This is a genomic window from Lelliottia sp. RWM.1, from assembly GCF_016859735.1.
GTDB lineage: Bacteria > Pseudomonadota > Gammaproteobacteria > Enterobacterales > Enterobacteriaceae > Enterobacter.
On the sequence record NZ_WLVC01000029.1, the window covers coordinates 1 to 56,027 of the forward strand.

General features: G+C 52.6%; 56 protein-coding genes and 2 pseudogenes (1 of these 58 running past the window's edge). 20 read left to right on the top strand and 38 right to left on the bottom strand.

Annotation, left to right across the window (positions count from 1 at the left end; genetic code table 11):
• Positions 1 to 72: 72 nt before the first annotated feature.
• Positions 73 to 1,071 carry a tryptophan--tRNA ligase gene (gene trpS, locus GF617_RS18145; protein ID WP_203452204.1) on the bottom strand — a complete coding sequence of 333 codons (999 nt, stop codon included), beginning with the start codon at positions 1,069 to 1,071 and terminating at the stop codon, positions 73 to 75.
• 198 nt (positions 1,072 to 1,269) lie between these two features.
• Between trpS and fosA the strand changes: the two genes are divergently transcribed.
• On the top strand, positions 1,270 to 1,692 hold the full coding sequence (gene fosA, locus GF617_RS18150; RefSeq protein WP_203452205.1) for a FosA/FosA2 family fosfomycin resistance glutathione transferase: 423 nt from the start codon (positions 1,270 to 1,272) through the stop codon (positions 1,690 to 1,692).
• On the opposite strand, the gene GF617_RS18155 is transcribed toward fosA, so the two are convergent.
• The 3 genes from GF617_RS18155 to GF617_RS18165 are packed head-to-tail and all read right to left on the bottom strand — an operon-like array spanning position 1,689 to position 3,106.
• The gene (locus tag GF617_RS18155; protein WP_203452206.1) at positions 1,689 to 2,498 is read right to left on the bottom strand and encodes an N-acetyltransferase; all 810 of its coding nucleotides are present in this window, start codon (positions 2,496 to 2,498) and stop codon (positions 1,689 to 1,691) included. The genes fosA and GF617_RS18155 overlap by 4 nt on opposite strands.
• 42 nt (positions 2,499 to 2,540) lie before the next feature.
• A complete protein-coding gene (locus tag GF617_RS18160) occupies positions 2,541 to 2,927 on the bottom strand; it encodes a VOC family protein (RefSeq protein WP_181622084.1) in 387 nt (128 codons plus the stop codon).
• Entirely contained in the window at positions 2,924 to 3,106 is a 183-nt protein-coding gene (locus tag GF617_RS18165) for a hypothetical protein (RefSeq protein ID WP_181622085.1), read from the bottom strand. The genes GF617_RS18160 and GF617_RS18165 overlap by 4 nt, the downstream gene beginning before the upstream one ends.
• Before the next feature lie 93 nt (positions 3,107 to 3,199).
• Between GF617_RS18165 and GF617_RS18170 the strand changes: the two genes are divergently transcribed.
• Both GF617_RS18170 and GF617_RS18175 read left to right on the top strand, forming a co-directional pair.
• Positions 3,200 to 3,970 carry a DeoR/GlpR family DNA-binding transcription regulator gene (locus GF617_RS18170; protein WP_203452207.1) on the top strand — a complete coding sequence of 257 codons (771 nt, stop codon included), beginning with the start codon at positions 3,200 to 3,202 and terminating at the stop codon, positions 3,968 to 3,970.
• 64 nt (positions 3,971 to 4,034) lie between these two features.
• On the top strand, positions 4,035 to 4,640 hold the full coding sequence (locus tag GF617_RS18175) for an ATP-dependent Clp protease proteolytic subunit (protein WP_181622087.1): 606 nt from the start codon (positions 4,035 to 4,037) through the stop codon (positions 4,638 to 4,640).
• A gap of 29 nt (positions 4,641 to 4,669) precedes the next feature.
• Here GF617_RS18175 and GF617_RS18180 read toward each other — a convergent pair whose 3' ends face one another.
• A complete protein-coding gene (locus GF617_RS18180) occupies positions 4,670 to 4,966 on the bottom strand; it encodes an SH3 domain-containing protein (protein WP_181622088.1) in 297 nt (98 codons plus the stop codon).
• A 207-nt stretch (positions 4,967 to 5,173) separates the two neighbouring features.
• Between GF617_RS18180 and GF617_RS18185 the strand changes: the two genes are divergently transcribed.
• Complete coding sequence (locus tag GF617_RS18185) at positions 5,174 to 6,295, top strand: cupin domain-containing protein (RefSeq protein WP_181622089.1); 1,122 nt, start codon at positions 5,174 to 5,176, stop codon at positions 6,293 to 6,295.
• A 52-nt stretch (positions 6,296 to 6,347) separates the two neighbouring features.
• Here the strand turns inward: GF617_RS18185 and GF617_RS18190 are convergent, their stop codons facing one another.
• The 3 genes from GF617_RS18190 to GF617_RS18200 are packed head-to-tail and all read right to left on the bottom strand — an operon-like array spanning position 6,348 to position 10,361.
• Positions 6,348 to 7,064: a hypothetical protein gene (locus GF617_RS18190; protein ID WP_203452208.1), complete on the bottom strand. Its 717-nt coding sequence runs from the start codon at positions 7,062 to 7,064 to the stop codon at positions 6,348 to 6,350.
• A 20-nt stretch (positions 7,065 to 7,084) separates the two neighbouring features.
• Positions 7,085 to 9,037, bottom strand: coding sequence for a DUF262 domain-containing protein (locus GF617_RS18195; protein ID WP_181622091.1), 1,953 nt, complete (start codon positions 9,035 to 9,037; stop codon positions 7,085 to 7,087).
• Positions 9,027 to 10,361 carry a DUF262 domain-containing protein gene (locus tag GF617_RS18200; protein WP_181622092.1) on the bottom strand — a complete coding sequence of 445 codons (1,335 nt, stop codon included), beginning with the start codon at positions 10,359 to 10,361 and terminating at the stop codon, positions 9,027 to 9,029. The genes GF617_RS18195 and GF617_RS18200 overlap by 11 nt, the downstream gene beginning before the upstream one ends.
• A gap of 245 nt (positions 10,362 to 10,606) precedes the next feature.
• Here GF617_RS18200 and GF617_RS18205 point away from each other — a divergent pair, with 245 nt between their 5' ends.
• Both GF617_RS18205 and foxA read left to right on the top strand, forming a co-directional pair.
• The gene (locus tag GF617_RS18205) at positions 10,607 to 11,566 is read left to right on the top strand and encodes an AraC family transcriptional regulator (RefSeq protein ID WP_181622093.1); all 960 of its coding nucleotides are present in this window, start codon (positions 10,607 to 10,609) and stop codon (positions 11,564 to 11,566) included.
• A 121-nt stretch (positions 11,567 to 11,687) separates the two neighbouring features.
• On the top strand, positions 11,688 to 13,796 hold the full coding sequence (foxA, locus tag GF617_RS18210) for a ferrioxamine B receptor FoxA (RefSeq protein WP_181622094.1): 2,109 nt from the start codon (positions 11,688 to 11,690) through the stop codon (positions 13,794 to 13,796).
• Positions 13,797 to 13,880: 84 nt separating this feature from the next.
• On the opposite strand, the gene GF617_RS18215 is transcribed toward foxA, so the two are convergent.
• Positions 13,881 to 15,296: a PLP-dependent aminotransferase family protein gene (locus GF617_RS18215; protein ID WP_181622095.1), complete on the bottom strand. Its 1,416-nt coding sequence runs from the start codon at positions 15,294 to 15,296 to the stop codon at positions 13,881 to 13,883.
• Between the two features lie 176 nt (positions 15,297 to 15,472).
• On the opposite strand from GF617_RS18215, the gene GF617_RS18220 reads away from it, so the two are divergent.
• A complete protein-coding gene (locus GF617_RS18220) occupies positions 15,473 to 15,634 on the top strand; it encodes a DUF1127 domain-containing protein (RefSeq protein ID WP_181622096.1) in 162 nt (53 codons plus the stop codon).
• Positions 15,635 to 15,681: 47 nt separating this feature from the next.
• Here GF617_RS18220 and GF617_RS18225 read toward each other — a convergent pair whose 3' ends face one another.
• Both GF617_RS18225 and GF617_RS18230 read right to left on the bottom strand, forming a co-directional pair.
• On the bottom strand, positions 15,682 to 15,936 hold the full coding sequence (locus GF617_RS18225; RefSeq protein ID WP_181622097.1) for a DUF4282 domain-containing protein: 255 nt from the start codon (positions 15,934 to 15,936) through the stop codon (positions 15,682 to 15,684).
• Between the two features lie 82 nt (positions 15,937 to 16,018).
• Positions 16,019 to 17,410: a PLP-dependent aminotransferase family protein gene (locus tag GF617_RS18230; protein ID WP_203452209.1), complete on the bottom strand. Its 1,392-nt coding sequence runs from the start codon at positions 17,408 to 17,410 to the stop codon at positions 16,019 to 16,021.
• A 102-nt stretch (positions 17,411 to 17,512) separates the two neighbouring features.
• Here GF617_RS18230 and GF617_RS18235 point away from each other — a divergent pair, with 102 nt between their 5' ends.
• A complete protein-coding gene (locus GF617_RS18235; protein WP_181622099.1) occupies positions 17,513 to 17,992 on the top strand; it encodes a carboxymuconolactone decarboxylase family protein in 480 nt (159 codons plus the stop codon).
• A 65-nt stretch (positions 17,993 to 18,057) separates the two neighbouring features.
• Here the strand turns inward: GF617_RS18235 and GF617_RS18240 are convergent, their stop codons facing one another.
• Together GF617_RS18240 and GF617_RS18245 are read right to left on the bottom strand one after the other, a co-directional pair.
• Entirely contained in the window at positions 18,058 to 18,693 is a 636-nt protein-coding gene (locus GF617_RS18240) for a DUF2272 domain-containing protein (RefSeq protein WP_181622100.1), read from the bottom strand.
• Between the two features lie 20 nt (positions 18,694 to 18,713).
• Positions 18,714 to 19,868 (bottom strand): hypothetical protein, encoded by a 1,155-nt coding sequence (locus GF617_RS18245; RefSeq protein ID WP_181622101.1) that lies wholly within the window; start codon positions 19,866 to 19,868, stop codon positions 18,714 to 18,716.
• 388 nt (positions 19,869 to 20,256) lie between these two features.
• Here GF617_RS18245 and GF617_RS18250 point away from each other — a divergent pair, with 388 nt between their 5' ends.
• The 6 genes from GF617_RS18250 (at position 20,257) to GF617_RS18275 (ending at position 24,366) form a co-directional block, all read left to right on the top strand.
• On the top strand, positions 20,257 to 20,580 hold the full coding sequence (locus tag GF617_RS18250) for an antibiotic biosynthesis monooxygenase (protein WP_181622102.1): 324 nt from the start codon (positions 20,257 to 20,259) through the stop codon (positions 20,578 to 20,580).
• Positions 20,573 to 20,974: an amino acid-binding protein gene (locus tag GF617_RS18255; protein WP_203452210.1), complete on the top strand. Its 402-nt coding sequence runs from the start codon at positions 20,573 to 20,575 to the stop codon at positions 20,972 to 20,974. Before GF617_RS18250 ends, GF617_RS18255 begins: the two co-directional genes overlap by 8 nt.
• Positions 20,943 to 21,638, top strand: a complete 696-nt coding sequence (locus GF617_RS18260; protein WP_203452211.1) for a helix-turn-helix transcriptional regulator — start codon at positions 20,943 to 20,945, stop codon at positions 21,636 to 21,638. Before GF617_RS18255 ends, GF617_RS18260 begins: the two co-directional genes overlap by 32 nt.
• A 114-nt stretch (positions 21,639 to 21,752) precedes the next feature.
• Positions 21,753 to 22,223, top strand: a complete 471-nt coding sequence (locus GF617_RS18265; protein WP_181622105.1) for a MarR family winged helix-turn-helix transcriptional regulator — start codon at positions 21,753 to 21,755, stop codon at positions 22,221 to 22,223.
• On the top strand, positions 22,220 to 23,287 hold the full coding sequence (locus GF617_RS18270) for an HlyD family secretion protein (protein WP_181623677.1): 1,068 nt from the start codon (positions 22,220 to 22,222) through the stop codon (positions 23,285 to 23,287). Before GF617_RS18265 ends, GF617_RS18270 begins: the two co-directional genes overlap by 4 nt.
• Positions 23,288 to 23,289: 2 nt before the next feature.
• Positions 23,290 to 24,366, top strand: coding sequence for a DUF2955 domain-containing protein (locus tag GF617_RS18275; RefSeq protein ID WP_203452212.1), 1,077 nt, complete (start codon positions 23,290 to 23,292; stop codon positions 24,364 to 24,366).
• Here the strand turns inward: GF617_RS18275 and GF617_RS18280 are convergent.
• The 4 genes from GF617_RS18280 to GF617_RS18295 form a co-directional block, all read right to left on the bottom strand.
• Positions 24,363 to 25,634: a DUF445 domain-containing protein gene (locus GF617_RS18280; RefSeq protein WP_203452213.1), complete on the bottom strand. Its 1,272-nt coding sequence runs from the start codon at positions 25,632 to 25,634 to the stop codon at positions 24,363 to 24,365. The two genes, GF617_RS18275 and GF617_RS18280, sit on opposite strands and share 4 nt — an antisense overlap.
• Positions 25,635 to 25,747: 113 nt before the next feature.
• Positions 25,748 to 26,395, bottom strand: coding sequence for a LysE family translocator (locus GF617_RS18285; protein ID WP_203452214.1), 648 nt, complete (start codon positions 26,393 to 26,395; stop codon positions 25,748 to 25,750).
• Between the two features lie 38 nt (positions 26,396 to 26,433).
• Positions 26,434 to 27,186, bottom strand: coding sequence for an AraC family transcriptional regulator (locus GF617_RS18290; protein ID WP_203452215.1), 753 nt, complete (start codon positions 27,184 to 27,186; stop codon positions 26,434 to 26,436).
• Between the two features lie 112 nt (positions 27,187 to 27,298).
• Positions 27,299 to 27,844, bottom strand: coding sequence for a YfaZ family outer membrane protein (locus GF617_RS18295; RefSeq protein WP_181622110.1), 546 nt, complete (start codon positions 27,842 to 27,844; stop codon positions 27,299 to 27,301).
• A 560-nt stretch (positions 27,845 to 28,404) separates the two neighbouring features.
• Here GF617_RS18295 and GF617_RS18300 point away from each other — a divergent pair.
• Positions 28,405 to 29,083: pseudogene (locus GF617_RS18300) on the top strand (hypothetical protein).
• 236 nt (positions 29,084 to 29,319) lie between these two features.
• A pseudogene (locus GF617_RS18305) lies at positions 29,320 to 29,800 on the top strand (Hcp family type VI secretion system effector).
• Between the two features lie 50 nt (positions 29,801 to 29,850).
• On the opposite strand, the gene yjiA reads toward GF617_RS18305, so the two are convergent.
• From yjiA to hpaG, 14 genes are all read right to left on the bottom strand, one after another.
• The gene (gene yjiA, locus GF617_RS18310) at positions 29,851 to 30,804 is read right to left on the bottom strand and encodes a GTPase (protein ID WP_203452216.1); all 954 of its coding nucleotides are present in this window, start codon (positions 30,802 to 30,804) and stop codon (positions 29,851 to 29,853) included.
• Between the two features lie 10 nt (positions 30,805 to 30,814).
• Positions 30,815 to 31,018 carry a YbdD/YjiX family protein gene (locus tag GF617_RS18315; protein WP_181622112.1) on the bottom strand — a complete coding sequence of 68 codons (204 nt, stop codon included), beginning with the start codon at positions 31,016 to 31,018 and terminating at the stop codon, positions 30,815 to 30,817.
• Between the two features lie 99 nt (positions 31,019 to 31,117).
• Positions 31,118 to 33,271, bottom strand: a complete 2,154-nt coding sequence (locus GF617_RS18320) for a carbon starvation CstA family protein (protein ID WP_181622113.1) — start codon at positions 33,269 to 33,271, stop codon at positions 31,118 to 31,120.
• Positions 33,272 to 33,475: 204 nt separating this feature from the next.
• Entirely contained in the window at positions 33,476 to 34,375 is a 900-nt protein-coding gene (locus GF617_RS18325) for a YafY family protein (RefSeq protein WP_181622114.1), read from the bottom strand.
• 180 nt (positions 34,376 to 34,555) lie between these two features.
• The gene (locus GF617_RS18330; protein WP_181622115.1) at positions 34,556 to 35,068 is read right to left on the bottom strand and encodes a 4-hydroxyphenylacetate 3-monooxygenase reductase subunit; all 513 of its coding nucleotides are present in this window, start codon (positions 35,066 to 35,068) and stop codon (positions 34,556 to 34,558) included.
• A gap of 17 nt (positions 35,069 to 35,085) precedes the next feature.
• The gene (hpaB, locus tag GF617_RS18335; RefSeq protein WP_181622116.1) at positions 35,086 to 36,648 is read right to left on the bottom strand and encodes a 4-hydroxyphenylacetate 3-monooxygenase, oxygenase component; all 1,563 of its coding nucleotides are present in this window, start codon (positions 36,646 to 36,648) and stop codon (positions 35,086 to 35,088) included.
• A 192-nt stretch (positions 36,649 to 36,840) separates the two neighbouring features.
• Complete coding sequence (gene hpaA, locus GF617_RS18340) at positions 36,841 to 37,755, bottom strand: 4-hydroxyphenylacetate catabolism regulatory protein HpaA (RefSeq protein WP_203452217.1); 915 nt, start codon at positions 37,753 to 37,755, stop codon at positions 36,841 to 36,843.
• 9 nt (positions 37,756 to 37,764) lie between these two features.
• Positions 37,765 to 39,141 (bottom strand): 4-hydroxyphenylacetate permease, encoded by a 1,377-nt coding sequence (gene hpaX / locus GF617_RS18345; RefSeq protein ID WP_181622118.1) that lies wholly within the window; start codon positions 39,139 to 39,141, stop codon positions 37,765 to 37,767.
• Positions 39,142 to 39,200: 59 nt separating this feature from the next.
• The gene (hpaI, locus tag GF617_RS18350) at positions 39,201 to 39,989 is read right to left on the bottom strand and encodes a 4-hydroxy-2-oxoheptanedioate aldolase (protein WP_203452218.1); all 789 of its coding nucleotides are present in this window, start codon (positions 39,987 to 39,989) and stop codon (positions 39,201 to 39,203) included.
• Between the two features lie 10 nt (positions 39,990 to 39,999).
• A complete protein-coding gene (hpaH, locus tag GF617_RS18355; protein ID WP_203452219.1) occupies positions 40,000 to 40,803 on the bottom strand; it encodes a 2-oxo-hept-4-ene-1,7-dioate hydratase in 804 nt (267 codons plus the stop codon).
• 8 nt (positions 40,804 to 40,811) lie between these two features.
• A complete protein-coding gene (locus GF617_RS18360; protein WP_181622121.1) occupies positions 40,812 to 41,192 on the bottom strand; it encodes a 5-carboxymethyl-2-hydroxymuconate Delta-isomerase in 381 nt (126 codons plus the stop codon).
• 9 nt (positions 41,193 to 41,201) lie between these two features.
• Entirely contained in the window at positions 41,202 to 42,053 is an 852-nt protein-coding gene (hpaD, locus tag GF617_RS18365) for a 3,4-dihydroxyphenylacetate 2,3-dioxygenase (RefSeq protein WP_181622122.1), read from the bottom strand.
• Position 42,054: 1 nt separating this feature from the next.
• Entirely contained in the window at positions 42,055 to 43,521 is a 1,467-nt protein-coding gene (hpaE, locus tag GF617_RS18370; protein WP_181622123.1) for a 5-carboxymethyl-2-hydroxymuconate semialdehyde dehydrogenase, read from the bottom strand.
• Entirely contained in the window at positions 43,518 to 44,795 is a 1,278-nt protein-coding gene (gene hpaG / locus GF617_RS18375; RefSeq protein WP_203452220.1) for a 4-hydroxyphenylacetate degradation bifunctional isomerase/decarboxylase, read from the bottom strand. The genes hpaE and hpaG overlap by 4 nt, the downstream gene beginning before the upstream one ends.
• Before the next feature lie 270 nt (positions 44,796 to 45,065).
• On the opposite strand from hpaG, the gene hpaR reads away from it, so the two are divergent.
• From hpaR to tsr, 3 genes are all read left to right on the top strand, one after another.
• Positions 45,066 to 45,506 (top strand): homoprotocatechuate degradation operon regulator HpaR, encoded by a 441-nt coding sequence (gene hpaR, locus GF617_RS18380; protein WP_181622125.1) that lies wholly within the window; start codon positions 45,066 to 45,068, stop codon positions 45,504 to 45,506.
• An 11-nt stretch (positions 45,507 to 45,517) separates the two neighbouring features.
• The gene (locus GF617_RS18385) at positions 45,518 to 46,528 is read left to right on the top strand and encodes an Ldh family oxidoreductase (RefSeq protein ID WP_181622126.1); all 1,011 of its coding nucleotides are present in this window, start codon (positions 45,518 to 45,520) and stop codon (positions 46,526 to 46,528) included.
• 117 nt (positions 46,529 to 46,645) lie between these two features.
• Positions 46,646 to 48,310, top strand: coding sequence for a methyl-accepting chemotaxis protein (tsr, locus tag GF617_RS18390; RefSeq protein WP_181622127.1), 1,665 nt, complete (start codon positions 46,646 to 46,648; stop codon positions 48,308 to 48,310).
• A gap of 16 nt (positions 48,311 to 48,326) precedes the next feature.
• Here the strand turns inward: tsr and GF617_RS18395 are convergent, their stop codons facing one another.
• The 3 genes from GF617_RS18395 to GF617_RS18405 all read right to left on the bottom strand — a co-directional run bounded on the left by GF617_RS18395 (position 48,327) and on the right by GF617_RS18405 (position 51,415).
• Positions 48,327 to 48,854, bottom strand: coding sequence for a GNAT family N-acetyltransferase (locus GF617_RS18395; protein WP_181622128.1), 528 nt, complete (start codon positions 48,852 to 48,854; stop codon positions 48,327 to 48,329).
• 67 nt (positions 48,855 to 48,921) lie between these two features.
• A complete protein-coding gene (locus GF617_RS18400; protein WP_203452221.1) occupies positions 48,922 to 50,283 on the bottom strand; it encodes an MFS transporter in 1,362 nt (453 codons plus the stop codon).
• Between the two features lie 217 nt (positions 50,284 to 50,500).
• Positions 50,501 to 51,415 (bottom strand): GntR family transcriptional regulator, encoded by a 915-nt coding sequence (locus GF617_RS18405; protein WP_203452222.1) that lies wholly within the window; start codon positions 51,413 to 51,415, stop codon positions 50,501 to 50,503.
• A gap of 139 nt (positions 51,416 to 51,554) precedes the next feature.
• Between GF617_RS18405 and GF617_RS18410 the strand changes: the two genes are divergently transcribed.
• Complete coding sequence (locus tag GF617_RS18410) at positions 51,555 to 52,577, top strand: zinc-binding alcohol dehydrogenase family protein (RefSeq protein WP_203452227.1); 1,023 nt, start codon at positions 51,555 to 51,557, stop codon at positions 52,575 to 52,577.
• Between the two features lie 41 nt (positions 52,578 to 52,618).
• Here GF617_RS18410 and GF617_RS18415 read toward each other — a convergent pair whose 3' ends face one another.
• The 4 genes from GF617_RS18415 to opgB form a co-directional block, all read right to left on the bottom strand.
• Positions 52,619 to 53,092 (bottom strand): FidL-like protein, encoded by a 474-nt coding sequence (locus GF617_RS18415; RefSeq protein ID WP_181622131.1) that lies wholly within the window; start codon positions 53,090 to 53,092, stop codon positions 52,619 to 52,621.
• A 2-nt stretch (positions 53,093 to 53,094) separates the two neighbouring features.
• Complete coding sequence (locus GF617_RS18420) at positions 53,095 to 53,835, bottom strand: winged helix-turn-helix domain-containing protein (protein WP_203452223.1); 741 nt, start codon at positions 53,833 to 53,835, stop codon at positions 53,095 to 53,097.
• Positions 53,836 to 53,989: 154 nt separating this feature from the next.
• Entirely contained in the window at positions 53,990 to 54,535 is a 546-nt protein-coding gene (locus GF617_RS18425; RefSeq protein WP_181622133.1) for a helix-turn-helix transcriptional regulator, read from the bottom strand.
• A 204-nt stretch (positions 54,536 to 54,739) separates the two neighbouring features.
• Positions 54,740 to 56,027 carry the 3' portion of a phosphatidylglycerol--membrane-oligosaccharide glycerophosphotransferase gene (gene opgB / locus GF617_RS18430; RefSeq protein WP_181622134.1) on the bottom strand. Its footprint extends 1,004 nt past the window's final position, so 1,288 of the gene's 2,292 nt are visible here — the last part of the coding sequence; its start codon lies beyond the right edge, outside the window; its stop codon occupies positions 54,740 to 54,742.

Genomic DNA, 56,027 nt, shown 5'->3' on the forward strand with positions numbered 1-56,027 from the left:
GCCGGAAGAGTACCGGCTGATGGCTGAAAAACCGGAAATCTCAAAAAGTGTGTGGAACTAAAACAGGTGTGCTTACAGGATCCCCAACCCCGCCTTAACCTCCCGCAGCGTCCCCTGCGTCACCCCCTGTGCCCGTTCCGTTCCGCGTTTCAGCATCGCCATCAGCTCCCCCTTATCCTGCATATACATCGCTCTTCGTTCCCGCATCGGCGCAATAAGTTCCTGTAAGCACGCTTCCAGCACGTTTTTGCATGCCCGGTCCCCAAGCCCGCCAGCCTGATAGTGCGCCTTCATCGCCGCCACTTTGGTTTTGTCCGGATGAAACGCATCCAGGTAGGTAAACACGACGTTGCCCGTTATCTGCCCTGGGTCGCTTACTTTCAGATGAGTTGGGTCCGTGTACATGGCGCTGACGGCCTGGTGAATGGCCTCTTCACTGGCAGAAAGGTGCAGCGTGTTGCCGAGTGATTTCGACATTTTTGCGCTGCCATCAATGCCGGGCAGGCGGCTGGTGTCGCTCAGCATCGCTTTGCAGTGGCGCAGTACGGGGGCGGGCAGCAGGCTATTCATCTTATGAACGATCTCGTTGGTCTGCTCAATCATCGGCAACTGGTCGTCACCAACGGGTACGCACTCGGCCCTGAATGCGGTGATGTCCGCCGCCTGGCTGATGGGGTAGGCCATAAACCCGACCGGCAGCGAGCGGGCAAACCCTTTCTGTGCAATCTCATTTTTCACCGTCGGGTTACGCTCCACGCGGGCGACGGTGACGATGTTCATGTACAGCATTGTCAGTTCGGCAAGGGCGGGCAGGGCAGATTGCAGGCAGATCGTGGTCAGGTTCGGGTCGATACCGGCGGCGAGATAGTCGGCCAGCACTTCGGGGATATTATCGCGGATCTTCTGCGGATTGCTGCCGTTGTCGGTCAGTCCCTGAAGATCGGCGATTAAGACAAACTGTTGGTGGCTGTGTTGCAGGGCAACGCGCTGGCGCAGCGAGCCGACATAGTGACCCAGATGCAGCGGGCCGGTTGGACGGTCACCAGTGAGAATGGTGCTTTGGGTATTCATAAAAACTCCTTAAGGGTGAGTGCCGAAAGGGGTTCTGGAAATGCAATAGCCGCCTTTCGGCGGCTATCTGAATGTGGGAAAAACTACTCCGTGCCGCCTTTAAGAAGGCAGCCACCAACGGTTTACGGTGAGTACGGCGTGGTTTATGTTCATCCCATTACCGTATCATGTCTGGCGCGAAAAACAAAAGGGCATCCCATGCTGCAATCTCTCAACCATCTGACGTTTGCCGTCAGCGATCTGCAAAAAAGCGTCACTTTCTGGCGCGATCTCCTGGGGCTTACGCTTCATGCGCAGTGGCATACCGGTGCATATCTCAGTTGTGGCGATCTCTGGCTTTGCCTTTCATATGATGACGCGCGACGCGTGGTTCCCCCGCAGGAGAGCGACTACACCCATTACGCATTTAGCGTTGCAGAGGACGATTTTGGCCCGTTGTCGCACAAGCTGGAACAGGCGGGTGTTAGCGTCTGGAAGCAGAACAAAAGCGAAGGGGCATCGTTTTACTTTCTGGATCCGGACGGGCACAAGCTGGAACTGCATGTCGGCAATCTCGCGGCACGGCTGGCAGCGTGTCGCGAGATGCCCTATGCAGGAATGCAGTTTTATCCGCAGGACTAACGCTGCACCATCCCATACTGTGTGATCGCCAGCGGCTGGTATCCGGCGGCGGCGAACAGCGGGGCGAAATGTTCCGGTACTGCCACGGGTGTGCTGATTCCGGGGTAACGGGCGTTGAGATGTTGCAGCATCTGACGTGCATGCCCCTGGCCGCGCGACGTAGGTTCGACAAATAAAAAGCGCAACTGCGGTATTGGAGCGTTTGTCGTGATAGCAGCCCAGGCGCCAGAGTCTTCTCTGAAGACCTGGCAAGGCAGCAACGGCAGAGAGAGCGGATCGAGCTGCCAGGGTATGTGCTCCGCAGGAGCAGACCAGACCGCCCTGAGCAGTTCATCAGTGGTTGCGGCGTTCAGTTCTCCATTGATATGGACCCCGCGAACATCCCCTTTAAATCCCCACAGCCCCTGTGTGAGGTGAAAGCCTAGGGATCTATACAACGCGATGGCGGCGCTGTTTTCGCGAAGCACTTCCAGATAAAAGTGGGTGATGCCCTGCGCTTTGATCGACTCACACAAGGGGGACAGCAGGCCACGTGCCAGCCCTTTGCCGCGATAAGCTGGAATGATAGCAAATGCGCCCAGTCTGGCGGTGTTGGCTCGTCGGTTGATAAGGGCGATAGCCACCGGTTCATCGCCTCTGAGCCAGACGCGGGAAGCCTCCAGGCTGACGCCCTCGGAACTGAATCGTAAGGCAAAGGCTTCAGGCGTGAGCGAGAACGGGACGAAATAATCCTGAAAGCAGCGTTCCAGAATACCGGTAAGTTCGGCAACGCTGAAGTGAAGGGCACTTACGGCAGTCAGTTCCATCGCAATTATCCATGTGGGCTAATGGAGAGTGAGTGTAGCGGATTATGCCCCAACCAGTTCAATCCTGTTTCCGTCTGGATCGGCAATCACGGCTTCATAAAACCCATCTCCCGTCATTCGCGGCGGGCTAAGCAGTGTGTCGTTTAACTTTGCCTGCTCTGCCATTTTGTCCACGTTACCTTTACTGCCGACATTGATGGCGATATGTGCCCAACCGACAAATTCAGCATAAGCGGGGGCATCGGGCAGTTGAGGAACGGTCATGAGCTCAATGGTCGGCCCGTCGTTCAGCGTCATAAAGTGCGATGCAAATCCGGCGCGGTTGTTACTGAGGTAGCGTTCGTTACAGTGCCCGCCAAAAACGGTTTCCCAGAACTGAACCTGTGCGTCAAGGTTGCGGGTCCAGAGTGCGACATGTGCAATATTCATATTAACCCTCGTTGTTTGTTCGGTGTGGTGTTGATGATCCCCGGAAAACTGGCCGGTAGCTCTTCATGCAGTACCTTTTGCCGGCATCTCTCGGTGTGGATGACAGGCTCAACGCAAAAGCCGTCATAGGGTTTACTGGGGACGACTTGATCCTGGTGTCGATCGTTGCTCTTCATCATGATGCTTCCTCTGACCACATCGATTGACAGAATGAGCCGCTATGCAACATTATGCGCATTGATGCTCGATTCACGTTTCCAAAAGGATTTATTATGCTCGATTATGCTGCTTTTCCTGAACAACGACAAGACCTGATCCGCCAGATCCTTCAGGAGAACGGAAGAGTGGTGTGCGCCGAACTAGCCACGCAGATGAAGGTGTCTGAGCATACAATTCGCCGTGATTTACATGAGCTTAGCAAAGAAGGTTTCTGTAAAAAGGTCTACGGTGGGGCAGTCCTTCAGCTTCCGGATGCGGGAAATTTTTTCAGCCGTGAGCAAAAAGATAGTGAAAAAAAAGACACAATCGCGCAGAAAGCAGCAACCCTGATCAAAGCCAGCGGCTGCATTTTTATCGATACCGGAACCACCAACCTGGCGCTGGCGAAAGCACTCCCGGCAGATCTCAGCATCACGGTGGTGACGAACTCCCCGGCGATTGCGGCCGAGCTGCTGCGGCATCCTCTTTGTGAAGTGATCATGACAGGTGGGCAGATCCAGCGGGCGTCCGGTGGCGCGGTTGGGGCGACGGCAGCCAGCCAGATCCAGGGCATTATTTTCGATCAGGCATTTATTGGTGGCTGCGCGATGGACCCGGATATGGGGCTGACCGGTTTTGATTTTGCCGACTGTGAATTCAAAAAAGCGGTGATCGCACAAAGCAATCAGACCATTGTGGCCCTGACGACGGACAAGCTTCCCGGCGTGGCGCGCTTTGTGGTGGCAAAGAGCCGCGATATCGATGTGCTGGTGGTCGAAAAGCCGATGGAGAAAGAGGTTTCCGCCGCGTTTGCCGCACAGGATGTTCGCATTGTGTGCGCTTGAGGACTTTGACAGGCAAAACAGGCTACACTCTGGTTTTGAGCGCTAAAAGCCGAGGATAAGAACAATGCACTACACACAGAAAGATCGCGACAACACTGAGAAAGCAGAGGGGAAAAACGGCGCGGGCGCTCTGCAGCAAAAACTGCTTGAGTCACGCTCGATTATTATCTCGGGTGAAATCGACCAGGCGCTGGCCGAGAAAGTGATTGCTCAGTTGATCCTGCTGCAAAGCGTGAGTAACGATCCGATCAAGCTGTACATCAACAGCCAGGGCGGTCACGTGGAAGCGGGCGATACCATCCACGATTTTATTAAGTTCATTCGCCCGGATGTGCATGTGATCGGGACAGGCTGGGTGGCAAGCGCCGGGATCACTATCTTCCTGGCGGCGAAAAAAGAGCACCGCTATGCGCTGCCAAATACCCGTTTTATGATCCATCAGCCGCTGGGTGGCGTGCGGGGTCAGGCGACGGATATCGAAATCGAAGCACGCGAAATCATTCGCATGCTGGATCGCGTGAATAAGTTGATTGCCGACGCAACGGGTCAGCCGCTGGAAAAAGTGAAAAAAGACACCGACCGTAATTTCTGGATGTCGCCTGCAGAAGCACTGGACTACGGCATTGTGGGGAAAATTATTACCCATTATGACGAGCTGAAGCTGGACTGATTCAGGTCAAAAGCGCCCGGAAACGGGCGCTAACGCACATCAAATACCACCGCCATCCAGTTTATTCGGGTGCTTTCCGGGAATGCCGGATACGGATCAGGCCGCGTACAGGCTCCCGCCCAGATAAACGTCTCGTCATCAATACGATACCAGTGCGCGTTACCTTCTACCGCATCCCCCACCACGGCGGCCTGAACCCTGACATCACTTCCGGCGGGTAATGCATGGGCGACAGGTGAAAACACGGACGGATTATCTTTGCGCGTATAGACCCCAATGGTGGTCCTCACGTTGCCCGTAATCGGGAGTTCGGGGAAATCGCTCATCTCAGGCCTCATGACAACACTCTCTCTTAACGTAACGATATAAGCTGCTGTAAATCTGGCGATCACGATAAAGCGTTAAACTGTCACGCTGTGTCATACGAACGGCTGACGGGCAAGGCTTTTTATCCCCGTTTGACCCACGACAAGGCAGCCTGCCTGTGCCTCTTTCATAATCGCACCTGTCTCCCCTCCTTACTGGTGCAACTTATGGCGTATCAACTGAACCTGAACTGGCCGGAATTTCTTGAAAAATACTGGCAAAAACAACCTGTTGTGCTGAAAAATGCCTTTCCCGATTTTATCGATCCGATTACCCCGGATGAACTGGCCGGGCTGGCAATGGAGCCGGAAGTCGATAGCCGCCTGGTGAGCCATTTCAACGGCAAGTGGCAGGCGAGCAACGGTCCATTTGAGGACTTCGAGGGCTTAGGTGAAACCGGCTGGTCGCTGCTGGCCCAGGCTGTTAACCACTGGCATATGCCGTCTGCTGAACTGGTTCGCCCGTTCCGTGTTCTGCCGGACTGGCGTCTTGATGATCTGATGATCTCCTTCTCTGTGCCTGGCGGCGGCGTCGGTCCTCATATCGATCAATACGATGTGTTTATCATTCAGGGAATGGGGAGCCGCCGCTGGCGTGTAGGCGACAAGCTGCCAATGCGTCAGTTCTGTCCGCATCCTGCATTGCTGCACGTTGATCCGTTTGAGCCGATCATCGATGAAGATCTGGAACCGGGCGATATCCTCTACATTCCACCTGGATTCCCGCACGACGGCTTCACCCATGAAACCGCGCTGAACTACTCCGTGGGTTTCCGTGGGCCAAATGGCCGTGACCTGATCAGCAGCTTTGCCGATTACGCACTGGAAAACGATCTGGGGGGGGAACACTACAGCGATCCGGATCTGACCTGCCGCGAACACCCTGGGCGCGTGGAACAGTACGAGCTTGATCGCATTCGTCAGATGATGATCGACATGATCAGCAAACCGGATGACTTCACGAAATGGTTTGGCAGCTTTGTCTCTACGCCGCGCCACGAGCTGGATATTGCGACAGCGGAACCGGCCTATGAGCCGGAAGAGGTGCTGGATGCGCTTCAGGGCGGTGAAACGCTCACTCGCCTGAGTGGTTTGCGCGTACTGAACATCGGTGGGCGCTTCTTTATCAACAGCGAACTGCTGGAAACGGTGGATGCGAAAGCCGCAGATGTGCTGTGTCGTTATACGGAATTCGGTCAGGCTGAACTGGGCGAGGCCCTGAATAACCCGGTGTTTGTTGAAGAGTTAACCGGGCTGATTAACCAGGGTTACTGGTTCTTCGAAGAGTAATACCTGCTATCAGCGGCGGGCGCAGTGCCCGCTGCTGATGATACCGCGAGGATTAATTATCGTAACCCCAGCGGGCGCGTAGGGTGCGGATGAATGCATCGGCGCGCAAAGGTCGTCCGTCCGGGCCTTGCAGTACGACAGACCCCTCCGGCAGGCCGAAGAGTGTTTCAATCTTCGTTTTAATTTTCCCTACACGCGCATCGTTACGTGCAGCGCGTTGACGGCCTTTTGGTTTCGCGCGGGTGACGGTTGTTGTTTCGTTTTCCTCTTCCTCTTCATCGTTCCAGTCGTCGTCTTCTTCGTCGCCGGGGTCTTCTTCTGTAAGCTCCTCTTCGTCGTATTCCGTCACGTCGTCATAGGCATCCAGTCGTTTCCATTCACCGTCTTCATGAGCCCACAATTCGCCATCCTGAAGATGATAAAGCGGCGTGCCAGCGAGAGGCGGAATGCTATCGCTGATGCGTGATTCGCTCTCTTTTCGATAACCAATGCCATCGGCAAGTCCGGTTAAAAATCGTTCGCTACCGTCAATGATGAGAAAGACCGACCAGCAGTTGTGCATAAAATTAACGCTTTGCGTCATGAACTGATAAATCGTGCAGCTCTGATCGGGCGCACGACGCGCAAGGGCGGCTAGCGTCGGGCAGACGAATTCATCAAGAGCGATCTCCGCGTTGTCCAGCTTGTCGATATTGATTTCAACGGTGGGCATTGGCCCCTTGCTGGCATGTAACTTCAGTGATGCTGTCGGATGAGTCACAGTGTGCATTTCCTTTTGTCGTTGTGCGGTTAATATCGGTACAGCAGAACATTGATCATCATATTTTTATGATGAAGGATATTCGCCACTGAAGAATGGTCCCAGTTGCCGTAGCTCATCATAAATACCTGCTTCAGGCTTTCTGCATGGGTCGATTTCTCGTAATGCTCTTTCTTCGCCACCGGAGAGTAATTGCTCAGTTTTGAATTATTGCCAGGGCTTATCAGACAAAGATTGCCAAAATTATCGACGCCATTTTTTAAACCTTGAGTTTCTTCAAGTGGTAATTCGTTGTTCATCGGATGTTGTGGCGAGTAATGCTCAACCGAGGTACGGAAGGTGAAGGTAAAATTCTTCACCCGATTCTCAATATATTGCATGTCGACACCCGCAAACTGGCGTTTATTTTTCAGGTTTAGCCACAGCAGGTAATCAAGGCGGTTAAAGATATAGTTTTGCACACCCGTACCTTTATGCAGCGGTGCTTCGTCGAGTTCAACAGGGAAGATGACCGGTGCTTTCTCCATCACGTCAAAATCATAGGGCTGCTCGCTACCGGCGTCTGTTAAACGTTCGAGTAAAAAGTGATTGGCCATATTTTCGAGGTAATTGAGATAATCCCGACCATTAATACTCATCTGGCCGGGCTCTGCGTATTTATTCAGCCAGTACAATGCACCGTTCAGCCAGTATTTGTAGATTTGCGCCGGGAACGATACATGGAACATGGACAGCAACATGATCGCATTCTCGTTGAGCGGAATATTACGCTCCCTGTGTGAGAGCTTTTCCGGGACCGCGAACGTATTGGTATAACTGAAACTTTTCTCGTAACGCGTCAGCGCTTGCAGGCTCCAGTCATCGTCATTTTCACGTTTGATGATGTAGCGATCGAAGAGCATCCGGCATTTCAGTAATTGCATGATGAACTGCCGTGGCTCCGGGTTGCTGGTGGTGAAGGTATCCAGCAAGCGTTTGTCGTCCAGCGGTGTATTGCGCTCCGTCAGGCGGAGTACCTGCAACAGAAAATTCGGGAAGGTAATCACCGAACCAAACGTGCCGGGATGGGCTTCGTCAGGCTCACGGGAGATTACCGGCTCCGGAATATCTCCTCTTGGGCTGAAGATAATATCGCGAAGAGTGCGGTTTTCTGCATGTTCATCACGTTTCAGATGGGGGTGTAAAAGGGTGTCAAAATCATCCGGGATGGTATTCCAGTTGCGGTTAAACCACAGATCCCGCAGGGAGTGATGGACGCTCAGTTGCACATAACGCTGCATATTGGCGCAGGCATCCCAGATCGTGGAAAACGCGATGCGTTCAATATCGCTGGCGTTTTCCCCTAACTTATCCATCAGGCGGGCCTTCAGAATTTCGTGTTTTTCCAGCTGTTCACCACGGTTATTCATAATCTCAAAATAGTGATTCAAATCGGTATCAGCAGGAACCGTGACACGTAAAACAACGACATTTTCCAGTAAAAAACGCAGGAAAATAGCGTGGTCGATTTTCATTTTTTGAATGAAGTTCACCATGATGCGCCAGGCGTGATAGATCCCCTGTTCAATATCATTTTCGTTGTCGGGAATATCGCCTTTTTCAAACAACGCACTCAGCGTAATGTCTGATTCGCCGCGGCAGTCAAAGTGAAGATTAATTTCGCCAATGTTGGGCAGTGGCAGAGAGAAGGCGTGTTTCATCACGGCGAGTAAAATGCTGAGTGTCGTATGCCGTTGCTGTCCGTCGATGGTTTCAAAACGGCCAGGGCCTCTTTCCGCAACCACCAGACTCCCGATGAAATAGTGGTTATCTCCCCGGTTTAGCAGGGCGACATCCCATATATCCTGGATTAACTGCTCAATCTCTTCCTGTCCCCAGGCATAATTACGCTGATAAATCGGGATCGTATAATGGCCTGTCTGGAAAAGCTGGCTGACCGTTAGCGCGGCGACGTCCTTCTGGACAGGGGAGTTATTTGACATAGCCTTTCTCTTTTAATGCCTCGGTAAGCAGATCAATTTTTGTCCCTTTGATATCGTTGGTATGGATCACAGGAACCAGATAATTCAGAACATCGCCGGGCCGGTGAGCCAGCTTAATTTTACGCAGCAGTCCCTGTGGACTGACGGCGGCATTTTCAATGGTCTCGACGGTTATGCGGTGATAACTGAGGCGAAGCCTGTAGCTCCACGCAAAACAAATTTCAGCCGCTTTTTCGAGCCCTTCATGGCCAAATCTGTCGTGATAATAGAGCAGCGCGCAGTTGAAGAGATTACGCACGTAGCGATCGCCAATACGCGTGTTCCCTTCATATTGGGTGAGAATGTTTAGCAGCGGCTTAACCGGAGAGACATCAGGATGGAACAAGGATTCGTACAGTGAGCCGTAATGATCAATATATTCAAAAAAGCGTTTCCCGTTGATCAGATGCTGATCGATCTGAAACGGGAAAACCATCGTTTGCTTATCATCCTGCCGCTGAGGATCACGGTTAAATTGATCCACCAGATCATCCAGAGCCACCAGATTCGCAGCGTAGTTCCAGGTGTTTTTATTCGCCGAAACCCCTTTAAAAATAGAGATTTGGCTTTTGGTCAGGGAATGACCGGATTCACCATTTGTCCAACAGCGCAGGGGGAAGAGGATTTTACTCATCAACAGATCAAGCCCTGGGCGAGCAGGCCGATCTTTCTTCGGTGTGACGTTGCTTTCCCAGTTTCTGACGCAGCGCTGCCGTTCTTCCGGGGTATTCTCATCCATTTCACGCAGATGGAATGCTTTTAACAGATCGTAGGCTTCGAGTGGTTTTCCACGGGCGTTTTGCGAATCAAAGAACTGAAATGCTTCGCTGAGATTATCCAGCGTCACACAGATCAGCTCGCAGTTGTGCAGCAGGTACTGATAAATATTTTGCTGGTCTTCAGGTGTTAACTGATTCAGGCGACGACGGATCAGTTCGGCATTTTTTTCGACATTGTGCTGGGTGATGTTGTTACTGAATGTGTGCTGGAGAAGGGAGGGAGAACAGTGTATCTGCTTTTCATCAAGCAGGGCGCACAGAAGGCTCAGGGTGAGTAGCCGTTGCTGCCCGTCTACAACCTCTTCTGTCGGGCTGTCGTGTCTGGCTTTATACGACACGATGGTTCCCAGACGATACCGTGATTGATGCCGGTGCTGAATAATATCGTCAATGAGCTGGTTGACGTGAAATTCGCGCCATTTATAGGGACGCTGGTAATCGGGGATAGAAAGTGATTTTTCCAGAGCCGCTTTTACCGTGACTATATTTTTACTGAGAATGGTCATATCAAAGACTGTGAGAAAAGGGTGAAGTGATAACGTGTTTTGGCAGTCTAATGGATATCAATAACAATGGGAATCGTCTGATTGCTATGGTTTTTTGGGGTATTACATGGTTCCCGTTTTATGATTTTTTTTGCCACCGGCATCCCTGCTTTTACATTATTTTTTTCCTTCGGTTATACGGATAATTGTTGCCGTACTGCGGCAATGTTAAGGTTGAGCCGCTTATTCACCGTCCGGGTTTATTTATGAACAATGCCGCTAATCTGCAACTCTGCGCTAAACGCCTCTTCTGTGTGGAAGATTTTATCGGCTTCGGCGAGCGTTACGGCATTGATTACCGTTTCCCGCAGCTGACAGACGCCGATGCGATCACCAGCCCCGTTTTGCACGGGGATGTTGAAGAGATGACGCTCTCTTCGGGCATTTCGCTGACGCATTCAGATGTGCGCGTTTTACAGCCGTATGAAACCACCTCCCGTCACAGTAGCCCCTTATATATGCTGGTGGTGCTGGAAGGGAGCGTGACCCTGGCACTCAACGGTGAAGAGTACGTAGTGCGATCTGGCATGGCGTTCAGCTCTCGTCTGAGCACGCAGCAGGTAATGCGCGCGCGTCACGATGCTGGCGGTATGCTGAAAACGCTCTCGTTCGGTGTTTATCCTGATGATGCAACACGTGAAAGTTTGCTGGAATCACTGCTTCAGGAGTGGCAAACCCTGCATGTCCCCACTTTTATCTGGCAGGTTCCGGGCTTTGTGCTCTCGGGGATCCAGCATGCGCAGCAGCAAGGGATCAGCGCGTTATCACGCAAGCTGTTACTGGAAGGGCTGATGTATCAGTTGCTGGGGCATGGTCTGAATCAGCGCCAGCACACTCTCCCTTGTCGGCCGGAGCACGCCAGACTTGAGCGTATACGCGCCATGCTTGAGCAGTCGCCGGAACAGGAATATACCCTCGGTCAACTGGCAACACTCGCTGCAATGAGCCAAAGCAGCCTGCGCAGTAAGTTCCGTCAGCGCTACGGCTGTACCTTGTTTGATTACCTGCGGGACTGTCGTCTTGAGCTGGCACGGCGGTTTCTTCTGGAAGGGCACAGCGTGCAACAGGCGGCGTGGATGTCCGGCTATCAACATGCCACGAATTTCTCGACCGCGTTTCGCCGCCGCTACGGTATCTCTCCGGGTGAGTTGCGTAAGCCCCGCTAACCTACTTTCTCCTGTCGTGCGAACCGCATCTGCGCGGTTTGTCATTCCGCATACGTAACCTGGCGGTGCGCATAGCTGTTTGCGAACTCAAAAAGGTAATAATTCTTATTAACAATTAGAAATGCCTTTGGAGATGTTCATGTTCGCTAAATCGCGTCTGGCACTGCTGGTAGGATGGGTTACCGGTAGCGTCGCTTTTCCTTTGCTGGCGCAGGATGCCCAAAAAACCGAAACCGTGGTGGTCACCTCGCAAATGCAGAGCGGCGCGACCAAGCTTGAAACGCCGGATATTGAAACCCCGCAGGCGGTCTCTATCGTCACCCGCGAGCAGTTTGAAGAGCAGGGGGCAACCAGTGTGCGCCAGGCGGTGAGTTACACGCCGGGGGTGTACAGCAACCAGATAGGTGCTTCAAACCGCTTTGACTACATGGTGTTGCGTGGCTTCTCCGATGGCAGCCTGGATAACGTCTACCTCGACGGCCTGAAAATGATGGGGGATACCAACTCCCACAGTTCGCTGGTGGTTGACCCGTGGTTCCTGGAAAATATTGAAGTGGTTCGTGGCCCTGCCTCGGTGCTGTATGGCCGTTCTTCGCCGGGCGGTATTGTGGCCCTGACATCGCGTAAACCGTCGTTCGATCCTGGCGGGGAGATCAAGCTGTTCGCCGGGAATAACGATCAGCGCGGGGCGATGTTTGATGTTACCGGTGCGCTGGACGATAACGATCGTGTGGCGGCGCGCCTGAGCGGTATGACCCGCTACGCCGATTCCCAGTTTGATCCGCTGAAAGAGGAACGTTATGCCCTGATGCCCAGCCTGACCTGGCGCATCACCGACAACACGCGTCTCGATCTGATGGCCTACCTGCACCGCGATCCGGAAGGCGGTAGCCACTCCGGCTTGCCGTATGACGGCACTGTTGATCCGCATGACGGGAAGAAGATCTCCAATACCTTCTTTGAGGGTGAGGATGATTACGACAAATACGATCGTCGCGAGAATATGGTCGGTTATAACATTGAGCATATGTTCGATAGCGGCTGGTCTGTACGGCAGAAGCTGCGTTATCTGCATACCAAAGTGGAGCTAAATCAGGTCTATGCGGCGGGCTGGCTGAACGAAACAGAGCTAAATCGTGGTTATTCCGGCTCTGACGAGAAGATGAACGCGGTGACGCTGGATAACCAGGTCGACGGCAGCTTTGACACCTGGGCAGTTAACCACCGTGTGCTGATCGGTATGGATTATCAGGATCGTAGTAACAACACAACGGGTTACTACGGTGGATTCCCGGCGATCGATGCTTTCCATCCGGTGTACGGTGCGAAGCCTGACTACATCACCATGTACAGCCAGGAAAAACACAAGCTACGCCAGACGGGTTACTACCTGCAGGATCAGATGTCACTGGATAAATGGCGTCTGACGCTCGGTGGGCGTTACGATCAGGTGAGCGTGTCGAATATCGATAAACTCAACAACACCCGCGGCGATCTGGATAAGAACAACTTCAGCAGCCGCGCGGCGTTGCTCTACCTCTTTGATAACGGTATTGCACCTTACATCAGCTATTCCACAGCTTTCACACCGACCAGCTTTGCTGATGAGAACGGCAATATTCTCGACCCGATGAAGGGAAAGCAGTGGGAAGCGGGTGTGAAGTACGAGCCAGAAGGGATGAACAGCCAGTTCAGCGCATCTGTCTTCCGCATCAACCAGAAAAACATTGCCACCAAAGAGGAGCCGACTGATCCATATCGTTCCATCGGTGAAATTGAGTCTGAAGGGGTGGAGCTGGAAGCGATTGGGCAACTGACTGACAGTCTGCGTATGCAGGCGGCTTATACCTATACCGATATTCGCTACAAGAAAAGCAGCCCGGAAGAAGAGGGTAAACGTGCCGTTTACGCCCCTCGTAACATGGCCAGTGCCTGGCTGAGTTATGACGTTAAAACCGGTCCACTGGATGGCCTGACCGTCGGCTCTGGTGTGCGTTACGTCAATGGCGTGACCAGCGATCGCCAGAATACCCATACCCTGCCATCGTATACGCTGGTGGATATGGTCGTCGGGTATGACTTGTCAAAAGTGGGGCTGACCGGGGTGAGTGCGCAGCTTAACGTCAATAACCTGACGGACAAGAGTTATGTGGCTGCCTGTAACTCGCTCTCTTACTGTTACTTCGGGGCAGAGCGCAGCATTGTAGGCAGCGTGTCCTGGAAGTTCTGAATCCGGGATGAGAGCACAACGGCAACCACGGTTGCCGTTTTTAGTTTTTTCTTCCTCTCAACGCGGAGAGGGCATCGGGTCGTACTACTCTTCCATCGCGATGACAATCGCCTCGCCCATCTTCTTCAGCGCATCCCGGTTTTTGTCCGTCGGTGGCAATGCTACATTGATCCGCAGGCAGTTGCGGTATTTCCCTGAAGCCGAAAACAGAGAACCTGCCGCTGCCTGAATCTTCAGACGGCACAGTTGTTTACTCACGCAAACCATATCCACCTTTTCCGGTAGCTCTACCCACAGTAAAAAACTGCCCTGCGGACGTGTCACGCAGATTTCAGCGGGAAAATACTGCCGCACCCAGCAGGTGTAGGTTTCCATATTTTGCTGATAAATCTGGCGCATGCGGCGAACGTGACGATGGTAATGGCCGTCGCGGATAAAGGCGGCTACCGCCATTTGCGTTGCCGGGACATTAAACCCACCGGCGGCGTACTTCATGTGCATCACCCGGTCGTAATAACGCCCCGGCACAATCCAGCCGACGCGCAGTCCGGGCGCCACGGTTTTGGTAAATGAACTGCACAACAGCACGCGGCCATCAATATCAAAAGAGTGAATAGTGCGCGGCCGAGGGTATTCAGCCGCCAGCTCGCCATAAATATCATCTTCAACAATGACGATGTCGTGACGCTGCGCAAGCGCCAGCACCTGCCGCTTGCGCGCTTCAGGCATGATAAAACCGAGTGGGTTATTGCAGTTGGGAACCAGGATCACAGCCTTTATCGGCCACTGTTCCAGTGCCAACTCCAGGGCTTCAATGCTGATCCCCGTTTCCGGATCGGTAGGGATCTCAATCGCTTTAATATCAAATCCGCGCAGCATTTGCATCGTACCGTGAAACGACGGGGATTCGACCGCAACAATATCCCCAGGCTTACACACGGAAAGCAGGGCAATCGACAATGCCCCGTGACAACCGTTAGTGATCACAATTTCATTCGGGGCGACAGTTGACCCACCGTCCAGCATCAAACGTGCGATTTGCTCGCGCAGCTCAAGGCGTCCGTCAAGCACGTCATAACTCAGCATTTCACACGGATTATGTTGCGCAATTCGGCTCATTTCACGCCAGAGCGGCTTCAGACCAGGCTGGGTGAGATCGGGAGAGCCGCCGCCAAAGGAGATCATCTCCCGGTCACCGCGCGCATCCAGTAGCATCATCACTTCGTCCCACTGGGTCACATCCACCGGGCGCTGGACAGGGCGCGTCATCGCCGGAACAGGCGGCTGAGCTTTGCGCGGTGACACAAAATAGCCAGAGCGTGGCTGCGGGGTGATCAACTGAAGGTTTTCAAGGATCTGATAGGCCTGCTGAATGGTACTGATACTGACGCCATGTTCCTGGCTCAGGGTACGCACAGAGGGTAAGCGTTCACCACTGCGATACAGCCCTTGTTTAATGCGTTCTGCCAGGAGATTGGCCAGATGTTGGTAGCGCGTCATGCTGTATCCTTTGTTTTCACCATACAGATTACAAGACCAGTACAGATTGTGCGTAAAAATAGCATTCAGATACTGTTTTAGCGGATCTGTATGTTAAACAAAAGTTGTTTTTGAATCTGTATTGAAGGCGGGCATTTCCACGATGATAAAGCCTCTGGCAAAGTGAGGAGAGCATCATGGAATTCTTTGAAAATCGTTCAAAACGTCCGTTTATTGCATTTATCTGGATCGGGAAAACGATCAAACACTGGTATCGTGTCAACCGTACACGCCGCATTTTAAGCCGCATGAGCGATGAGCAACTGAAAGATGTCGGACTGTCGCGATATGATGTCTGAGGTCGTTGGCCGGGCAGGCATAGCTGCTACCCGGCAACGTTAAAAGATTACTCGACAGATTTCACTGTCGTGTTTTCTGCAATTCGGCGCAGGTATTCATTGTTCTTGAAGGCAACCATGATCAATTCAAACATCACGCGGCAACCGATCAGGCTGAAGATCATACCGAAAAACCCGGTGATCAGATGTTCAGTGAACATGGAATACACGCCGCCAATTAAAATAAATGCCATGGCGATCCAGTAGAAAAAGACCAGCACACGTGGCGTTAACAGGTAGTCGAATCCCAGAATTGATTTCATTTTTCTTTTCCTTAGAAATATAAAAAATAGCGAAGGGTGTATCTCTATCACAGTCTGGTGTTGTGCGGATAGCTATCTGAATTCAGAGTAGTAAATCCAGCGTCTGCTGTTTTGGTCTTCTCAGCAGATCCCGCGCTTCCTCATATGTCCGCACGTTGTTGTAGCCCATCACCAGCCCGTAGCGTTTGCCAGACCCGCGATACCATTCGGACAAGGCATTGACCTGCAACTGCTGTTGCTGCCAGCATTGCGCAATTTCGCGGTCACAACTGCCTTTGGTGAGAAATGCCACTATGTGCATTCCGCCATCGTTTTGCTCGGTGAAAAACAGGTCGCCATACACCTCCTGTAGTGCAGCAATCATCCAGTCACGGCGGGTTTGATAGAGGGTTCGCATCTTTTTCAAATGGCGGAAAAAGTGCCCTTCGCTGAGAAATGCCGTGAGGATTTTTTGCGTCAATACAGGCTGGCCGCTGGCAACAATGTCGGCACAGTCAGTAAACGCATCCACGGTGCTGACGGGCATAACGATGTAGCCCATACGCAGCGACGGCATGATTGTTTTGCTGAATGAGCCCATAAAAATCACCCGGTCATGTGAGTCGAGACTCTTCAGCGACGGCAATACTTTGCGGGTGTAGTGAAACTCGCCATCGTAATCATCTTCGATGATCCAGGCTTCATTTTGTGTGGCCCAGTCAAGTAACTGCTGTTTGCGCGGCAGAGAGAGCGTCACCGCCAGTGGGCTCTGGTGTGAGGGTGTCACAATCGCAAAACGGGCGTCATGGTGATGGCGCAGCAGGTAATCCGTATCCATTCCTGAACGGTCTACTGGTACGGTGTGCAGGTGTGGCACGATGCGCTTAAGCAATTGCTGGCCCATAAAATAGCCCGGATCTTCAAATACGACTTTGTCGCTACGGCTGGCAAGGGTATCGAGGATCAACCGCAGGCTGCCGCTGTAGCCGCTGGTGATCAGCACCTGTTCCGCTGTGCAGGACAGACCGCGTGAGATATTGAGATAGCTGGCGATGGCCTGGCGGAGTGGATACCAGCCCATAACCGGTGGGTTGAGCATCTCTTCCTGGCGCATAGCGCGCGAAGCCTGGCCTGCCAGCAGCAACCATTTCTTATAGGGAAAACTATCCAGGGCGGGAATACCTGGCCGTAAAAATCCGGCCCGTTCGCGCTGGCTGATAAGCGAAGCCGGTAAGAGGCCGGTCGTCTGGTCTGTCGTGGCGGTTTGTGTAACAGGCAGGGAGAGATCCGGGTTGACCCGCGTTCCTCGTGCCCCCTGGCTGACCAGATAGCCTTCGCCGGTGAGAATGGCATAGGCCGTTTCGACGGTTTTGCGTGCCACCTTCAGCTCTTCCGCCAAGACGCGAATGGCAGGTACTTTGTCTCCGGGTTTCAGCACACCCCGCGTAATGTTATCGCGGTAACGGGTATAAATGTCGTGATAACCCGGCTTCATGTCCTACCTCATTTCATCATTTTTGTATCTTTTTACTATGTCATGAGCAGCGTAAATTTGCCTCATCGCATTTCATATGCCGCACACAAAAGAGGAAAGACAATGAGCACTCGCGTTAACCACCATAAAGCGACACCTGCACTCGCCAAAGCGCTGTCAGACCTGAGTATGGCGGTCGCCAGGACCTCCATCGACCCGGCGCTGAAGCACCTGATCGACATTCGTGTTTCGCAGTTGAACGGCTGTACTTTCTGTCTGGATATGCACTCAAAAGAAGCCAAAATCGCCGGAGAACGCGAACTGCGCCTGTATCATCTGGCGGCCTGGCGTGAATCACCGTTGTTTAGCGCCCGTGAAAAAGCTGCGCTGGAATTTACCGAGGCGCTGACACAAATCAGTGCCCACGGCGTGAGCGATGCGTTGTACCGCAGCGTGGCAGAGCATTTTTCAGATGTGGAGATTTCAGAGCTGAACTTCGCGATTGTGGCGATCAACGCCTGGAACCGCCTGGGGATTACGTCCCGCATGGAGCCAGGCTCACTGGATGTGGCTTACGGCCTGAACCGCGCTAACCTCGAATAATTCCGCGTTCACCCGGCCTGCATGACGCTATATTGCAGGCCGGGTCAATATCGAGTGGACAAGCACTAATTGAAATTATGTTTGAGCACAGCAAACCATAAATGCTGATCGTCTACTATGTGGCCATTTGAGTCTATTTTTAACCGTTTACACGTGACCGAATCCATAACATTTGCACCGATGACATCAATGTAATTTTTCCCTTTATCGATGACTAAATCAGTATGGCTCTCATAAGCAGTTGTTTTATCGTAATAAGCATTTGCTTTTTCTGAAGTTAAATTTTTCCCTCTGGCATAAGCAATGAGATCACCAATGTCTGGTGCTTTGCCCTGAGTGTTAATTCGATATCCCCAATAGGCAGAAGATTTATCGTGTTGCTGTAACGCGGTGATAAATTTTCGAATGTAAACAGAATGGCTCTGATTAAAAGGGAATTCCTGTTTATTAAACCCACCCTGTGCCATGAAGGCACTCATTCCCACCGCCGACCATGCATATTTATCATCCTGGATTGCCCATTTCGACGGTGAACCCCCACCAATTTTACAGTAATGATCAATGACATATTGGGCGTAATCATCTTCGTCATCCTTATGACCGATCTTTTTCGAGTGGGTGGTGAGATCCCAGGTGGACTCTCCCCAGTATATCCACTCTTTCTTTGCGGCATTAATAATAGAGTCAACTGTTGCGGGCATTATATCTCTCCTGTTCAGTGTTACTGGATTGGTGTATTCAGGATTTTATCCACGAGTGCTTTAAGAGGGGTGTTGTCATCTTTTATTTTTTCGCTAATATCTTTTACTGCATTTTGTATTTTAATTCTTTCGATAGTATCGGTCTGAATAAGTCTGACATAGAGGGCACTGGCTGCCTGATAAGCAGTGAATCCCTGCTCACCAGCAATAATGCTTGCCAGGAAATTTATATATTCTGGTTTGAAACACATTTGCAAAATATTGACAGCGGCAAGCTTTTCTCCCGGATCCTGGCTTTTTGTGAGTGCTGGTAGCATAAATAGCGCCGCTTTACCAAACTGGCGAAGGCGGCTTGCGACGGCAGACATTCGTTGTAGTCTTTCATCACCTTTTTCCATCTCCTCACGGGTTTGCTTGTACTCACTTGCCAGTTGATTCACTGCAACACTTACCGTTTCCGGAGGGTTGTCCTGCGCGAGTTTAGCGAGTTGTTCAGCATTGCTGATTTCTGCTTTGGATGGAATGACCGGTGAACCTGCTGGCGCAACGTTTGGCGTTGGATTACTCAGTACGGCGTTAAAGATCTCAGTTAATTTTCGGTCCGAGAAAATGAATATTTGTTGGAGAAAGAGTCGGGTGCAAAAGTAGCCATTTAAGAATCCCGCCGTTAAAAACGTAATGAGAATAGCTAATGATACAGATGTATTAATGCCAGAGGGATCTTTACCTGCCACTAATGCCATCTTTTCGCTGATTTGCCAGAGCGTTGATCCAATTGTTTTTACATTGACGAGCGTTAACCCGACAATAATTTTTGTAAGCCAGTCAGAAATTTCTTCAAGGTTTGTGTTGGGGCGGGTTTGGCTTGATTGCTGTGTGCCCATTTGTGTATCTTTGTTGCCATTAGTACTGAGTCCAGTTTTAGGAACGCCAAAAAGAAATCCGAGGGCTGCACCAATGGCCAAACATGCGCACATCCATAATAACAAGGCTCCCATATAACGATAGCGCGTGTAGTCTCCCAAAATACTGATGAAAATTAGCGAAATGAACCCAATGAATATTATCGGTCGAATCATTCTAACTGCAATTCTTAGATTTCTCAGAGAGCTGTTTTCATCCCAATCACTAAGTACCAGTTTTCTTTTTAGAAATGCAATGAATTCATTAAGCATCTGGTCTCTCCATTCTCATCTTTCAGCAGGGTGTAGCCTGAATTATTGATGTGGTGAATGTTAGTAATGCTAAAGTCTTATTTCATTCTTACGCATTTTATGCTGTGGCTATATGGCTAATCAAAAAAGTGAAAGAGATATGACTGGCGTCAGATATTATTATTAGTTGAGTGTGACGGATATGTTTCCATTCCATGGAAAAAACAATATTTCATTGATTTTTATTTTAAAGACTTTCTGTTTTTATTGTTTATATGAATATATCCAGCATTAAATATTGATAGCGAGTTAAGCTATGGTGATAAGACAAAAACATTTCGCTCCTCACCGAAGCATCGCATCTTACCTTCCTTCATGCTCTCCTGAACCTCACAACGGAGAGACAACCATGATCGCAGTCCTTTTCGAAGCTAAAGCCGAACCTGAACACCAGGCGCGTTACCTGCAACTCGCTGCCGGGCTAAAACCGCTGCTGGCGGATATTGACGGTTTTATTGATATTGAGCGTTTTCAGAGCCTGACGACCGACGGCAAAATCCTCTCGCTCTCCTGGTGGCGAGATGAAGACGCCATCCGCAACTGGAAGCAGAATGTGTTCCATAAAGCGGCTCAGGCCGAAGGACGAGAATCGATTTTTGCGTTTTACCACATTCGGGTGGCGAAGGTGGTGCGGGAGTATTGCTCCGAAAACGGAGGCCATGCCCATGTATGACATTCATGTAATTTTCAGGGAGACGCCCGGTGAGCTGGCCCGGTTTGGTCAACTGCTCGGGTGTCATGGCGTAGGGCTGGAGGGCGGCGGTGTGTTTGGTGTCAACGCACACTTCCTGGTTGCAGAAGGCGGCAAGGCCATGCGCGTATTGGGCGAAGCCGGTTTTAACGTGCAATCTGTCAGTAAGCCACTGATCCGCAAGCTGAAGCAGGAGCGTCCGGGTGAGTTGGGGGAAATAGCCGCTGCGCTGGCCTCACAGGGGGTGTCTATCCTTGCGCAATACAGCGATCACGCGAACCATCTCATTCTGCTGACAGATAATGATACTCTGGCGGCTGAGATCACCCGACAGTGGATCACCGATGCTGAAAACGCGCCAACTCACAGCGGATAACACCGCGCTGGAACAGGCAGTCGCGGCGGTTGCCTCCGCAATGGCCGACCCGTCGCGCGTCAAAATGCTCTGCGCCTTAATGGACGGGCGGGCGTGGACGGCCACAGAACTAAGCGCCGCCGCGGATGTAGCGCCCTCGACCGCCAGCGGTCACCTTACCCGGCTGGTGGACGGTAAATTGATCACCTGCCTTTCCCAGGGACGCCATCGTTACTATCGCCTGGCGGGGCATGACGTGGCGGAACTCGTGGAGCAAATGATGGGGTTGTCGTGGAGCCGAATCACTCCACCAGAAACCACAGCACCAAAAACGATGCGCGAAGCCCGCACCTGTTACGATCATCTGGCAGGTTCGGTTGCTGTAGAAATCTACGAGTTTATGCAGGCGGATGGCTGGCTGGAACCGGATGGCTCCTCGTTAACTCCGCGTGGGCGCGAGGCGTTCCTGCGCGCGGGGATCTCTCTCAGCGACAAACCCCGCCGTAAGGCCTGCTGCGCCTGTCTGGACTGGAGTGAACGGCGGTTTCATCTGGGGGGGGAAGCAGGGGCGGCGCTTTTCATTCATCTCGAAAGCAAAGGATGGATCCAGCGCGTGGCGGGTTTTCGGGAGGTGGTGGTGACGGCTTCCGGAAGAGTCGCTATCGTCAGGCACTTTACGGGCTGAAACATGCCCGGTGACACCGTTGTCCCTTTCACAATTCCTGCTCTTTCCTTTCTCGTTTCTTGATACTTACCCTGATAACTATTATCTTTGCCGCGTGATACGAGAGGATTTCCCATGAGTGAAAACGATCTGTTTAGCCGCCGGCCAATGGGCATGCGGATGGCGATGATCGTGCGTCAGTGGCGTGCGGTGATTGACGATGCCATTCTCGATACCGGGTTAACCCAGTCGAGCTGGACGGTGATGATGCAGCTTCAGCAACTGGGCGATAATGTTTCGGTAAGCGAACTGGCGGAAGTGCAGGGCATTGAACTGCCGCCGCTGATGCGTACGCTCACCCAACTGGAAAAGCAGGGATATTTACTGCGTACCACATCGCCTTATGACAAGCGCATCCGGCTGCTGGCGTTGACACCCAAAGGGAACGCCATACTCAAGACGCTCACCCAGGTGATAGAAACCTTTCAGGCGCGGGTGTCACAGAATATCGCGCCTGAGCATCTTGAGATTTTCAGTGCCACATTGAATCAATTCGCCTGCAATTTGCGGACAATCCGCGAAGAAGACAACAAGACCGAAAAATAATGACTCCTGAACAAAAGTTTGCCCGCTGGGTAAGGGTGAGTATTGCCTCTTTCCTGCTGATGTTTGTCTATTTTATCGTCGCGGATATCTGGATCCCGCTGACCCCGGATTCCACCGTGATGCGCGTCGTGACACCGGTCTCTGCACGCGTGGCGGGCTATGTCGCTGCGGTACACGTACAGAACAACAGTCAGGTGAAGAAAGGCGATCTGCTGTTTGAACTTGATGACACGCCGTTTCGCAACAAAGTTGAAGCCGCGCAAATCGCCCTTGAGCAGGCTCGTCTTTCTAACGACCAGCTTGACGCTCAAATTACCGCTGCGCAGGCCAGCCTGAAAACGGCGCAATTAACCGCCCGTAACGACAAGGTGACTTTTGACCGTTACCAGAAGCTCAGTACTCTGCAAAATGTCTCACAGGCGGATCTGGATAAAGTCCGTACCACCTGGCAGAGCAGCGAGCAGTCTGTGAGTTCGCTGAAGGCGAACATTCACAACCTGCGTATTCAGCGCGGAGAGCGCGAGGAGCACCGCAACGTAACGCTGCAAAAATACCGTAATGCTCTGGATGATGCCCAACTGAACCTCAGCTGGACGAAAGTCTACGCGGAAGCTGACGGGACGGTCAGTAACCTGCAGTTAAGCCCCGGTTTTTACGCCTCGTCGGGCTCTGCCGCGCTGGCACTGGTGAATAATCAGACCGATATCGTGGCCGATTTCCGTGAGAAAAGCCTGCGTCATACTCATCAGGGAACTGATGCCGCCGTGGTATTTGACGCCTTCCCAGGGCAGGTTTTCCGCGCGCATGTTACCAGCAGCGATGCAGGTATCCTGGCCGGTCAGGAAGCGGTGAATGGCGAACTCTCTGAACCTGAGACGTCTAACCGTTGGGTGCGCGACGCTCAGCGTATGCGGATCCATGTGGCACTGGATGAGGCACTGCCGAAGCATTTGCCTGGCGGAGCACGTGCGACGGTGCAGCTCTACAACAGTGAAGGGCCGTTTGCGCGTTTCTTTTCCAGGCTGCAAATCCATCTCGTCAGCCTGCTGCACTATGTCTATTGATCATGTCTATTAATACTCTGGCGCGGGTGTTTACCCCGCACGGCAACATCGTTTATACGGCAAATGACTTTCGCCAGACGCTGCGCATTGTCTTTGCCGGGATGATTGCGCTTAGCGTATCGAGCTTTTACAACACCAGCTACGGCGTCTTTTATGTGGTGTACCCCATCATGCTGTTGTCGCTGGTTCCGGTATTCAACCGCCATGTGGCGAAGCAGTTCGTGTTCAGTGCATCACTAAATTGCGTCGAAATGGTGATTATTATCGGCTATTTGTCGCAATGGCCGTTGATCATGACGCTGGTGGTGTTTGCCCTGTACGTGATGCGTTTTCGCTTTATGAGCCAGGGACCGTTGTTTCTGTTTGGTTCGATGGGCGTGGTGTGTCAGAGCGTGATGCTCAACTTTATGAGCTACCCCACCACGAACTGGCATACGCTGCTGTTTTCCAATATCGAAGCCAGCGTTATGGCCGTCTGTTTAAGTGCGTTGATGAACTACCTGCTGCCGGACGTTGAGCCGCGTAACCCCCCACCACTGATTGAGAAAGACGCGGCCCGGGTGCGCCATGAGTCGCTGCTCTCTGGTACAGTCGCAACGCTCATCTTCGTGGTTTTTCAGCTCAGTGATTTAAGTGATTCGCTGTCAGCGCTGATGGCCGGAATTTTGATTTTGTTTCCGATGCATTACCGCGGTTCGGTGATGAGCTCAATCTGGCGTGTGGTCGGTGTGGTGCTGGGTTGCCTGTACATTCTGGTGGTGCAACTGGTGTTGTACGATCACAGCAGTCATATGCTGCTGATGATGCCGCTGATTGGGCTGGGGCTGGCGTTTGGCGCGCGTCTGCATGTCATGGAGAAAGTCGGCGCGGGCGTTGGGTTTGCGAGTATTACCACCATCGGCATTATGTTCGGGCAAAACATGCACCCGGATAGCGACCTGGTGTTCAGCGATCTGTACCGGATCACCTCCGTGACGTTTGCGCTGGTGGCGACGCTGACCCTGGTCTTTTTAGTGCATTTGATCCTCAACGGCTTTGAGGCGACGCGTTACGTCATTGCGCCGCCAAAAGAGGATTAAATGTGCAGTACGGCGGGCAGCTGTGAGAGTAAAAACAGGATCAAACCGATCGTCCCGCCGACCAGCGTACCGTTAACGCGGATGAACTGCAGGTCTTTACCGATGTTCAGCTCAATCTGGCGCGACATATCGTTCGCATCCCAGCCTTTCACCGTGTCACTGATGTGGCGGGTAAGAAATGCGGCAAAGCCCGGTGCGACGCGGTGTGCAGCTTGCTCCAGATGCTCGTTCAGCGACGTCCGCAGGCTGGCATCGTTCGTCAGCGTTTCACCAAACCACAATCCGGCCCGGGCGATGCGCTGCTTCACGCGTGAATCGTCGTTCTGCATATCCGCTTTCAGCCACTGGCGCAGGTCGGTCCACATCTCCCCCAGATAGCGGTTAAACGCTTCGTCATTCTTCAGATAGTGTTTGATGTTCTCAGCTTTCGCCGCCATGTCAGGGTCGTTCTTCAGGCTGTCGATAAGCTTCAGCGTGGCGTTGTCGAACGCCTTGCGGATCTGGTGAGTACGGTCGTGGCTGATGTCATCCAGCAGAGTATTCACCGCCTTCGCGACCATCTCCGCACTCTGATCGCCCAGCCATTCCGTCGGCAGCACCATCGCCTTGCGCGGGTGTTCCGTCTCAAGCCAGTGAACAATCTGTGTGGCGATGAAATCTCGCGTACTTTCTCGCTGAATAAGTGTAATCAAACGGTTGATGATGGCGTCCAGCAGTACCTGATGACGGTTATTTTTGGTCATGCTTTCCAGCATCACCGCGCTGGTTTCGGTGAAGTCGACCTTATCGATAGCCTGATGCACCGCGCGTTTTAGCAAACGCTGAATACGCCCGTCATCGGTCAGCTCCAGAAAACCGCTCATCACCTGAATCAGGTGCTGCCCAACGCGCTGAGCGTTTTCAGGCTGGCTGAACCAGTGGCCCATCATCTTTGCCGGTTCATAACGACGAATGAGTGCCACCAGTGACTGAGTATCGAGAAACTTCTCCTGCACGAACTGGCCGAGATTGTCACCGATCCGATCTTTATTACGCGGGATAATCGCCGTATGGCGTGAAATGAACGGGATCGGAACCCGGCGAAACAAGGCCACCACGGCAAACCAGTCCGCCAGGGCGCCGACCATCGCCGCCTCGGCAATGGCCTTGACGCCGCGCACCCAGAAGGTCTGCGGCAGAAAGAGAGTGGTGATAAACGCTGCGGCGGCAATCAGCAGCAGCGACAGTGCCAGCAACTTGGCGCGTTTGAGTTCAGCTATTTTGTCCATGAGGTTAAGGATAGAGGCAGCGCTGGATAAAATGCAAAAGGTTGTAGAGGAATACAGAGTGTTCACGAAATGAATATGTTTACGGGATATCTCAAATACGCCAATCAGAGCCGTCAACTGATGGTGTATAAAACCCGCCACAAAACCCAGCCGCCGAATACCATCAGCACACTGCCTGCTGTGCGTTCAATCCGCCACACGGCGTGGCTCAGTTTGTGTTGCACTGCGGGCAAGCCAATAAGTGACACCACGGCGAGATCCCACACCAGCACCGCCATCACCATCCAGATGCCGCTGACGGATTTCTGAAGGAGTGTCACATCTGGCCCTAATAACGACGTCATCAGCGCCAGATAGAACAACGCATTTTTGGGGTTCAGCAGAGCGGAGCCCAGTCCGAGCAGTATCTGTTTGGACACCGAAGGGCAGCACCGATGGGTTTCATTGAGCGCCAGAGCTTGTGGGGGGCTGCGTACCAGATGCGCGCCAATCCAGAGCAGATACAGTGCCCCTAATAGTTCGATCAGGGTAAATATCCCGGTGAACTGGCGCAGCACCTGCCAGCCGATAACCACCAGCAAAATATACAATCCGTTGCCCACCGCAATGCCAAAACAGAGCCCCATACTGCCACGCAGTCGGTAACGTACGGCATATCCTGTCAGCAGGAAAAAGTCGGGCCCCGGACTTAACAGGGCAACAAAATGCGCCAGCGCGAGAGCAAGAAACGTGGAAGGGAAAAGCGTCGATAACAGTTCCATAGTCACCTCAGAAGAATATCTGCGGTCACACTACGGTATTACGCGGGGTATTTATTGTCAGATATTGATCGACCCGTAGCGTACTGACGAGGCGTTGCCGCCGTATAGCGTACAAAGGTTTTATGGAAATGACTCTGATCGGCAAAACCGCTCTGATAGCCGACATCGGCAATATCATCTCCGGCTCGCAGACGTGCTTTGGCGTACTCCACACGCGACATATTAAGAAAACTTCCGGGTGTCAGGCCAGTGTCTTGCCTGAAGGTGCGTATCAGGGTCTCTTTGCGTAACGAAAATCGCCGGGCAAACTCATCCAGCGTCGGCGGGGTGAGGAGGTTGGAAAGTATCGTCTGTTGCAGTTGCTGGCTGGTTGGACGCAATATGTCCTCCTCTTGCTCTCGATGGGGAAAAGCGGCCAACAGCGCGTTGAGCGATGAGGGAGTCATTGTGTCCACGACGTTGAGATAGAGTCTGAAAATCGCCTCACTGCGAATGACCTGCCGGGCGAGCGGGAGAGTGGTTTCGATATAAAGCATGTGATAGCTGCGGGGGTGTCCGTTATGCGGGTTGCAGCTATGCGGGACATGGGCGGGTATCACGATGATATCACCAGGCGAAAGAAGGTACTCCTGGCCGTTACAGACGCAGCGTGTTTTTCCTTCCACAATGGCGCCGATCGACAACTGGGCATGGCTATGGCATTTGTAGGCCTGACGGCTTTGCCTGGTACTACGCAGCTCTAAACCGGATTGTCGGGTGAAGGTCTGATTAATACCACGCGGTGTTGTCATCGGCCCGTCCAGACGTTTTTTGATTTTTATATCACAATCGTGCTGTTGCGCATTCTGAAAGCAATAAAAAAACCTGCCAGAGGGCAGGTTTTGTGGATTACGTGGGGCAGGATTAGAAAGAGACGCCGCCGCCAACATAAGCGCCATCGATCAGGGTGTGGTTTGGACGACCATCTTTGCCATCAACGCTGACATGGCGATAACCCACTTTCAGGGTGACTGGTGTAATTGGCGTCCAGCTTACGCCACCATTGGCTTCAACGTAGTTTTTCACGCTGTTATTCAGCCCTTCTGGTGCGGCATAGCCTTCACCGAATACATGGATGCTGTCGGTCAGTGCCACGTTAACACCGCCGCCGATAGGGAACGCCACACCGTTATCGCCTTTTTTTGGACCGATATAGATGGCTTTCGCACCGGCATTCAGCATCACCGGGCCCACTTCAAGGTTATAACCCGCACCTACGCCACCTGTTTGCGTCCCGTCCTGGGTGTTTTTTAGCCAGTTGCTTTCTGCATAGACGCCAGATGAGGATTTACCCATTTCCAGATTGAGGTTGGTGAAGTTTTTACCTTGCTCAATGCTACCGCCCATCGCGAGGGCAGAGCCCGATACGGCAGTCAAAACGGAAAGGAGAAGGATATTAAGCTTTTTCATGGTGTACGCCTTGTCATCAAATTAATCTGAGGACACCTTAGCAAGCGATGTTTACGACTGCAAATGTGATTGTAGTCACTGTTTTATGCTGCTTTTGTTATTTTTATGCTTTGATAGTGTTGTGGTGACGTTGTTTCATTGCGACGTCAACAGGTAACATTTTAACGTTTAGGCGAAGTTTAATTTTCAGGCTAAACCTAAACTGAACGGGGCAGGAATAATGATTGGAAGTGAATTAATTAAGGTTCTAATAGTTTCCAAAAATGTTTCTATTGTCACAGATAATAACGTAAATTTACATTTTAAAGATTAAAATATACTCAATTATTCCTGGTGCATGGGTATTGATGGCACTAATGCTTGCTGCCTCTTTGTTTTATATTGCCATGGGAAAGGAAAATTTCTGTGTAAGGCGATTGTGATTTTTGCGTTGCTTGAACCGATCTTTTATCTACGCAAATTCTGATCCTTCTCTCAAAGAGAACGCTGAATCTCCATTTACTCAACACCAGAGCATGCATACACTTTTTCCCGGATGTAATGAATGGCAAGGCGTGACCATGTATTACAGGGATGACATTATCCGTTATTTGCAGTCCAATAACATTCTCGCATTGAAGCTTGACCAGGCAGTAACAGGTGTACATAAGGCGGTATCAAACCAGATTGAGATAATAGGTGCTGGCGCAAAGCGAGTACGGTATTACACGTCATGCTTGCCGATGAATACCAGGATGTTTGTCAGAGACAAAAGACAGAAGATGTCCGGTTTACATAAGGTGTGATGCATCTTTTGCAACAGGGTGATGTTGTTTATGAAATGCTCAAAATATATTTTGAGGAAAGATTTAAAGACAAAACGTCTGCGCAGTTAGAACACATCAAACAAATGTTAATGGCGGTGAATGTTCACATAGCTTCCAGTTCGCTGACAAACGCCGGATTCGCTTTAGCAGCAGCATCGACCGTAGCCGTTGGTATGAATTCGGCACACTGGTTGGCGGTTGGACACTGAGAGGAATCGCGGCAGCGGGTATATATGGCGTTGTTCAGAATGCAGCAGATAGTTCACATCGTCTTCAAATTATTTACCCTGAATACTACGCAGCGCTATATGCGCAAGAGCTGGAAATGATGTACTTCCTGATCGAACCATTGTTTGAGCGAGCCAATGCGCTTAAATCACAGTGGATATCGGATCGTGGTATTGCCTATATTATTGCTAAAATGGTTCGATAATTTATGATGAATCTTATTAGGTGTTTTTTTTAAGAGATTATTCAAATCATTATTTTCAATGTATGGTCCCTTCCTACTAACAATTTTGTTCGCAGTCATTTTCGCTCGTTTTTTTCAGATGCTCCTATTTGGTTAGTGCCTTTGTTCTTCGTATTCATGATTTTTATATTTTCTCGTTATGTAAAATGGTGAAAATTCAACGGTAATGTTTTTTAAAACATTAATAAGGATATTGTATGTCTACTCCAGCACACTTATGGCTCGATGATGAAAATGATTCTCCTATTCCAGGCGGCTGTATAATGCCTCGGCGTTTAGGCTCTATCGAATTAAAATCCTTCTCTCATGGCGTAACCATCCCTGTTGACCAGAACCTGGGAAAACTCACCGGAACACGCGCCCATCGTCCGATTGTGATAGTTAAAGAGTTCGATCAAACGACCCCCTCTCCTGTATCGCGCTATCTGTGAAGGCCGTACCCTGAAGAAAGCCACAATCAAGATGTACCGAATCATGGAGTCCGGTGCTGAGGCAGAGTATTTCAATATCATTCTTGAGAACGTAAAACTCACAACAGTTTCACCATACCTTTCGTCTAATGGACTGAGCAGTACACATCTTGAAACGCTCGAATTACGTTATGAGTCGATAACCAGGAAGTATACGGAAGGGAATATTATCTATTGTGATACCTGGAATGATCGATGCACTGTATGAAGCCATCACCCTGGCCCTCTCCCACAGGGAGAGGGAAACAGTATATTCGACTATTTTCGTAACCCGGCAAACCCCGCCCGAATCTCTTCTTCCGGCAGTTGGATCCCAATAAACACCATTGTGCTGTGCGGTTTTTCATCGCCCCACGGTCTGTCCCAGTCGGCGCTATACAAGCGCTGTACGCCCTGGAACAGCAGACGGTTCGGCTCACCGTCGATCCACAGCATCCCTTTGTAGCGCAGTAGCTTGTCGGCAAACGACAGCAGCAGGTTTTCCATCACGCGGGAAACGTCGCTGATATCCACCGGATAATCCAGCTCGACCACAATCGACGACACGTCGTTTTGCTTGTCGGCCATAAAGTGAAAACGCGGCGTTGAGGTGACGTTTTCTTCCAGCATAAAACCGTTGGTGTTGAACAGCTGAGAAAGGTCGATATCCCCGTACGTCACGGTGTAGATCGGCGCGCGAGCATTGATGCGGGTCAGGCGTTCTCGCAGTTGTTCACTCTCGCCTGCGACATCGGTTTTGGTCAGCAGGATGCGGTCGGCATAGCCCACCTGAGACTGGGCGATGGTGAACTGGCTCATCTGTTCGTCGGCGTGAACGGCATCGACCAGCGCGATGACGCCGTCCAGCAGATAGCGTTGGCAGAGGATGTCGTGCGAGAAAAAGGTCTGGATAATCGGGCCTGGGTCGGCCATGCCTGTGCACTCAATCACCAGTCGGTCGAAATCAATATCGCCGCGATCGCGACTGTCGAGCAGATCGAGCAGGGCATCCTCTAATTCGTTAGAGCGGGTGCAGCAGATGCAGCCGTTGGTAAGGGTTTTGATCTGCGTTGCGCGGTCGCCAATCAGCTGGTCATCAACGGAGACTTCACCGAACTCATTTTCGATGACGGCGATTTTGAAGCCGTGCTTTTCGTTGAGAATATGGCGCAGCAGGGTCGTTTTGCCCGCACCGAGAAAGCCGGTGAGTAAGGTAACTGCAATCGGTGTCATGGTCTCTCCTTTAACAGCAGCGTACGCCGCCTTCTCCACTTCCGCCGTAGCGCGCTTCCTGACGCTCGCGGAAAAATTCGCTGTAGGTCATGCAGGGCTTATCCGGATGATTGGTCTTCATATGCTCAACGTAGTTGTCATAGTCCGGAATGCCAATCAGCATTTTTGCCGCCTGACCGAGGTATTTTTTTGCTTCGCCTAAGTTACCAAACATAACGCATCCTGATAAGAAAAAGCCCGGCGAGGGGGAGTCGCCGGGCGTTGTTTCCCCTCACCTCAACCCTCTCTCAACAGGGAGGGTGAGGTTTGTGGATTAGTGGTGTGACGAGGTCTTCACGCCGCCTTCCGGAACAGGCACGTATGGTGTCTCTTTATCCGTACGACCTTGTGCGTTACGCACATTAATCCAGGTTTTGATGCCGTAGAAAATGATGCTGTACACCACGACCAGGAACAGAATACTCAAACCTGCGTTGGTGTAGTTGTTCACCACGATATGGTTCATGTTCGCAATCTGCTGTGCCGTCAGGTCACCGCCGCCAGCGGCAATCTTCTCTTTGTACTGGTTAGCCATGAAGAAGAAGCCTTCCAGTTGCGGGTTGGCGCTGAACAGTTTCAGACCCAGTGCCCAGGTGGTGCAGAGCAGCAGCCACAGAGCCGGAACAACCGTAACCCAGATGTATTTGGTGCGTTTCATTTTCACCAGTACAACTGTGCCGAGTACCAGTGCAACCGCTGCCAGCATCTGGTTAGAGATACCGAACAGAGGCCACAGGCTCTTCACGCCGCCCAGTGGATCAACTACGCCCTGATACAGCAGGTAACCCCACAGGCCTACACAGCCCGCAGTGCCCAGCACGCCAGCCACCAGAGAGTCGGTTTTCTTCAGGAACGGTACGAAGTTACCCAGCAGATCCTGCAGCATGAAGCGGCCAGCACGCGTACCGGCATCCAGCGCAGTCAGGATGAACAGTGCTTCAAACAGAATACCGAAGTGATACCAGAAGCCCATATCGGCCCACGGCAGCACTTTGTGGAACACGTGTGCAATACCGACAGCCAGCGTTGGTGCGCCACCTGCACGGTTCAGAACCGACGGCTCACCAATGTCTTTTGCGGTCTGCATGATCTGTTCAGGCGAGATCACAAAGCCCCAGGAGCTGACGGTTGCGGCCGCATGGGCGCTCGCATCTTTCAGCTGTGCCATGATCATCGCGGCGTTTTCACCTCCCATCTCATGCAGGTTCGGCATGGTAATGCCTAAGCCGGCTGGTGGGGTGTTCATCGCAAAGTACAGACCCGGTTCGATAATGGAGGCGGCAACCAGCGCCATGATTGCGACGAAGGATTCCATCAGCATTGCGCCGTAACCGATCAGGCGAGCGTCTTTTTCGTTCGCCAGCAGTTTTGGTGTTGTACCGGAAGCAATCAGAGCGTGGAAACCAGATACCGCACCACAGGCAATGGTAATAAACAGGAACGGGAAGAGCGCGCCTTTCCACAGTGGACCTGTGCCATCAATGTACTGGGTGACCGCTGGCATTTTCAGATCCGGGTTGAGGATCACAATGCCGAGCGCCAGACCGACGATAACGCCGATTTTCAGGAAGGTCGCCAGGTAGTCACGCGGAGCCAGGATCAGCCATACAGGCAGCAGGGCAGAGATAAACGCGTAGCCAATCAGTGCGAAGGTAATGGTGGTGTCTTTAAAGGTCAGCGCCGGGCCCCAGTATGGGTCGTGCGCGATGATGCCGCCAAAGTAAATAGAAGCAACCAGCAGAACGATACCAATCACCGAGACTTCGCCTACGCGGCCTGGGCGGATAAAGCGCATGTAGATACCCATGAACAGGGCAATCGGCACAGTTGAGCAGACGGTGAAGACGCCCCACGGGCTTTCGGCCAGCGCTTTCACCACGATCAAGGCCAGCACCGCCAGGATGATGATCATAATCAGGAAGCAACCGAACAGGGCGATCGTACCTGGTACGCGACCCATCTCTTCTTTGATCATCTCACCCAGAGATGCACCGTTACGGCGAGAAGAGATAAACAGCACCATGAAGTCCTGTACCGCGCCCGCCAGTACGACACCGGCCAGCAGCCACAGCGTACCCGGCAGGTAACCCATCTGCGCGGCAAGTACCGGCCCAACCAGCGGCCCCGCACCTGCAATCGCGGCAAAGTGGTGACCAAACAGCACATAGCGGTTGGTGGGAACATAGTTCAGGCCATCGTTGTTAATGACCGCCGGAGTGGCGCGCGTTTCGTCAAGTTTCATGACCTTTTGCGCGATGTACAAGCTGTAATAGCGGTACGCCACCAGATAGACGGAGACAGACGCGACCACGATCCACAGGGCGCTTACGTGTTCGCCCCGGCGTAATGCGACAACCGCCAGACAGAAAGCGCCGAGGATCCCGAGTAATGCCCAGGGCACGTGCTTAAGTAGTTTTTTCGTATCCATAATTAGACCTGGTTTTAAGATGAAAAATGGGTCAGGGTTCGTTGTGAGGAAGTATTGAGTAATGCTGAGGCGATCTTGCCAGACACGCGTGTGTGTAAAGGAAGGTAAATCGGTGAGTGGTTGTAAGTCGTGGGTAAGCGGTCAAAGATGCGGACGAGTGGTTCAGGCTCGCCGCAATCGGGTGTCATTATGTGATTAAGATCACTAAGATTGTTCTTCAGGAACTTGTGTCAGATAGCCTTCCAGAGTCTCAAGGAGTTTATCCTTGAGCCACTCCGGTTCTAAAATCTGGATATTGGGCAGCCAGTAGAAAATCAGCGGCAGGATCTGATTCTCATGTGCGGCCTGGCAACGTAGCGTTATGCCCCCGCTCTGTTCGGCGATTAACGCCTGCTCCGGCAGCAGATTACGTCGTCTGAAGTAGTGTGAAATATTATCGTTAATGAATATTTTCACTTCGAAATTATCTGTTGATACCCAGGGATCGAGGCTTTTCTCCAGTAATTCAACCGCATTATTGTCAGGGGTAAATGTGGTGCTTTGAATATCAAACCAGCTTATCTGACTCAGCGAGAAGGATTTTAGTCGGCTACTCTCGGTCGCTTGTAAATACCATATATTTTTTTTGTTAATGAGTTTGTAGGGATTAATGAGGCGCGTCTTGCCTTTATAAACGATCTGGCAAACATTACGATTCTTAATCGATTTCTCAATATTGGGTAAATGGCGACGAATATCCGTTTGCACAGTATGTTCTGCATCATTGCTCAGAATAAGAATATGGTTATCGTCGACGCGTGACTCGAGTTTTTGCCAAAACTCCGCGCTCCGGTCAGGGAAAAAGCTATCAGCATTCAGGAAGTTAGCAATGGTGTGATGCAGGCCTTGTCCGGCGGATATTTGAGCAGAATGAATCAGGCGATATTGCCCGCTTCCGGTGTGTTCAACAATGGGAGAAAGCGCATTCAAATCCCGGTATACGGTGCGCTCAGTAATTTTAAATTTTTCCATCAGTGCACTGCGGTTGACCACACCGTTTAAATGTAGCTCCATCAGAATATCGACCAGACGTTCAGCCGAGCGGCTCCGCGTCGAATTAGCCATAAGGTATTCCTGTCTATTTTATGATGATGCGCTGAATTATGCAGATGGCACTGACAGGGAATGTCAGTATTCAGACACAAAAAATTTATCTTATGGTTATATAACGGCGTGATTTAGCGGAAACATTAATATTATTTGCGGGGGGATGCGCTGGCCTGAGAATAGCCAGCGCATTGGGGATCATACGACGGCGTCAAGCTCCCCGATTACCGGGTGGAACTGGCGTTTAAAATAGATCAGACCGTGGCCCTCTTCACTCAGGATGATGTTTTTAATTTCAACCAGATAGACAAGATGCGTGCCGATGGTTTGCACCTGGCTTATCACCCCTTCAAGGCTTGCCAGCGCGCCTGTCAGTACCGGTTGCGCGAGCGGGCCTTTTTGCCAGCAGGAGAGGGTAAAACGATCCTCCATCGCCATTCCGGTCATCCCGGCGAAGTGGCGGGCCATGATCTCCTGCTCGTGATTCAGTACGTTGACGCACAGTTTTCCATTTCCCTGAAAAACCGGGTTCATGGCGCTGTTGGCGTTGATGCACACCATCAGTGAGGGAGGCGTGTCTGTGACGGAGCAAACGGCGGTGGCGGTAATGCCACAGCGGCCGGCTTCCCCTTCAGTGGTCACAATATTGACCGCTGCCGACAGGCTGGCCATTGCATCGCGAAAACGCAGGCGTTGTTCATTGGGTTGCATTGAAACCTCCCGCTGCGTTATTTCAGCAGCTTATCCAGCATGTTGATATCGCTGTTGTTGTGCAGGTGTGGCACAGTCCAGCCGTGTTGGTCGTACTCGGACATACAGCGGTCGACCATCGCCATCATCTTGTCCATGTTACCGGAGGTCTGCGCCTGACGCAGGCACTGCAGGCGGATCTCATCCTGGCTACCGGAGTAGTTAATTTCATACAGCTCATGGCGGCCGCCAAACTCGCTGCCAATGGCATCCCACATCAGTTTCAGGATCTTGATGCGTTCGACATGATCCATGCCGTTGGAGCCGCGAACGTATTTCGCCAGATACTGATCGATTTGTGGGTTATTCAGATCACGGGCACTGGACGGCAGATAGATCAGGCCGCTGGTGACGTTACGTTCGATAATGTTTTTGATCTTGGCGTAGGCCATCGGGGCCATTACGCGGTACGTCTGGAGCGCGGCATGATCCGGCAGATATGCGCCGTTGACCCATGGGGTGGCTTCAGAGCACATGGAGTCGCTCAACGCCCAGAACATATTGCGCCAGGCCACCACTTCACCGAGATCGGCCTGTACACCTCGGAACTCCAGCGTGCCGGTACATTCCAGCGACTTTTTCAGCAGGGCGGTGATGAAGTCGAGTTTTACCGCCAGGCGCACACAGGCCTGAAGCGGGTACATACGGGCAAAACCGCCTTCCATTGTCCAGCGACGGCAGCGATCAAAATCGCGGTAGATCAGCACGTTTTCCCACGGAATCAGCACATGATCCATCACCAGAATCGCATCATTTTCGTCAAAGCGACTGGAGAGCGGGTAATCGAATGGGGAGCCGGTCGCACCTGCCACCATCTCGTAGGAGGCGCGAGAAATCAGTTTTACCCCTTCTGCGTCCATTGGCGCGACGAACATCAGGGCGAAGTCCGGGTTGTCACCCATCACTTGCGCTGATCCAAAGCCGATCATGTTGTAGTGAGTGAGCGCTGAGTTGGTTGCCACCACTTTTGCCCCGCTGACGATGATCCCGGCATCCGTCTCTTTCTCCAGCTTGATGTAGACATCTTTCACTTCATCAGCGGGTTTATGGCGGTCAATAGGCGGGTTCACAATCGCGTGATTAAAATACAGGCCCGTTTCCTGGATGCGGGTGTACCAGTTACGGGCGTTCTGCTCGAACTGGCCGTAAAACGCCGGGTTGGCCCCCAGGGCGCAACCAAAGGCGGCTTTGTAGTCGGGTGTACGTCCCATCCAGCCGTAGCTCAGGCGTGACCACTCCGCAATGGCATCGCGCTGCTGGCGGAGATCGTCTGCACTTTTCGCCACGCGGAAGAACTTATGGGTATAACCGCCGCTGCCCGTATCGGTTCCCCAGCACAGCGCGTCCTGCATCTCTGGCTTGTGCAGTGCATCGTACATTTGTGCAACGGATGCTGCCGCATTGCGAAATGCAGGATGGGTCGTGACGTCTTTAACGCGTTCGCCATAGATGTAAATCTCACGCCCATCCTGCAGGCTCTTCAGATACTCTTCGCCGGTTAAGGGACGTGTGGCGCTTGCGCGGAAATCTTCAGGTTTCATAGGGACCTCTTCAGTATTAATCGGAATATTATTGTTAAATTTATGTTTTGTTTTTGTTGTTTAATTGAAGCGCGAGAGGCGCGTGGCGTGAAGGGACGATTGGGACAACGGCGGGTACTTTTCGGGCGGGTGCGGGTTTTGTGATCGCGGTCCCCTCACCCTAACCCACTCCCCAGAAGGGAGAGGGAACAATTACCCTCTTTCCCCTTTAGGGAGAGGGGTAACCGGTACTTTCTGCGCCCGGTACGCGCTGGGTGAGCACCCGACCAAGCGATTAAAAAAACGTGCGAAATAGGCCGGATCTTTAAACCCAAGCTGCCAGGCAATTTCGCTTACGGCCCTATCGGAGAACAGCAGTAGACGCCTGGCTTCACGCAGTTGTCGGTCAAAGATCAGCCGCTTGGGCGGGCGGTTGGCAAAGCGCCGACAGATATCAGTCAGGCGCGATTCGGTCAGATGCAGCTCGCAGGCGTAGTCCGGAACCGTCCAGTGCTGGTGGAAATGCGTGTCGATCATCTGGTTAAAGCGCTGGAACAGCTTCAGTTCGCCACGCATCCCACTTGCCGCATGATCGTCGAGCCTCGCATTACGCAGCAGGAGGGTAAACACCGCCTGAGCGAGGAGTACCAGCGTATGCTCGCGCCCTGGCAACTGCTCGGTAGACTCTCGCTCAATCAGCTGCCAGTAATGCTTGAGGGCGGCCAGCTCATCCGGCTTATCGGCCAGTGACAGGCACATACCCGGCAGACCGAACGTTTCCCGCGTGCCAGGGTAGAGCACTTCCAGCAGGGGCCAGATCAGATCTTCTCGCACCGTCAGCACATGCCCGTCGCTGTCTGATTCCGTGATAAAGGCATGCGGAACGGACGGCGGCGTAAGGACAAACAGCGGAGCTTGCACCGAATAGCGGTGATCGTCGAGCTGTAGCTCGATCTGCCCGGTATCGAGAAAGTGCATCTGAAAGTACTGATCATGGCGATGTGCCTGCATATCGCGGCCAAAAAAGGCCGCCATACGGGCAAATGACTGGTAGTGCACATCGTCCGTACCCAGACTTTCGTCATACTCTTTGCTGATATCAATATTGGCGATCGGGCTTTGGCACATAACCGCTCCTTACGGCGTGGCGCGCGGACGCGACGCTTTCATCGGGATCGTCCAGATAATGATCGCCCCAACAACCAGCAGGGCTGCCACAAACCACAGGCCACTGTTGAAGCTGCCAGTTAAATCTTTCAGCCAGCCGATCACAAAAGGACTGAGCGCCGATCCGATGTTGCCGGTGGCGTTGATCACCGCAATCCCGATGGCCCGTGCGCGGAAGCTAATAGATTGATCTGGTGTGGTCCAGAAGATCGCCATCGCGCTAAAGGAGCCGGTGGAGGCCATGATGATCCCCAGCAGTTGGATCATGCTGTGGCTGGTTGCGGAAGCCAGTAACCAGCCCACGGCAGCAAACAGATACGGCAGGGCGGTGTGGTGTTTGCGTTCCTGGTACTTATCGGAATGTCGGCTCCAGTAAATCATGCCAAGAATGGTGCAAACTTGCGGGATGGCGGCCAGCAGGCCAATGGTGATATTGCTGCTGCCCTCGTTGAAGCTTTTGAGGATCTGCGGCGTCCAGATGCTGATGGCGCTCAGGGTGTTGGTCAGGCAAAAATAGGCCAGCGTATACATCAGCACAATCGGAGTGAACACCTCACGCCACAGACTGCGTTGCTGCATGGCGTGATGGCTGATTGCCCCTTCGGGCTGCACCAGCGTCAGCCTGTCGTTATCCATCATCTCCTGCAGGCATTTTTTGTCATCATCGGTCAGCCATTTGGCTTTGGAAGGGGAGTCATCCAGCCAGAACCACACCATGATCCCAAGGAGAACTGACGGGAAACCTTCCAGCAGGAACAGCCACTGCCAGCCGTGCAAATTCAGTATGCCATCCAGCGCCAGGATATAGCCGGAGACGATAGATCCCAGCGCGGTGGTGACGGGCATGGCAATCATAAAGAGGGCATTGGCGCGGGCACGGAAAAACGCCGGGAACCAGTAGGTTAAATAGACCAGAATACCCGGCAGAAAACCGGCTTCGGTAATGCCCACCAGGATACGCAGGATGTACAGGCTGTTCGGCCCGGTGGCAAACATCGTTGCAGTAGAGGCTACGCCCCACAGCACCATGATGGTGGCGATCCAGCGTCGTGCACCGACGATCCCCAGCATGATATTGCTGGGGATCCCGAAGATCACATAAGCGGCGTAAAACAGGGTCGTTGCCAGACCAAACATGGTGGCGCTGAGGCCGAGATCACGGCCCATCGTGAGGCCGGCAAAGCCGATATTGATGCGATCCAAAAACGAAAAAATAAACAGGACGAACAAAAATACGATCAACCGACGAAACAGTTTGTTGATGACCGCCTGTTGCCGGGTGGTCAGTTGCTTATGCTGATTTGCCGGATCGAGCTGGTCCGGAAGTGCTGATGATGTATCGCTCATTGTCTTTCCTCTGATGGGAATTTTTGTAGGATGCAGCGGGTGTGTTGTGGGTAGCAGCGTTAATACACGCCTGAATCTGGCGCTTTTTGTCCTGCGCCAAAGCGTTCCGCCAGCGCTTCTGCTGCGCGTGCCAGCAGGGTGGTATCGACCCCAACGGCGACAAACAGCGCGCCGAGTTCAAGGTAACGTTTTGCCAGCACCTCGTTCGCCATCAGGATGCCGGGCGCTTTGCCCGCCGCGCGGATCTGCGCAATGGCCTGTTCGATGGCGGCCTGAACGTCGGGGTGCTGCGGATCTCCTGCAAAGCCCATATCGGCACTGAGATCCGCAGGGCCGATAAACACGCCGTCTACCCCATCGATATCCAGGATCTGCGGCAGATTTTTCAGCGCTTCACGGGTTTCGATTTGCACCAGAACACACATGGCATCGTTGGCCTGATGCAGATAATCCGGTATGCGGTTCCAGCGTGAGGCGCGTGCCAGTGCGCTGCCCACGCCGCGAATGCCTGCGGGAGGATAACGTGTCGCGCTAACCGCCAGACGCGCTTCGTCGGCGTTTTGTACCATCGGAATCAGTAGTGTTTGTGCGCCAACGTCCAGCAGTTGTTTGATCTGCACCGGGTCGTTCCATGACGGACGCACGACCGGCTGACTGGCATACGGCGCAATGGCCTGTAACTGGGTCAACACAGTTTGCACGTTATTAGGCGCGTGTTCCCCGTCGATCAGAAGCCAGTCAAAGCCTGCACCAGCCAGCAGTTCGGCGCTGTAACTGCTGGTCAGCCCCAGCCACAAACCGATTTGCGGGCGGCCGGCTTTCAGCGCCTCTTTGAAGCTATTTTGCATGTGGATCTCCTTACACAAAGCGGCAGCTAATCGAGCCCATGTTGCCGTAGTCGACATGGAAGGTATCGCCTTTGCTGGCGGCAACCGGTCGGGTAAATGATCCGCCAAGGATGATTTGGCCGGGTTCGAGTTGAACATCATACGGGGCCAGTTTGTTGGCCAGCCAGGCCACGCCATTGGCCGGATGATTCAATACGCCAGCCGCGACGCCAGTCTCCTCAATCACGCCATTGCGATAGAGCAGGGCGGAGATCCAGCGCAGATCCAGGGCGTCAGGTTTAATGGGACGACCGCCGAGGATCACCCCCGCGTTAGCCGCGTTGTCCGAAATGGTGTCGAACACTTTGCGTGGACGCTGGGTTTCAGGATCGATGTTGTGGCAACGGGCATCAATCAGCTCCAGTGCCGGGATCACATAATCCGTCGCGTTGTAGACATCAAACAGGGTGCAGTTCGGGCCGCGCAGCGGTTTCGCCAGCACAAACGCCAGTTCTACTTCGATGCGTGGGACGATAAAGCGCTCAGTCGGAATATCGCTGCCGTCGTGGAAAAACATGTCGTCGAGCAACGCTCCGTAATCGGGTTCACTGATCTGTGAACTGGCTTGCATCGCTTTCGACGTGAGGCCGATTTTGTGGCCTTTCAGCACGCGGCCTTCGGCGATTTTCAGGCTTACCCATTCGCGTTGTACGGCGTAAGCATCGTCGAGGGTGATCGTTGGGTAATCGAGTGAGATCTGGCGGATCTGTTCCCGGGACTGCTCAGCCTGATGCAGACGGTGGGCAATCAGGGTATGGGTATGTTTGTCGAGCATAGAAAACCTCAGCGAAATAACGCGTGCACATTGTTTTGTTTGTAATTGAGCGTCGGGTGCAGCTCATCAAGCTCGAACGACAGCGCCAGATAGCGGCTTGCCATCAGTTCGGCAAAATGCGTTTTGATAAGCCCGAACAGCATTTCACCAACGGCTTCCCGGCTCTCCAGACTGCGACCCGCACCGATTTTCAGCGTCATATGTACAAACGCGTAGTCGTGCTTGCCGTCAGCCATCTGCCAGGTATCCAGCCAGTGTGCGCGGCTGCGAATACCTCCCAGAGGGAAAACACCGGTGGCGGCCAGCGCCTCGTTCACTTTGGCGAAAAGACCCGGTAAATCGGCCTGCTCGCGGATGTTGTCCGTACATTCAGCGATAAAATGCGGCATGATGCGTCCTTAGGCAGGGAGCGGAAAAACAGCGTTAACCTGGCCTGTACCGGAGCTGGCGAACAGCTCCGTCAGGAACTCCACCTTGCCGTCGTACTTGTCCCAGCCAAGCATGCCGAGCAACATGACGGTGTCGTGCATATTGCCCTCGCCGTAGCAGTAGTCGGCGTATTCCGGCAGCATATTGCAGAACGCTTTAAACTGGCCTTCGCGCCACAGTTTCACCACGCGCTCGTCCATCTGACGATCAAACTCGCGGGTATAGCTGTTCATCCCTTCTTCCGCGCGCTGGTCGTCAATAAAGCGGTGTGACAGTGAACCACTGGCAAGTACGGCAACCGTACCGTCATATTTTTCAATCGCGCTGACGATGGCCTCACCCAGCTTGCGGCTGTCGGCAAAGTCGTGAACGGTGCAAAACGCGGAGATGGAGATCACCCTGAATGTCTTGTCACTGTTCATGTAGCGCATCGGCACGAGCGTGCCGTATTCCAGTTTCAGGCTTGGGATGTTGTGCGCTTTAGCTCGCACGCCAAGCTTCACTGCTTCGTCGGCGATGAGTTGGCCGAGTTCCGGATTGCCGTCGTAGTCGTAGGTCATATCGCGAATAAAGTGGGGCAGCTCGTTACTGGTGTAGAGGCCGGAGAAATGGTCCGCACAGTTGATGTGGTAGGCGCTGTTCACCAGCCAGTGGGTGTCGAACACGATGATTGTATCGACGCCGAGCTCCCGGCAGCGCTTGCTGATCTCTTTGTGCCCGTCGATAGCCGACTGACGACAGCCATGGTTTTTCCCCGGTAGCTCAGAGAGATACATTGACGGAACGTGGGTGATTTTTGCGGCTAAGGCTAATGTGCCCATTTCAGACTCCCCATTTTGGAATTGGATGGTCGCCCATGGAGATGCAGACGTTTTTCATCTCGGCGAAGACCTCAACGCTGTATTCCCCACCTTCACGGCCCGTACCAGAGGCTTTCACGCCACCAAACGGCTGACGAAGATCGCGGACGTTCTGGGTGTTTACGAACACCATGCCCGCTTCGATACCCCGCGCCAGACGCAAGACCTTGCTGATGTCCTGTGTCCAGATGTAAGACGCCAGACCGTATTCAATGTCGTTTGCCAGGCGCAGGCCTTCCGCCTCGTCTTTAAATGGCAGCAGACAGGCGACGGGGCCGAAGATCTCTTCCTGCGCCACGCGCATACGGTTATCGACATCGGCCAGTACGGTGGGGCGCAGGAAATTGCCGCTGCGAAGGTGTGCAGGCAGATCGGTCGGCTTATCCGGGCCGCCCGCCAGCAGGGTTGCTCCCTCTTCAATCCCCAGACGGATATAACCGGAGACTTTCTCCCAGTGCTGATGGCTAATCAGTGCGCCCACCTGAGTCGTCGGATCGGCTGGATCGCCCACGCGCAGACGGTTAGCACGCTCGGCGAAGCGTTTCACGAACTCCGGATAGATACTTTTCTGAATGAAAATGCGGGAACCGGCGGTGCATCGCTCGCCGTTGATGGAGAAGATGGTGAACAGGGCAGCGTCCAGCGCGCGTTCGATGTCCGCATCTTCAAAAATCAGCACCGGAGATTTCCCCCCAAGCTCCATTGAGTACTTTTTCAGGCCGGCGTTCTTCATGATGTTGCGACCAGTTGCCGTACCGCCGGTAAAGGAGACCGCCCGGACATCGTGATGGCGTACCAGCGCGTCACCTGCGGTTGCACCGTAACCCTGCACGACGTTCAGTACACCCGCCGGGATCCCTGCTTCCAGCGCCAGCTCGCCCAGACGGTCGGCCGTCAGCGGCGACAGTTCAGACATTTTCAGTACTGCAGTATTTCCGAGCGCCAGACACGGCGCGACTTTCCAGGTCGCAGTCATGAACGGAACGTTCCACGGAGACACTAACGCACAAACGCCGACGGGCTGCACCAGCGTGTAGTTCAGCATTTTGTCGTCAACCGGGTAGGTCTTGCCGTTCATCTGCTGGCATACCTCGGCGAAGAATTCGAAGTTGTGTGAGGCACGCGGGATCAGAACGTTTTTGGTCTGGTGGATCGGCAGACCGGTGTCGGCGGTTTCCATTGCCGCGATGTCTGGCACGTTTTCGTCGATCAACTCGCCCAGGCGACGCATCAGGCGAGCGCGCTCTTTCATTGGCAGGTTGGCCCATTTCGGGAAGGCCTCTTTTGCCGCGGCAACGGCCTGGTTCACATCGCTTTCACTGCCGGAGGCCACTTCCGCTAATACGTCGCCAGTTGCGGGATTCGTGGTCGGGAAGTAGTCGCTTCCCGCGATGTTTTTACCGTTGATCCAATGGTTTATCTTTTTCATTTCACGCTTTCCTCACTGACAATTCGATTGACCAGACGTCCCACACCTTCCACTTCCACGATCACTTCATCGCCAGGCTTGACGTCAGAAAGGCCTTTTGGCGTGCCGGTGGCAATCATGTCGCCTGGTTGCAGGGTCATAAATTCGCTCAGGTAAGCAATCAGGAACGGGATGCTGAAGATCAAATCTGCGGTGGTTCCTTCCTGGCGCAGTTCACCGTTAACCCAGGTGCGCAGGGCTAAATTGTGTGGATCGGGGATGGTCTCTTTCGCCACAACGTTTGGGCTGATGGGGGTTAACCCGTCACGGCTTTTTACCCGCAGGTTTGGGCGGTAGTAGTTTTCCAGATAGTCGCGGATGGCGTAGTCGTTACACACCGTGTAACCCGCGACATAATCCATTGCTTCAGCTTCACTGACCTTGCGCGCCGTTTTGCCGATGACCACCACCAGTTCCGCCTCGTAGTGCATGTATTCCACATTGTGCGGGCGTACTGACGCCTGGTTGTCGCCGTTAAAGGTGTTCGGCGCTTTGATAAATACCAGCGGTTCGGTAGGCGGCTTAAAGTCCAGCTCGCTGGCGTGATCGGCGTAGTTCAGTCCGAGGGCAAACAGCGTGGCGTGGGGATGTGGGCCTTGCGCAGTAGAGACCTCACGCTCGTCAACCACCGGGTTTTCAAGCGTTGGGAAGCCTTTTGCCAGAATACGCACGCGATCGCCGTGGCGAAGCGCTACGCGGGTATGCGGTGTACCAATCAGGATCGCATCGCCGGGGTTTAGCGTGGCGAACTCACTCAGCGCGCTTAACAGCTCTGCGGCACTGCGCTGTAAATCACGGGTGTTCCAGTGATCCGCTTCGCGGCCGTTGATTTCGGTGATGATGGTCAGGGCATCGATGTTATCGACGGTGGAGAGTGCTCCCAGTGGGCAAAATCCGTCGCGGCATTTGGCTTTAATCGCCGGGCGATAAAAGCTCTCTTCCGGCAGGCTCACTTCGTTGGCGAGCGCATATCCGGCAATGTATTCCGCCGCCTCATCCACGCGGACTTTGCTGGCTGTTTTACCCACGACCAGCGCAACCGTTGCGCCGCTTAGCACCGTTTCCCCTTGGGGGAGCGGGATCGGTTCACCTGCGCAGATCACGGTATTGTGCGGTTTGATAAACCATACCGCTGTTTTCGGTGGTGTGTTGTAGGGGGCTTTTTTAAACGCCTCACTCCAGGCTTCACGCTGGCTTTGATGGTTTAGCGCGACGGCAAAAACAGTACCTTTCATTCACATACTCCTCAGGCCGGAAGTCCGGGCTGTGATTTCATTAATATGTTAATGATCTGGTTTTATGCTTTTGCTGTTTATTTGGCAATCAGAAGTGAAAAATTTGTGATATGCATAACAATAAATTTACATTTTGTTCTTAATTATCAAATAAATCATGTTGTTAATGAAATTCATTGGTTTCTGTTAGACTTTTTTTCTGAAAATGTGTTGTTTATAAAAACATCTTTTATGAATTGTTTACTTGTTAATGACTATTGGGGAGAGGTTATGCATGACTCATTAACCATCGCGCTGTTGCAGGCCAGGGAGGCGGCAATGTCTTACTTCCGGCCGATTGTGAAGCGGCATAACCTGACGGAACAGCAGTGGCGCATTGTGCGTGTGCTGGCGGAAAGCCCATCGATGGATTTTCACGATCTGGCATTTCGCACCTGTATTTTGCGCCCAAGCCTGACGGGCATTCTGACGCGCATGGAGCGTGACGGGCTGGTGTTACGCTTAAAACCAGTGAATGACCAGCGCAAGCTGTATGTGTCGCTGACCCAGGAGGGCAATGCGCTGTATCAGCATGCGCAGGCGCAGGTGGAAGAGGCTTATCAGCAGATTGAGGCGGAATATACGCCGGAGAAAATGAAACAGTTAACGGCGCTGCTGGAAGAGTTTATTGCGCTGGGAAACCGCCATATTGCTGAGCGGGGAGGTCAATAATGGAGAGTGCAATGGAAACAGTAACGCTGTCACTGGAAGAGGCCTACGCACTGGCGCATAAGGTGTTGTGCGAGAATGGCTTTAATGAAAAACATGCCGCTGTGATTGCACAAAACGTTACCCATGGGGAGCGTGATGGCTGCGCTTCTCATGGGCTGTGGCGGCTGCTGGGGATTGTCGAGACGTTACGCAAAGGTAAGGTTTCACCCGATGCTGAGCCGGTTATCACCGATACTGCTCCTGCCATCGTTAAGGCTGACGCGGGTGGCGCATTTTCGCTGCTGGCGTTTGAAAGAGCCTTACCGCGATTGATTGAAAAGGCGCGCGGTTGCGGGATTGCCGCACTGGCGATTAACCGCTGCGTACACTTTTCTGCGCTGTTTGCCGACGTTGAGCCATTAACGGAGGCCGGGCTCGTGGCGCTGGCCACCACTCCCAGCCACGCCTGGGTTGCCCCTGCAGGCGGAACACAACCCCTGTTTGGCACAAACCCGATTGCGTTTGGCTGGCCGCGTGGGGATGCGCCGCCGTTTATTTTCGATATGGCCACCAGTGCTGCGGCGCGCGGTGAAATTCAGCTCCATCAGCGTGCAGGAAAAGCTGTGCCAGAAGGCTGGGGGATTGACGGTGACGGACAGCCCACAACGGATGCGCAGGCGATCCTTGATGGGGCGATGTTGACGTTTGGTGGGCACAAAGGGTCAGCGCTGGCGGCAATGGTTGAATTGCTGGCCGGACCGCTGATCGGTGACATGACCAGTGCAGAATCACTGGCCTGGGATGACGGCGCCGGGGGGCTGCCATATGGCGGAGAACTGATATTAGCCTTAGATCCATCCCGTTTCTTAGGGAATGACGCGGCGGTTCATCTGGCGCGTGCTGAGACACTTTTTTCGGGTATGCAGCAACAAGGTGCGCGGTTGCCTGGCGAGCGCCGTTATCTTTCTCGTCAGCGCAGCAGTCGCGACGGTGTAGAGATAACCCATTCACTTTTCAGGGATATATCTTCTTTGGCGAATTAATCATCTGTACCGTCAACATAACAAGAGGGATTTTGTCCCTCTTGCCAGTACGTTTTTCGTAAAGTTTTCCTTTTCCAGGCCGAAAATTCTGTTATCTGTCTGATGGAAAGAGAAAACATGTTAAATCGAATCAAGATTGTCACCAGCTTATTGCTGGTTTTAGCTATTTTTGGTCTGTTACAACTCACCTCTGGTGGTCTTTTCTTCAATGCCCTGAAGCATGACAAAGAGAATTTCACCGTCCTGCAAACCATTCGTCAGCAGCAATCTACGCTCAACGGTAGCTGGGTGGCGTTGCTGCAAACCCGTAACACCCTGAACCGTGCGGGTATCCGCTACATGATGGATCAGAGCAATATTGGCAGCGGCGCAACCGTATCTGATTTGATGCAAATTGCCTCTGCTTCTCTGAAACAGGCGGAAAAAAACTGGGCTGACTACGAAGCTCTGCCGCGCGATCCGCGTCAAAGCGACGCCGCTGCGCTGGAAATTAAACGTAACTACGATATCTATCACGGCGCACTGGCGGAACTGATCCAACTGCTGGGTGCAGGAAAGATTAATGCGTTCTTCGACCAGCCGACGCAGAGCTATCAGGATGGTTTTGAGAAGCAATATGTGAACTATTTGCAGCAGAACGACCAGCTGTACCAGACGGCAGTGAGTGACAGCAATAGCTCATATGGCCAGGCTATCTGGGTGCTGATAAGCGTGCTCATTGCGGTGCTAGTAGTGATTGTCGTTGTCTGGCTGGGCATCAAGCAGACACTGATTTCCCCACTCAATCGACTGATCGACAGTATTCGCCATATCGCCAGCGGCGACCTGGTGAAGCGTATCGATGTGGAAGGTTCTAACGAGATGGGCGAACTGGCCGATTCTCTGCGTCATATGCAGGGTGAGCTGGTGCGTACCGTGGGTGACGTGCGTAACGGAGCGAACGCCATTTACAGCGGCGCGAGCGAAATCTCCATGGGTAACAATGATCTCTCCTCCCGTACTGAGCAGCAGGCTGCCTCGCTTGAAGAGACCGCGGCTAGCATGGAAGAACTGACGGCTACGGTTAAGCAGAACGCCGAAAACGCCCGTCAGGCGAGCAACCTGGCGTTGAGCGCATCTGAAACCGCACAGAAAGGGGGGAAAGTGGTGGATAACGTGGTGCAAACCATGCGTGACATCGCGGGCAGTTCGCAGAAAATTGCCGACATTATCAGCGTGATCGATGGTATTGCCTTCCAGACCAACATCCTCGCACTGAACGCTGCCGTCGAAGCCGCACGTGCGGGTGAGCAGGGCCGCGGGTTTGCGGTGGTGGCCGGTGAAGTGCGTAACCTGGCACAGCGTAGCGCCCAGGCGGCACGCGAAATCAAGAGCCTGATTGAAGACTCTGTCGGTCGGGTTGAGATTGGCTCAACGCTGGTCGAAAGTGCCGGTGAAACCATGGGTGAAATCGTGAATGCGGTAACCCGTGTGACTGATATTATGGGCGAAATTGCGTCTGCTTCCGACGAACAGAGCCGTGGTATCGACCAGGTTGGTCTGGCAGTCGCTGAGATGGATCGTGTGACTCAGCAAAACGCCTCGCTGGTGGAAGAATCCGCTGCCGCTGCGGCTGCCCTGGAAGAGCAGGCGAGCCGTCTGACTCAGGCTGTTGCGGTGTTCCGTATTCAGCAGGAACAGGCCCGTGCGCGCGAATTTACCTCAGTGAAAACGGCTTCAGCGCCGGTTATGGCGCGTAAATCGGCCTCTACCGATGCCGGTGATAACTGGGAAACTTTCTGATGTAAAAACGCCCTGTTCAGGCAGGGCGTGACGTTAACATCAGGCGCATGGCACAGCGTGATCCATACGTGAGACCGTGCGCTGTTTCTTCCTCTCTTTTCTGGCGTAACTCTGCCGGTAGTTCTTCATCTGACACCATCGCAAACCCCAGACGCATATAAAATGGCGCATTCCACGGCACATCCCGGAAAGTGGTCAGCGTGAGGGATGCGCGTTTCTGCATGCGCGCCTTTTCAGCAACACAGGCCAGTAGCTGGCGACCAATGCCTTTTCCTTGCCATTCCAGATGAACCGATAACTCCACAATAAACAGCGACAAAGCATGAGCGTCGGCCAGAACAAAGCCTACGGGTTGCCCATCGGCAAGCGCCACCCAGCTCATTTCCTGTTCGGCGAAGAGTTGATGCTGCTCAACAGAAATGCCGGGGCTGTCAGCAAGCCAGGCGAGTGCGGGGAGATCGCGAAAACGTTGGCCCGCAGAGTGTTCAATGGCGGGCAGGGAGGTGATGTCAGCCTGCGTGGCAGGACGGTAGGTGATTTTCATGGCCTGAAGTATAGCGCGGTGTGTAGCAGCCCCGACAATATAACGTTTGCCGGGGCGGTCGTGAGGCTTAGTCTTTTCGTGGGTCGCTGATCGGTTGACGCACAAGGAAGATATAGGCCAGCGCGCCGATTGCGGTGACGCAGCCGCAGATAATCAGCGCCAGGCGGAAAGAGTGTGTGGTATCCACAATGAACCCGGTGATGATCGGGGCGAACGAGGCGCAGATAAAGCTCGCAAAGTTCTGGATACTACCGACAGAGGCTGTCATGCGCGATGCCACGGCAACGTGGATCAGCCCCCAACAGGATGTTCCGGCAAAATGGATACAGAACAGCGCCATACCGATCAGCAGGACTGCACTCATCGAGGTGGTGGCATTTGGGACGATGAAAGTGAACGCCGCCGAGCAGAACATGCCGGCAATAATACAGATTTTACGGCTTTTGATGGGGGCCATTCCTCCTTTGACCAGCCAGTCAGTGACATAGCCGTTGACTAACATACCGGCTGCGCCAAACAGGAAGGGGATCGCCGCCATCAGGCCAGTGCTTTTTAAATCCAGGTTATAGGAGGTTTGCAGATAACCCGGTAGCCAGGCCAGATAGAGCCATGCTGTGTAGTTAATTCCGCTGAAACCCAGCATCATTCCCCACATGGTGCGGTTGCGGAACAGGCTACGCCATTCGGCAAAGCTCAGTGGATCGCGACGCACATTGATACTGCCTGCATTGAGGTAGGCCTGTTCGACGGGTGTCAGTTCAAGCTGTTCGCGGTTGCGGTAAAGCATGTACCAGCCAATGGCGAGAAAAACACCCAAAATCCCGATGGTAATGAACATGCCACGCCAGCCCATCACCAGCATCATGGCGGCCAGAATCGGCGGACTGATTGCGACCCCAATGGTGGATGCGGCGTTGAAGAAGCCCATCGGGCGACCGCGCTCTTTAATGTTGAACCAGTCGTTGATCACCTTCACACCGCACGGGTTCATTGGCGCTTCACCAATCCCCATGCCGATACGCACCAGAACGAATTGCGTGAAGCTGTGCACCATGCCGGAAAGCGCCTGGAAGAGTGACCAGAAGAGCATGCCCAGCCCGAGCATAATACGTGGACCTTTACGATCTAACAGCGGTCCGCAGGGAAGTTGTGCAATACCGTAAGCCAGAGAGAACACGGACAGCAGTGCGCCAATTTGCGTTGCGCTGAGTCCCAGTTCTTCACGAATGGTTAAATTCGCAACGGACAAAGAACTGCGATCAAGATAATTGATTACCGCAGCAAAGAATAAAAGAATCATGGCTGTTGTCTGAATTCGTTTTATTCTGCTACTGCGTTGAATCATTCCCTCAGGCGGCACTGAAATATCCGCAGGTGAGGGGGCGTCGAATGAAGAACGCGGATCCAGGGTAATATTGTTTTTTTCCACGCCGGACTCCTGAATGTTATAGTTTTATTGTCTGGGCAAGCTGTTGTTGCACAGAGTGGATTTTTAAAATCAGCAGTGAAATAAATTAATCACCACCGCTCACAAATCTATTTAATGCAGTCGACTGTTTGTGAGCATAGGTAAGGGATATTTTTCCGGCGTTTTAATTTTGATGAAACCGTGCACTTGATAGAAATTTGCTGTTTTTAATCCGTTCTTAATGAGAACCCTCACTACTCTGATTGATCGACCGAATCATCGATTGTTTGGCTGAATTCAAATGGTTACAGAGTGCCAGAGTGGCATCCAGGTCGCTGCGGCAAATCAGCGCGCTGAGAATAGTCATGTGCTCGTCAATGGCGATGATGTTGCGCTGCTTGAGATCGCTCTCATCCCATTGGTAGTGAAAGTGGAATATCACAGAAATGATTTCAAGTGACTGATTAAAAAAGATGTTTCCTGCTGCGGAAAGCAATAGCGCATGGAAATCACGGTCGAGCTGGGAAAACATACGAAAGCTGCTGCCGATGCTGTCGCGCAGCATTCGATGACGTTCAAGAAGCGTTTTTGCCTGAAGCCAGCGAGGGTCATCATCGGGTAAGTTGAGGAAGTGCTGTAGAGCGTGCGTCTCCAGCATTTCCCGTAGCTCAAACAGTTGCTCTGCATAAGCCTGATCAAACTGCTTCATGCTCCATTGACCGCGTTTTTCACTTTGGATGAGGTTGTAACGCCCGAATTTTAAAAGATATTCGCGTACAACAACCGGGCTGACACCCGCTGACCGTGCCAGCTGCAGTTCAGAGAATGTCTCCCCAGGTCGAAGCTGACGCTGGTTAATCATGGTGAAAAAAGCCTGTTCAAAAAGGCGGTTTTGTTCGGACATGGAGGCGCTGGTACAGGCAAATCCGTCATCATTATCGGGTCTGCGAACGATGACATAATCGCTGCCGACCTGCGTCAGTACGCCGCATTCGCTCAGGTGGCCCAGGATATGGCGCACCGTTGTACGGCTGATGTTGTACATTTCCGCCAGGGCGCTTTGCGACGGTAAGGGGGACGGAATATGACCGCGTGCCATATCGTCGATGACCTGGTTAATCACATTGTGGCGTAAGTTTTGCGAACGACTCATGGTTCCCTCCGTTTTTGTTCATTAAAACCCGATTTAAAACATTTTTGTGAGTAGCTATTCACAAATTATGTCTCTGGTTTCTCTGCCCGTTTATTTTTCATCGATATCTGAGGCAACAAAAAAACGGGAGGGCTGAATGATGTCAACAATTAATACGCTGATTTGCGAGGAACCTAAAAAACTGATCTGGAAAATGCGTGAAATACCGGTTCCAGGCGATCGTGACGTGTTGATAAAAATAAAAGCGGTAGGGATTTGTGGGACGGATATTCATGCCTGGGGCGGCAATCAACCTTTTTTCAGTTATCCACGAGTATTAGGGCATGAAATATGTGGGGAGATTATTGCGCTGGGTAAAAATATACCCAATATGAAAACAGGTCAGCAGGTTGCCGTTATTCCTTACGTTGCCTGTCAGCAGTGTCCGGCGTGCAAAAGTGGGCGCACCAACTGTTGTGAGAAGATCTCGGTGATTGGTGTCCATCAGGACGGCGGATTCAGTGAATATTTGTCGGTCCCTGTTGATAATGTGTTACTTGCTGAAGGCATTGATCCCCATGCCGCGGCGTTGATTGAGCCGTATGCCATTAGCGCACATGCGGTGCGCCGGGCCGCAATCATTCCTGGCGAGCAGGTTCTGGTGGTGGGGGCGGGGCCGATTGGCCTTGGCGCGGCGGCGATTGCAAAAGCGGATGGGGCGCAGGTGGTGGTGGCTGATACCAGTCCGGCGCGTCGGGAGCATGTCACTGCCCAGTTGGGCGTGCCCGTAGTGGATCCTTCTGCTGACGATTTCGACACCCAGGTGCGCGCGCAGTTTGGTGGTTCACTGGCGCAAAAAGTCATTGATGCTACGGGTAACCCACGTGCGATGAACAACACTGTAAATCTGATTCGTCACGGTGGCAGCATTGTTTTCGTGGGGTTGTTTAAGGGCGATTTGCAGTTCTCTGACCCGGAATTTCACAAGAAAGAGACCACCATGATGGGCAGCCGCAATGCGACACCTGAGGATTTCGCCAAAGTCGGTCGCCTGATGGCCGAGGGGAAATTGACCGCCGATATGATGCTTACACATCGCTACCCTTTCACTACGCTGGCGGAGTGTTACGAGAAAGATGTGATTAACAATCGCGAACTGATTAAAGGTGTGATTACGTTCTAGTTGCCATGCAGCGCCCGGAGTGATGTTGGGCGCTGTTTTTTTTATTCTGCACAGACCAGCAAAGGTGAAAAGGCGTTACTGATGACCGTAGCCTCATCGGGTGTGCGTTCAACCGTCACTAACCGTTTTTGACCGAGGGTTAAGCCTTCAATGTATTTTTCAAATATGCCGTCAGGAAGCTGGTCGTGCCCAAAACGTTCGATCTTCAGGATCGTGATTTCGTAGAGTGAGTCATGCATGTGTTGCCATGAAAACATCTCCTGGCGTGACACTTGCCATCGCTGTTGCTTACGGGTGACGTCCCCGTTGAGGGTGAGATATCCGGTTCCGTCGTCATGAAAGCGAAGAAAAATGCCTCCCTCGACGTTGAATGTTGGAGCTGTACGTTGATCCGTAAAGGTGAGATTGCCCTGACAGGAGAGGGAGAGTGGCGGCGTGCGGAAATACCAGAACAGTGCCAGGACGATCAGAACCCCATTGAAGGCGATAACCCGCCTGACTTTTTTGCGTGTCATTTTTACCACTTGTAGTAGTAGAGCGTGCGGCAGGCGCGGGCTTTACTCTTTGTCAGAGAGCATTGTGAAAGAACCAGTCGTCCTTCGTGGTCATAGAAGAGCGTATTTTGAATGTGCAGGTAAAAAACGGAGTTGTTCAGGCAGGGCCGGTTGCCTTCGTGCTGTATCGCCTGAGTCAGTGAAATCGCCTTGCCGCGAAACACATCCGCCAGGGGGGTAAAGGTGTACACCGGGCACTTCCCGATACGGGTAAGCAGATACAGCGGTGTACGATCCTGTTGTTGCTTTATCACCACTGACCAGAAGCATAGCGTCATCACAAGCAGCGTCATCGCGATGCACAATAGCCTTGCTGGATACCCGTGACGCGGTTTTTCGGCGGATATAACCTCTTTTCTCTCTGCCCGAAGAGGCTGCACCGGGATATCTGCACTCAGCATGAACCCCGTTTTGGGAATGGTGATAATAAATCGGGTGTCCGGAAACTGGCTGACCAGCATTTTCCGTAAGATACTGATGTACTGGTTTAACGAATTATTTGAACCTTGCAGGCCGCGTTCGTCCCAGACCTCGCTCAGAAATACTTCTCGTTCAACAACGTTCCCGTGATGAATCACCAGCAATTGCATGATGGCATTTGCTGTGCCAGTGAGTATCTGAAGCTCTTCATCCGGCGCATCGACACGTGAAAGAGAACCGTCTTCGTCGTTATAGACGAGGACATCAGCGAGCAGGTATTTCATAGACAGTTGTAAAACAGGCAGAGAGAACGAAATACAAACGGTGAGTGTTGAACACACAGTTCATCAGGTAAGGCTGCCATTCTATCTAAAATGTTACCGATAACATTGATCCAAACTGGTTTTTGTTCAGATCAATAAGTAAACGGTAAACGGGTCAAAGCATGAGCGACTGCCGCTCAAGCAGGCATATTTTGCGGTGAAATTGTGCCAGGTTTTGGCAGTGGAACTTACTCATCGCATTTCGCTTGTGGGTGTAGATGGTTTTGGGAGATTTTTTTAACAGTTGTGCGATACGCGCCAGACTTAATCCTTTGCCAATCAGCATGCAGACCCGTAACTCTGAACGGGTGAGCGTGGCATCCGGCTCGGCGACATCCGTGAAGTCGGCTGTTTTTAAGCGGTTGCTGAGCTGGGCGATGGACAAATCGGCAGCAAGGACATTGACCCGCTCACTGGGCAAATATACCTGGATATCGTTGATCCGAAACGCCTCGGTAAAGACCAGCCAGCCAAGATCCGTGGCACTTGTCATCACCTGTTCGCGGATGCGCAAAATGTTCTCAGGCCTAACCTCATTGATCCAGAAAATGTCCGGACGTGGGTTCATCATCGCTGAAACAATGGCTTTGAGGCCGAGCCACAGGAAGTAGTTGTCACTCAGGATAATGATCTGATAATCAGCATATGTGGTGCGGGGCATAATCGTTTGTTTATTCCACAGATAACCCTGGCCAGCTGTCGCCGTCAGTATTTAAGAGGTGCTCAGTGTAAGAGGGGGTCTCTTTTTGTGGGTATTTATAAATGAATTTGTGTTAAACAAAGAATATTATTTCTGTTTATAAGTGCTTTATAGATTTTTGATTTGAGACTGTGCGCCCGACAGAATGCCGGGCGCGGAAGAACATTAACCTTCACTGTTCACTATTTTAATTTCGACCATCCCAATGCCCAATTTACGAGGGGAGTGACCGAGGATATTCCCTTCGTTGGTGGATTGCGGGTCTGGCGGGACAATGACCACGGTATTGCTGCGGGAAGGGTTGTCAAAATGCAGCGTGGTGGTTGTGACATCATTTCCCAGGACCAGCTCCTGCTCGTTATTCCCGACGCGAACAGGAATAGGATGGTTCGCGTTTGGACCAAAGGCTTTAGCGGTAATGACCAGATCAAATTTCTCTGGTAGAGGATGAGCGTATTCAATTTTCACTTCATCACCCAGTTGCGCGTTGGACCAGCGTCCCCAGGATTCCGGGCGGGAAATGCCGCTGAACTGTTTAACCTCTTCCGGCGCGCCCGCCACGTTAAAGATGAAGCTGTCGGCTTTGTAACGAATATCGTTATCGACGATTTTCAGCATGTCGACGTTGCGCTGATAGCGGGCAGTATCGATCACGGTATCTTTAAACGCGGTTTTGCTTTTCCAGAGTTCTTTATCGACACGCTGGACGGTTTGTTCCCCGCCAAGTTGTCCCTGAGATACACACCAGTCGGTAGACAGAGAGAGTGGCTGAGACCAGAGCTGGCCCATTTTGTAGCACTTGTCGATCCAGACAAAGTTATCCCGCGGGGCGAAATCAGCCAGCTGGAAACGTAATGGCGCAGAGTATTCACTCTCTGGGAGCGGCTCGACACGGTTATCCGATACCCGCAGCAGCAGTGGCAGGCGGAAGTGGCTGCCCGAGAATGCAATCATGCTTTTCTTCTGGTCGATCGTGAAGTCTTTCATCTCTTTCGGGAAGTTCCACAGGCGGATGATATCTGGCTTCCACGCGAGGATTTTCTCCCTCATATTGAGGAAAACTTCCGACAGAGATTGTCCTGACAGCGTACTGCGGCCCAGGCCAATAAAGTTATCGCCTCCCAGAATATCCAGCACGGTTGCGCCGTTATCCATCGAGTTACGCTTGGTGGCAATAACATCCTGCTGGGGGTGATCGCCACGCAGAACAAAGAACAGGTTGCTGCGATCCTGCTTGTTCAGCGCGTCCCACGCGCTGTTTTTCATCGCCAGGTGGTCGGAAGAGACCACAATCACCGTGTCTTTGAAGTATGGCGAGGCTTTAATTTTCTCGATTAACGCCGCGATATGCTCCTGACTGCAAGTGACCGCACTGAATGATTTATTGTTTTTGCCATTGATATCGTAGCGTTTGCGTTTACAGGTACGTGACACAAACCCGTCAGGGTGATGG

What these genes read in the sequence shown, in the direction of transcription:
- GF617_RS18315 (WP_181622112.1), bottom strand. Translation starts at nt 31,018, where the DNA reads ATGTTTGGTAACTTAGGCGAAGCAAAAAAATACCTCGGTCAGGCGGCA.
- yjiA (WP_203452216.1), bottom strand. Translation starts at nt 30,804, where the DNA reads ATGACACCGATTGCAGTTACCTTACTCACCGGCTTTCTCGGTGCGGGC.
- GF617_RS18220 (WP_181622096.1), top strand. Translation starts at nt 15,473, where the DNA reads ATGGAATTCTTTGAAAATCGTTCAAAACGTCCGTTTATTGCATTTATC.
- hpaE (WP_181622123.1), bottom strand. Translation starts at nt 43,521, where the DNA reads ATGAAAAAGATAAACCATTGGATCAACGGTAAAAACATCGCGGGAAGC.
- GF617_RS18395 (WP_181622128.1), bottom strand. Translation starts at nt 48,854, where the DNA reads ATGAAAATCACCTACCGTCCTGCCACGCAGGCTGACATCACCTCCCTG.
- GF617_RS18230 (WP_203452209.1), bottom strand. Translation starts at nt 17,410, where the DNA reads ATGAAGCCGGGTTATCACGACATTTATACCCGTTACCGCGATAACATT.
- GF617_RS18160 (WP_181622084.1), bottom strand. Translation starts at nt 2,927, where the DNA reads ATGAATATTGCACATGTCGCACTCTGGACCCGCAACCTTGACGCACAG.
- GF617_RS18190 (WP_203452208.1), bottom strand. Translation starts at nt 7,064, where the DNA reads ATGCACACTGTGACTCATCCGACAGCATCACTGAAGTTACATGCCAGC.
- GF617_RS18280 (WP_203452213.1), bottom strand. Translation starts at nt 25,634, where the DNA reads ATGGACAAAATAGCTGAACTCAAACGCGCCAAGTTGCTGGCACTGTCG.
- GF617_RS18260 (WP_203452211.1), top strand. Translation starts at nt 20,943, where the DNA reads ATGCTGAAAACGCGCCAACTCACAGCGGATAACACCGCGCTGGAACAG.
- GF617_RS18170 (WP_203452207.1), top strand. Translation starts at nt 3,200, where the DNA reads ATGCTCGATTATGCTGCTTTTCCTGAACAACGACAAGACCTGATCCGC.
- foxA (WP_181622094.1), top strand. Translation starts at nt 11,688, where the DNA reads ATGCCTTTGGAGATGTTCATGTTCGCTAAATCGCGTCTGGCACTGCTG.
- GF617_RS18200 (WP_181622092.1), bottom strand. Translation starts at nt 10,361, where the DNA reads ATGACCATTCTCAGTAAAAATATAGTCACGGTAAAAGCGGCTCTGGAA.
- tsr (WP_181622127.1), top strand. Translation starts at nt 46,646, where the DNA reads ATGTTAAATCGAATCAAGATTGTCACCAGCTTATTGCTGGTTTTAGCT.
- GF617_RS18415 (WP_181622131.1), bottom strand. Translation starts at nt 53,092, where the DNA reads ATGACACGCAAAAAAGTCAGGCGGGTTATCGCCTTCAATGGGGTTCTG.
- hpaG (WP_203452220.1), bottom strand. Translation starts at nt 44,795, where the DNA reads ATGAAAGGTACTGTTTTTGCCGTCGCGCTAAACCATCAAAGCCAGCGT.
- GF617_RS18285 (WP_203452214.1), bottom strand. Translation starts at nt 26,395, where the DNA reads ATGGAACTGTTATCGACGCTTTTCCCTTCCACGTTTCTTGCTCTCGCG.
- GF617_RS18240 (WP_181622100.1), bottom strand. Translation starts at nt 18,693, where the DNA reads ATGCCCGCAACAGTTGACTCTATTATTAATGCCGCAAAGAAAGAGTGG.
- hpaA (WP_203452217.1), bottom strand. Translation starts at nt 37,755, where the DNA reads ATGTGCCAAAGCCCGATCGCCAATATTGATATCAGCAAAGAGTATGAC.
- GF617_RS18155 (WP_203452206.1), bottom strand. Translation starts at nt 2,498, where the DNA reads ATGGAACTGACTGCCGTAAGTGCCCTTCACTTCAGCGTTGCCGAACTT.
- GF617_RS18215 (WP_181622095.1), bottom strand. Translation starts at nt 15,296, where the DNA reads ATGACGCGCTACCAACATCTGGCCAATCTCCTGGCAGAACGCATTAAA.
- GF617_RS18325 (WP_181622114.1), bottom strand. Translation starts at nt 34,375, where the DNA reads ATGGCTAATTCGACGCGGAGCCGCTCGGCTGAACGTCTGGTCGATATT.
- hpaD (WP_181622122.1), bottom strand. Translation starts at nt 42,053, where the DNA reads ATGGGCACATTAGCCTTAGCCGCAAAAATCACCCACGTTCCGTCAATG.
- GF617_RS18295 (WP_181622110.1), bottom strand. Translation starts at nt 27,844, where the DNA reads ATGAAAAAGCTTAATATCCTTCTCCTTTCCGTTTTGACTGCCGTATCG.
- GF617_RS18165 (WP_181622085.1), bottom strand. Translation starts at nt 3,106, where the DNA reads ATGATGAAGAGCAACGATCGACACCAGGATCAAGTCGTCCCCAGTAAA.
- hpaX (WP_181622118.1), bottom strand. Translation starts at nt 39,141, where the DNA reads ATGAGCGATACATCATCAGCACTTCCGGACCAGCTCGATCCGGCAAAT.
- GF617_RS18290 (WP_203452215.1), bottom strand. Translation starts at nt 27,186, where the DNA reads ATGACAACACCGCGTGGTATTAATCAGACCTTCACCCGACAATCCGGT.
- GF617_RS18265 (WP_181622105.1), top strand. Translation starts at nt 21,753, where the DNA reads ATGAGTGAAAACGATCTGTTTAGCCGCCGGCCAATGGGCATGCGGATG.
- GF617_RS18420 (WP_203452223.1), bottom strand. Translation starts at nt 53,835, where the DNA reads ATGAAATACCTGCTCGCTGATGTCCTCGTCTATAACGACGAAGACGGT.
- GF617_RS18255 (WP_203452210.1), top strand. Translation starts at nt 20,573, where the DNA reads ATGTATGACATTCATGTAATTTTCAGGGAGACGCCCGGTGAGCTGGCC.
- GF617_RS18185 (WP_181622089.1), top strand. Translation starts at nt 5,174, where the DNA reads ATGGCGTATCAACTGAACCTGAACTGGCCGGAATTTCTTGAAAAATAC.
- GF617_RS18195 (WP_181622091.1), bottom strand. Translation starts at nt 9,037, where the DNA reads ATGTCAAATAACTCCCCTGTCCAGAAGGACGTCGCCGCGCTAACGGTC.
- GF617_RS18405 (WP_203452222.1), bottom strand. Translation starts at nt 51,415, where the DNA reads ATGAGTCGTTCGCAAAACTTACGCCACAATGTGATTAACCAGGTCATC.
- hpaH (WP_203452219.1), bottom strand. Translation starts at nt 40,803, where the DNA reads ATGCTCGACAAACATACCCATACCCTGATTGCCCACCGTCTGCATCAG.
- GF617_RS18250 (WP_181622102.1), top strand. Translation starts at nt 20,257, where the DNA reads ATGATCGCAGTCCTTTTCGAAGCTAAAGCCGAACCTGAACACCAGGCG.
- GF617_RS18235 (WP_181622099.1), top strand. Translation starts at nt 17,513, where the DNA reads ATGAGCACTCGCGTTAACCACCATAAAGCGACACCTGCACTCGCCAAA.
- GF617_RS18275 (WP_203452212.1), top strand. Translation starts at nt 23,290, where the DNA reads ATGTCTATTAATACTCTGGCGCGGGTGTTTACCCCGCACGGCAACATC.
- GF617_RS18175 (WP_181622087.1), top strand. Translation starts at nt 4,035, where the DNA reads ATGCACTACACACAGAAAGATCGCGACAACACTGAGAAAGCAGAGGGG.
- GF617_RS18180 (WP_181622088.1), bottom strand. Translation starts at nt 4,966, where the DNA reads ATGAGCGATTTCCCCGAACTCCCGATTACGGGCAACGTGAGGACCACC.
- hpaI (WP_203452218.1), bottom strand. Translation starts at nt 39,989, where the DNA reads ATGCAAAATAGCTTCAAAGAGGCGCTGAAAGCCGGCCGCCCGCAAATC.
- GF617_RS18330 (WP_181622115.1), bottom strand. Translation starts at nt 35,068, where the DNA reads ATGCAACCCAATGAACAACGCCTGCGTTTTCGCGATGCAATGGCCAGC.
- GF617_RS18205 (WP_181622093.1), top strand. Translation starts at nt 10,607, where the DNA reads ATGAACAATGCCGCTAATCTGCAACTCTGCGCTAAACGCCTCTTCTGT.
- GF617_RS18425 (WP_181622133.1), bottom strand. Translation starts at nt 54,535, where the DNA reads ATGCCCCGCACCACATATGCTGATTATCAGATCATTATCCTGAGTGAC.
- hpaB (WP_181622116.1), bottom strand. Translation starts at nt 36,648, where the DNA reads ATGAAACCTGAAGATTTCCGCGCAAGCGCCACACGTCCCTTAACCGGC.
- hpaR (WP_181622125.1), top strand. Translation starts at nt 45,066, where the DNA reads ATGCATGACTCATTAACCATCGCGCTGTTGCAGGCCAGGGAGGCGGCA.
- fosA (WP_203452205.1), top strand. Translation starts at nt 1,270, where the DNA reads ATGCTGCAATCTCTCAACCATCTGACGTTTGCCGTCAGCGATCTGCAA.
- GF617_RS18320 (WP_181622113.1), bottom strand. Translation starts at nt 33,271, where the DNA reads ATGGATACGAAAAAACTACTTAAGCACGTGCCCTGGGCATTACTCGGG.
- GF617_RS18360 (WP_181622121.1), bottom strand. Translation starts at nt 41,192, where the DNA reads ATGCCGCATTTTATCGCTGAATGTACGGACAACATCCGCGAGCAGGCC.
- trpS (WP_203452204.1), bottom strand. Translation starts at nt 1,071, where the DNA reads ATGAATACCCAAAGCACCATTCTCACTGGTGACCGTCCAACCGGCCCG.
- GF617_RS18225 (WP_181622097.1), bottom strand. Translation starts at nt 15,936, where the DNA reads ATGAAATCAATTCTGGGATTCGACTACCTGTTAACGCCACGTGTGCTG.
- GF617_RS18410 (WP_203452227.1), top strand. Translation starts at nt 51,555, where the DNA reads ATGTCAACAATTAATACGCTGATTTGCGAGGAACCTAAAAAACTGATC.
- GF617_RS18385 (WP_181622126.1), top strand. Translation starts at nt 45,518, where the DNA reads ATGGAAACAGTAACGCTGTCACTGGAAGAGGCCTACGCACTGGCGCAT.
- GF617_RS18245 (WP_181622101.1), bottom strand. Translation starts at nt 19,868, where the DNA reads ATGCTTAATGAATTCATTGCATTTCTAAAAAGAAAACTGGTACTTAGT.